The sequence below is a fragment of the Caenispirillum bisanense genome, assembly GCF_039523075.1.
In the GTDB taxonomy this organism is placed as follows: domain Bacteria; phylum Pseudomonadota; class Alphaproteobacteria; order Rhodospirillales; family Rhodospirillaceae; genus Caenispirillum; species Caenispirillum bisanense.
The window spans coordinates 112,014-167,288 of sequence record NZ_BAAAEP010000001.1 but is presented as its reverse complement, the minus strand read 5'-3'; the positions used below and the strand labels follow the sequence as shown (position 1 = coordinate 167,288).

The following is a 55,275-nucleotide window of genomic DNA, read 5'->3' as shown; positions in this document are numbered from 1 at the left end:
CCACCAGGGCGCTGTTGGAGCCGATGAAGGCGCCGGCGCCGATGTCGGTGTGGTACTTCATGAAGCCGTCGTAGTTGCAGGTGATGGTGCCGGCGCCGATGTTGGCTCCGGCGCCGACGCGGGCATCGCCGATATAGGTCAGGTGGTTGACCTTGGCGCCCGGCTCGACCACTGCCTTCTTGATTTCGACGAAGTTGCCGATGTGGGCGCCCTCGCCCACCGCCGCGCCGGGGCGCAGGCGAGCGTAGGGGCCGAGGATGGCGCCGGTGTCCACCGTGCAGTCCTCGAAATGGCAGAAGCCCTTGATCTCCACGTCGTCGCCGATGGTGACGCCGGGGCCGAAGGTGACGAAGGGGCCGATGCGGACGTCGCGGCCGATGCGGGTGTCGTGGCTGAGGAACACTGTCTCCGGCGCCGTCAGGGTGGCGCCGTTGTCCATGGCGGCGCGGCGCAGGCGGGCCTGCAGCACGCCCTCGGCCACCGCCAGTTCGGCCCGGCTGTTGACGCCCAGAAGCTCGTCCTCCGCCCCCTCCACCACGGCGCAGGTCAGCCCGTCGGCGCGGGCCAGGGCGACGATGTCGGTCAGGTAGAACTCGCCCTTGGCATTGTCATTGCCGACGCGGTCCAGCAGCCCGAACAGCCGCGCCCCGTCGATGCACATGACGCCGGAGTTGCACAGCGGGATCGCCAGCTGCTCGGCCGTCGCCTCCTTGGCCTCGACGATGGCTTCCAGGCTGTCGCCCTGCATCACCAGGCGGCCGTAGGCGCCCGGCTGGGCGGGGCGGAAGCCGAGCACCACCACCGCCGGCTGCGGTGCGGTGCGGCGGGCGGCCAGCATGCGCTCCAGGGTTTCCGGGGCGATCAGCGGCGTGTCGCCGTAGAGCACCAGAACGTCGCCGTCGAAACCCTCCAGCTCGCGGCGGGCCTGCAGCACGGCATGGGCGGTGCCCAGGCGGTCGGCCTGCACCACCGTCGGGCGCGGCGCCACGGTGCGGCTGACGATGTCCATGTCGGGGCCGATGACCACCACCGTGCGTTCGGCGGCGATGCGGTCGACCGTCGCCAGCAGGTGGCTGACCATGGGGCGGCCGCCGATGGGGTGCATGACCTTGGGCAGGGCCGACTTAATGCGCGTGCCCATGCCGGCGGCGAGGACGATGGCGGCGGTTTTGCTTTTGCTCATGGATTCCGAGGTAGGCTAGATAAGGTTTGGATACGCTGCGGCGGACAGTGCCACAGGTGACGGCCTCCGCCAAAACAAACATTGTTTCACCGTGTTGCAGGACGGCATGACCACTTCCCCACCGCTCGCGCTCCTTTTCGATCTCGACGGCACGCTGGTTCACAGCCTGCCCGACCTGACGCTCGCCCTGAACCGCCTGCTGGCGGAGGAAGGGCGGCGCCCCGTTTCCGAACCGGAAGTGGCCCGCATGGTCGGCGACGGCGCCCGCGTGCTGGTCGAGCGCGCCTTCATCGCCACCGGTGCGGCAGCCGGCGAGCCCGATCTGGACATGCTCACCGGCCGCTTCGTCAGCATCTATGAGACGGCAGCCACGGGCGGAACACAACCCTACCCTGGCGTCGTAAGCACGCTTGTGAAGCTGGCCGAGCGCGGACACCCGATGGCGGTATGCACGAACAAGCCCTATCGGCCGACCATGGTCCTCCTGGAGGCGCTAGACCTTCTGCGTTTCTTCCCGGTGGTGATCGGCGGTGGGTCGACCGCCGAACGCAAGCCGCACCCGCAGCCGGTGCTGGCGGCGCTCGCGGGGCTGGGCGCATCGGCCTCGCGGGCGCTGATGGTCGGCGACGGCCTCAACGACGTGCTGGCGGCGCGTGGCGCGGGGGTGCCGTGCGTCTGCGTCTCTTACGGCTATCCCCATGGTGCGGTGGAAGAATTCGGCGCGCTGGCGGTCATCGACCGGTTTACCGACCTGCCGGCGATCATCGCGAAGAATTTTTGAAAAAAGGGTTTGACAGGGGGGCCTCGGGCTTCGTATATACCGGCTCCCACGACGGAGGCACCGCCGAACGGCACCGCCCCCGACGGGGACCGAGAGAGATGGGCGATTAGCTCAGCGGGAGAGCACACCCTTCACACGGGTGGGGTCGTAGGTTCAATCCCTACATCGCCCACCATCTCCTCTCAGGAATGACATCCGGGCGCCGCTGCCAGTCAGCCGGCGCCCGTGTCGTTTTCAGCCCCTTCCACGTCACCCCTTCGGGACATGGAGCGCCACATGGCGGCGGTGCCGGTTCTCTTCCTCGACATCAAGGCCTCCGCCGTCGACGGCTGGCCGGTGGAAATCGCCTGGGCGGCGGCCGACCTGCAGGCCGGCGAAAGCTGGCTGGTGCGGCCGGTGGCGGAGTGGGACGACCTGCCATGGTCGGCGGAGGCGGAGGCCCTGCACGGCCTGACGCCGGAGCGGCTGGAAGCCGACGGCACCGACCCGCGCCGCATCGCCGCCCGCCTGAGCGAAGACCTCGCCGGCTGCCGGGTGGTGTGCGAGGCGCCGGAGGCGGTGCGCGGCTGGCTGCAGGCGCTGTTCGATCAGTCGCCGCTGCCGCAGCCGCCGCACGTCGCCGGCTCCGCCAGCCTGCGGCCGCCGCCCCTGCCCGCCGACGAACCCGCGCTCATGCGCCTGCGCGCCCGCGCCGGGCTGACGCCAGGGCGGGCGCTGGACGATGCCGTCGCCCTGGCGCTGGCCTGGGCGCTGGCCAAGGGGACGGAGGACGCCGAGGACCTAGCCGCCGACGCCCGCGACCTCGTCGCCTTCGCCGGGCGGCCGGACGGGGATTGACCGGCGGCGTCGGGGACCGATGTTAGGGAGACCCGACCGCCCTGCCCCGCGCCGCCGCCGGAGGAGCCCGTGCCGTCCGCCCGTCCCGCCGACCCCAGCCGTCGCCGCCTGCTCGCCGGTGCCGCGGCCGCCGCCCTGCTGCCGGCCCTCGGCCCGCTGACCGCCACCCCGGCCGGCGCGGCCGACCCCGCCGACATCCTGCGCCGCCCCATCCCCTCCACCGGCGAGGAGATCCCGGTGGTCGGCATGGGCACCTGGATCACCTTCAACGTCGGCGACAGCGAGCCCCTGCGCCAGGACCGGCTGGAGGTACTGCGCACCTTCCTGGCGCTCGGCGGCGGCATGGTGGACAGTTCCCCCATGTACGGCACGGCGGAAGAGGTGGTCGGCTGGTGCCTGGAACGGCTGCCGGCGGCGGAGACCGCCGGCCTGTTCTCCGCCACCAAGGTGTGGACCACCTGGCTGATGCGCGACGGGCCGCAGCAGATGGCCGAGTCCCGCCGTCTGTGGGGGCTCGACCGCTTCGACCTCATGCAGGTCCATAACCTGGAGGACTGGGAGGATCACCTGCCGACGCTCGCCGACGACAAGGCGGCCGGGCGGGTGCGGTACGTGGGCGTCACCACCTCCCACGGCCGCCGCCACGACGAGATGGCGCGCATCATGGAGCGCCACCCGCTCGACTTCATCCAGATCACCTACAACATCCTCGACCGCGAGGTGGAGGACCGCCTGCTGCCGCTGGCGGCCGAGCGCGGCATCGGCGTCATCGTCAACCGGCCGTTCCGCCAGGGCAGCCTGTTCCGCACCGTCGCCGGCCGGCCGCTGCCCGGCTGGGCGGCGGAGATCGGGGCCGCCACCTGGGCGCAGGTGATGCTGTCGTTCGTCGTCTCCCATCCCGCCGTCACCTGCGTCATCCCCGCCACCACCCGCGTCGACCACATGCGGGAGAACATGGCGGTGCTGCGCCACCCGCTGCCCGATGCCGCCCTGCGCCGGCGCATGGCCGACGACCTGCGGGCGCTGTAGCCATGCTGCCCTTCTCCGCCGATGTGCTGGCGTCGCTGCTGGCCCGCTACAACAGTGCCCTGTGGCCGGCGCCGCTGGCGGCGCTGGTACTGCTGACGGGGGTGCTCGGCCTCGCCCTGCAACGGGCGGAGGCGGCGGGGCGCATCGCCGCCCTGACGCTGGCGGCCGGCTGGGCGTGGACCGGCATCGCCTTCCACGCCGCCACCTTCGCCAGCCTGAACTTCGCGGCGCCCATCTATGCGGTGCTGTTCGTGGTGCAGGCGGTGCTGCTGGTGTGGACAGGGGCGGTGCGGGACGCCATGCCGCTCGCCCGCCCGCAGGGACCGGCCGAGGCCGCCGGCCTCGGCCTTGCGGTGATCGCCCTGGCCGGCTGGCCGCTGCTGGCGCTCGGCTCGCGGCAAGGGCTGGCGGCGGCGGCGGTGGGCGGCGTGGCGCCCGACCCGACCGCCCTGTTTACCCTCGGCGTGCTGCTGCTGATGCGCGGCCGCACGCCCTGGCATCTGGCGGCGCTGCCCATCGCCTGGAGCTTCGCCGGCGGCGCCACCGCCTGGGCCCTGGGCGGCGGCCCCGCGACCTTGCAGGCGCTCGCAGGACTGGCCGCCATCCCCCTGATCTACCTCAAGAACCGCCGCGTGCGACAGGGCCTGCCGGGCTGACCGTCGGCAGCGCCAGGGCAACCGCGAAGGCCACCGCCAGCATGGCGGCGCTGGCCCACAGGGTGGCGGTCAGCCCGGCCACCTGGTAGAGCACGCCCGACAAAAGCGTCCCGCCCAGCCGCCCGACGGCGTTGGCCATGTAGTAGAAGCCGACGTTGAGCGCCACCTTGTCGGCATCGGAATAGGCGACGATCAGGTAGCTGTGGACGGCGCTGTTGACCGCGAAGGCCACCCCGAACAGCAGCAGCCCGCCGATCAGCACCACCGCCGTATCGCCGCCGCTCAGCCCCAGCAGGCCGGGCGACAGGGCCAGGGCAAGGGCCGCCGGGATCACCGCCAGCAGCCCGGCCCAGACGCGGGCGGCCCGTGCCCCGGTGGCGGCGTCGGTGGTGCGGCGGAGCAGGCCGGGCACGCTCGCCTGCACCATGCCGTAGCCGATCACCCACACCGCCATGAAGGTGCCGACGGCGTAGAAATCCCACCCAAGCGTCGAGGACAGGAAGATCGGCACGCCGACCACGAACCACACGTCGCGGCTGGCGAACAGGAACACGCGGGCGAGCGACAGCAGGTTGATCTCGCGGCTTTTGGAGAACAGCTCGCGGCCGCGGATCTTCTCCTTGGCGCGGCCGAGGTCGGTCTTCAGGGTGGCGAGGCGGAGCACCAGCACCACCGCCAGCATGGCCGCCATGAGGTACAGCGCCGGCGCGAACCCCACCGCCGACAGCAGGAAGCCGCCGAGGAAGAAACCCACTCCCTTAAGCGCGTTCTTCGACCCGGTCAGCAGCGCCACCCAGCGGAACAGCAGGCCCTGGGTGCCGTCGGCGGTGCTTTCCGTCACCACCAGCTTGACCGCCGACTTGCTGCTCATCTTGGTGAGGTCCTTGGCGACGCCGGACAGCGCCTGCGCCGTCATCACCCAGGCGACCGACAGCGCCATGGCCCAGTCCGGGCTCACCCGCGACAGCAGCAGCAGCGCCGCGATCTGGATGCCGAGACCGCCGAACAGGGTCAGCCGCAGGCCGAAGCGGGCGCCGATCCAGCCGCCGACCAGATTGGTGACGATGCCCATGGCCTCGTACAGCAGGAACAGGAAGGCCAGTTCCACCGGCGTGAAGCCGAGCCGGTGGAAGTGCAGCAGCACCAGCATGCGCAGGGCGCCGTCGGTGAGCGTGAAGGCCCAGTAGGCGGCGGTGACGGCGGCGTAGTTGCGGCGGTCGGACATGGCGCGGCGGCTCAGCGGCTGCGGCCGACCAGTCGGCACAGCTCCATCATGCGGTTCACGTAGCCCCACTCGTTGTCATACCAGGCGTAGACCTTCACCTGCCGGCGGTTGACCACCATGGTGGAGGGGCCGTCGACGATGGCCGAGCGCGGGTCGTCGGTGAAGTCGGTGGAGACCAGCGGACGCGGCTCGAAGCCCAGGATGTCCTTCAGCGGCCCGGCCTCGGCAGCGGCGCGGAACAGGGCGTTGACCTCCTCGACGCTGGTGTCGCGCGCCACCTCGAACACGCAGTCGGTCAGCGAGGCATTGAGCAGCGGCACCCGCACCGCATGGCCGTTCAGCTTGCCCGTCAACTCCGGGTAGATGAGGGCGATGGCGGTGGCGGAGCCGGTGGAGGTCGGGATCAGCGCGTTCAGCGCCGAGCGGGCGCGCCGCAGGTCCTTGTGGGGAGCGTCGACGATCACCTGGGTGTTGGTGACGTCGTGGATGGTGGTGATGGAGCCGTGGACGATGCCGATGGACTCGTGGATCACCTTCACCACCGGCGCCAGGCAGTTGGTGGTGCAGGATGCCGCCGTCAGCAGCCGGTGCTTCGCCGGGTCGTAGAGGTGCTGGTTGACGCCCATGACGATGTTCAGCGCCCGCTCGTCCTTCACCGGCGCCGCCACCACCACCGTGCGGATGCCCTTGTCGAAATAGGGCTGCAGGCTTTCCGGCGTGCGGAACTTGCCGGAACATTCCAGCACCACGTCGACGTCATCGCCGGTCCAGGGGATATCGGCGGGGCTTTTCGCCTCGGTGAAGGGCAGCCGGCGGCCGTCGAGGATCAGCGCCTGCTCGTCAAAGCCGATGTCCCGCCGCCAGCGGCCGTGGACGGTATCGAACTCCAGCAGGTGGGCGGCGACTTCGGGGCCGCCCTTGATCTCGTTGACGGCGACGAACTCCACCTCCGGCCAGCCGTGGGCGGCGCGGACGGACAGGCGCCCCATGCGGCCGAAGCCGTTGATGGCGATGCGCAGGGTCATGACGGCGTTCTCCCCAGACGGGCGGCGACGGCGCGGCCGCGGTCGTACCAGCCGCGGCTGGCGTTGGTGATCCTCACCGCGGTCAGCATCACCGGCACCTCCACCAGCACGCCGACGACGGTGGCGAGCGCCGCGCCGCTCTCGAAGCCGAACAGGCCGATGGCGGTGGCGACGGCCAGCTCGAAGAAGTTGGAGGCGGCAATCAGCGCCGACGGCGCGGCGATGCAGTGCTGCTCGCCGGTCATGCGGTTGGCGAGGTAGGCAAAGCCCCAGATGAAGAACACCTGGATGATGATGGGCACCGCCAGCAGGGCGATGACCAGTGGTTGATCGAGGATCTGCTCGCCCTGGAAGCCGAACAGCAGCACCAGGGTCAGCAGCAGCGCCGCCAGCGACGCCGGCTGGATGGTCTTCAGCACCCCGGCCAGCGCCGCCTCGCCGCCCCGCCGCAGCAGGGCGCCGCGCCACAGGTGGGCGACGATCACCGGCACCACCACGAACAGCAGCACGGAGATCAGCAGCGTCTCCCACGGCACGATGATGCTCGACAGGCCGAGCAGTAGGGCGACGATGGGGGCGAAGGCGAACACCATGATGGTGTCATTGAGGGCGATCTGGCTGAGGGTGAAGTTGGGCTCGCCGTCGGTCAGGTGGCTCCAGACGAACACCATGGCGGTGCACGGCGCCGCACCCAGGATGATGAGTCCGGCGATGTAGCTGTCGATCTGCGCTTCCGGCAGCCAGGGGCGGAACAGCCAGCCGATGAACAGCCAGCCGAGCACCGCCATGCTGAACGGCTTCACCGCCCAGTTGGCGATCACGGTGACGCCGACGCCGCGCCAGTGCTCCTTCACCTGCGCCAGGGCGCCGAAGTCCACCTTCAACAGCATGGGCACGATCATCAGCCAGATGAGCACCGCCACCGGCAGGTTGACCTGCGCCACTTCCATGCGGCCGAGGGCCTGGAACGGCCCCGGCATCAGATGGCCGAGGCCGATGCCCACCACGATGCACAGCGCCACCCACAGCGTGAGATAGCGTTCGAACAGACCCATGGCGGCCCCGCCGCCGCCCTTACGCGCTGCCGACATTTGCAGCCTTGTCCTCCGTCTGGTCCATGCGCCCGATATCGTCCAGCCGCCGCTGCAGCGACAGCTTGTCCAGCGACCGCAGCGGCAAGGCGCAGAAGATGCTGATGCGGTTTGCGAGCATGCGGTAGACGTCGGCGAAGACCAGCGCCCGCTGCTTGGCATCGGCCACGAACGCCACCGGGTCGGGCACGCCCCAGTGGGCGGTCATCGGCTGGCCCGGCCACACCGGGCAGACCTCGCCGGCGGCGTCGTCGCAGACGGTGAAGACGAAATCCATTTCCGGCGCGCCGTCCCTCGCGAACTCGTCCCAGCTCTTGGAGCGCAGATGGCCGGTCGGGTAATTGTTGCGCGCCAGCAGCGCCAGCACCTCCGGCGCCACCGTGCCGCGCGGCGTGGAGCCGGCGGAAAAGGTGCGGAAGCGCCCCTGCCCTTCGCGCTGAAGGATGCACTCGGCCATGATGCTGCGGGCCGAATTGCCGGTGCAGAGGAACAGCACGTTGTAAACCTTGTCGGGGGCGAGGGTCATGACCGTCTCCGGGGTGCGCGGACCGAGGCAGAGGTCGGGACGGTTGCCGCAGCATGTCTCGACCAGAAAGGCCGCCAGGGCCTCGGCGGCCATGGCGTTGGCGGTGTAGACGACGGTGCGCCCCTCCTTGCGGCTTTCCACCAGCCCGGCCACCCGCAGGTCGCGCAGGTGAAAGGACAGCGTCGGCTTCGGCATGCCGAGCGCCGCCGCCAGGTCACCGTGGATCATGCCCGCCGGGCCGCTTTGCAGCAGCAGTCGCCAGGCATCGAGCCTCGCCTCGCTGGCAAGGGCGGACAGCAGGGTTACGGCGTCGCGCGTCTTCATGGGATCACTGTTCCAGAATTCCAAACCGGTTTCAAGTGACGGTTCGGCGACAGGGCCCTGCCACAACGACGACGCCGGAGCCCTGGGGAGGCTCCGGCGTCGGCAGGCGTGGGGATGGAGACTGCACCGCCTCAGCGCAGCAGGCGCGGCAGCCAGGTGGCGATCTGCGGCATGAAGTAGACGACCGCCATGCCGGCAATCTGCAGCATCACGAAGGGAATGACGCCGCGGTAGATGTCCACCGTGCGCACCGACGGCGGCGCCGCCCCGCGCAGGTAGAACAGCGAGAAACCGAAGGGCGGCGTCAGGAACGAGGTCTGCAGGTTGATGGCGATCATCACCGCCAGCCAGATGGGGTCCATGCCCATGGCGAGCAGGATCGGCACCACGATGGGCAGCACGATCACCGAGATCTCGACGAAATCGAGGAAGAAGCCGAGCACGAAGACCACCGCCATGACGAACAGCAGCGCCCCGGTCTCGCCGCCCGGCATGTCGTGCAGGAAGGCTTCCACCCGCGCATCACCGCCGAGGCCCCGGAACACCAGCGAGAACACCGAGGCGCCGATCATCATGGCGAAGATCATGGAGGTGACGAGCGTGGTGGAGGCCATCACCGGCCGCAGCACCCCCACCCGCGCCGCCCGCCACAGGGCGACGAAGATGCCCCAGAAGGTGACCGCCGTCAGCCCCGCCGCCACCCAGACGCCGATGCGCTCCGCCGCGCTCGCCTGGGTGCGGCCGATGCGCAGGTCGAGGAAGCTGGTCAGCACCAGCATGGCGACGATGGCCACCCCGGCCGCCACGAAAGGCCAGCGCGACCGTTCCGGCATCAGGCGCGGCCCGGCCAGCATGAGGGCGCCCACCGCTCCCACCGCCGCCGCCTCGGTCGGCGTCGCGATGCCGCCGAGGATGGAGCCGAGCACGGCGACGATCAGCACGATGGGCGGCACCAGCACCTTGCCCAGGTGGCGCAGCACCACCGCCAGCGGCAGGCCGTCGTCGCCGGGAATGGCCGGCGCCGCCTGCGGCCGCAGGAAGGCGAGGCCGAGCACGAACAGGATGTAGAGCGCGACAAGGCACAGGCCGGGGATGAGGGCGGCGGCAAAGACGTCCCCGACCGAGATGGTCTCGACCGAAAACCGCCCCATGGCGAACTGCGCCTGCTGATAGCCCGACGACATCACCTCCGACAGGATGATGAGCATGGTCGACGGCGGGATGATCTGCCCGAGGGTGCCGGCGGAAACGATGACACCGCTCGCCAGCGGCTTGCCGTAGCCGTAGCGCAGCATGGTCGGCATGGCGATCAGCGCCATGGTGACGACGGTCGCGCCGACGATGCCGGTGGAGGCCGCCAGCAGCATGCCGACGATGATGACGGAAACGGCAAGGCCGCCGCGCACGCCGCGGAACAGCTTGCCCATTTCCTCCAGCAGTTCCTCGGCGATGCGGGAGCGTTCAAGGATCACCCCCATCAGCACGAACAGCGGAATGGCGAGCAGGATGTCATTGGTCATCAGGCTGAACACCCGCTGCCCCAACGCCGCCATCAGGTTCATGTTGAAGTGGCCGAGCGCCATGCCGAGGGCGGCGAACAGCACGCCGATGCCGGCCAGGGTGAACACCACCGGATAGCCGAGCAGGATGCCGCCGCACAGGGCGGCGAACATGATGAGGTCCAGGTTGTCGGCGAGCAGGCTCATGACCGCGCCTCCCGCTCACCGGCGCCCTGCCCCGCGTCAGCCTCGCCGCCCGCCAGCACCGCCAGATTGCGCAGCGCCATGGCGGTGCCCTGGACCAGCAGCAGCACCGCGAAGGCCGGGATCAGGCTTTTCAGCAGGAACGACGCCGGAATGCCGCCGACCGAGATCGGCCCTTCCAGGATCTGCCACGACCGCCGCACGAAGGGCCAGGTGTAGTAGAGGATGACGCCGCAGGTCGGCAGCAGGAACACCAGGGTGCCGAGCAGGTCGATCAGCGCCCGGCGCCGCGGCGAGGCGCTGCCGTAGAAGATGTCCACCCGCACATGGCCGTCGTGCAGCAGGGTGTAGCCGGCGCCGAGCATGAACAGGGCGGCGTGCAGGTAAAGCTCCGCCTCGGCCAGCATGATGAAGCTCATGCCGAACACATAGCGCAGCACGACGATGGCGAACTGGATCAGCATCATGCCGATGGCGAACCACATCACCACCGCCCCGACGGCGGCATTGATGCGGTCAAGCCCGGCACTGACGCGCGAAAGCAGGCTGGCGGCGGTGGTGGCGGCCATGGTCCCCCCTCGGCGGTGGCAGGCGTCCGGCGGCGGTGCCTGCGACACCGCCGCCGGAGCGGAACGGGCGTCAGGACGGGAAGTCGTAGTCCATGGCGCGCGCCTGATAGAACCCGCCGTCGGAATAGGTCATGTACTCGGCGGTCAGGGCCCGGTAGGCGAGGAAGCTTTCGACGATGCGCTTGACCAGTTCATCCTGGTTGTCGCGCAGTTCGGACACCACCTTGCCCGTCTCGCTGCCGATGGCGCGGACGACGTCGTCGGGCAGCTTCTTCACCTGCACGCCGTGCTCCTTCACCAGCATGGGCAGGGCCTTGGCGTTGTTGGTGTTGTATTCGGTCAGCACCTGGTCGTAGAGCGACTGGCAGGCCAGCTGAACCGCCTGCTTCAGGTCGTCCGGCAGGCCGTTGAAGGCATCCATGTTGATGCCGCATTCCTCGGCCGAGCTGGGTTCGCCGATGCAGGGGTAGTAGTAGTTCTTGGCCACCTGATAGAAGCCGAGCGCACTGTCGCTCCACGGGCCGATGAACTCGCCGGCATCCAGCGTGCCCGACTGCAGGGCCTGGAACATCTCCGCCCCGCCCATGGCCTGCACCGCCATGCCGAGCCGCGACAGCACCTCGCTGTTGAGGCCGGTGGTGCGGAAGCGCAGGCCGCGCAGGTCGTCCAGCGAGTTGATCTCGTTGCGGAACCAGCCGAAGAACTGGGCGCCCGAGTTGCCGCACAGGAACGGCTTGATGTTGAAGCGGGCGTACAGCTCGTCATACAGCGCCTGGCCGCCGCCATGGTTCATCCAGCCCGACTGTTCGATGGCGGTCAGGCCGAAGGGCTGCGAGCCGAACAGCAGGAAGCCGATGGACTTGGAGCCCCAATAGGCCGGCACCGAGTGATAGAGCTGCGCCGTCCCCTCCGACACCGCATCGAACACGCCGCGGCCGGGGACCAGTTCGCCGGCGGCGGAGACCTTCACCTCCAGCCGGCCGCCGGACAGCGCCGTGATGCGCTCCGCCAGCAGGTTGGCGGCGACGCCCGGCCCCGGCAGGTTGCGCGGCCAGCTGGTGACCATGGTCCACTGCTGGCGACCCTGGGCGAGCGCCGGCGCCGCAAGGCCGGAGCCGACGGCGGCAGCGGCGGCGACACCGGCGGCGCCGGTGGAAGCACTCTTCAGAAACGTCCTGCGATCCATTGCCTGTACTCCCTGTTCGGTGGCTTTTATGTCTTTGTTTCGCTTCAGGACTTTCGATGATACCCCACTGCCCTATTCAAGAAAGGGCAGCTTCAGCCCGTGGGTACGGGCACACTCCCGAGCGATCTCGTAACCCGCGTCGGCGTGGCGCATGACGCCGGTGGCGGGGTCGTTCCACAGCACCCGCTCGATGCGGCGGGCGGCGGCCTCGCTGCCGTCGCAGACGATGACCATGCCCGAGTGCTGCGAATAGCCCATGCCGACGCCGCCGCCGTGGTGCAGGCTGACCCAGGTGGCGCCGCTGGCGGTGTTCAGCAGGGCATTGAGCAGCGGCCAGTCGGAAACGGCGTCGGAGCCGTCCATCATGGCCTCCGTCTCGCGGTTGGGGCTGGCAACGGAGCCGGAGTCCAGATGGTCGCGGCCGATCACCACCGGCGCCTTCAGCTCGCCGGTCCGCACCATCTCGTTGAAGGCGAGGCCGAGGCGGTGGCGCTGCCCCAGGCCGACCCAGCAGATGCGCGCCGGCAGGCCCTGGAAGTGGATGCGCTCCCGCGCCATGTCGAGCCAGGTGTGCAGGTGCGGATCATCGGGGATCAGTTCCTTCACCTTGGCGTCGGTCTTGTAGATGTCCTCCGGGTCGCCGGACAGCGCCGCCCAGCGGAACGGCCCGATGCCCTTGCAGAACAGCGGCCGGATGTAGGCGGGCACGAAGCCGGGGAAGGCGAAGGCGTTCTCCAGCCCCTCGTCCTGCGCCATCTGGCGGATGTTGTTGCCATAGTCGAAGGTGGGCACGCCCATGGCGTGGAAGTCCAGCATGGCCTGGACGTGGACCTTCATGGACTGCTTGGCCGCCTTCTCGACCGCCTTCGGGTCGCTCTCGCGGGTGCGTTCCCACTGCTCCAGGCTCCAGCCGGCCGGCAGGTAGCCGTTGATGGGGTCGTGGGCGGAGGTCTGGTCGGTCACCCCGTCGGGGCGGACGCCGCGCCGCACCAGTTCGGGGAAGACCTCGGCGGCGTTGCCCAGCAGGCCGATGGAGACGGCCTTGCCGGTGGCCTTGGCCTCGTCGAGCCAGGCCAGCGCTTCGTCCAGGCTGGCGGTGGTGCGGTCGAGGTAGCCGGTGCGCAGGCGCATGTCGATGCGGCTCGGCTGGCATTCGACGGCCAGCATGCTGGCGCCGGCCATGGTGGCGGCCAGTGGCTGGGCGCCGCCCATGCCGCCGAGGCCGCCGGTGAGGATCCACCGCCCGGTCAGGTCGCCGCCGTAGTGCTGGCGGCCCATCTCGACGAAGGTTTCATAGGTGCCCTGGACGATGCCCTGGCTGCCGATGTAGATCCACGAGCCGGCCGTCATCTGGCCGTACATCATCAGCCCCTGGCGGTCCAGGTCGTGGAACTTGTCCCAGGTGGCCCAGTGCGGCACCAGGTTGGAATTGGCGATCAGCACCCGCGGCGCATCGGCGTGGGTGCGGAAGATGCCGACCGGCTTGCCCGACTGCACCAGCAGCGTCTCGTCGTCGGCCAGGGTCTTGAGCGCCGCGACGATGCGGTCATAGCTTTCCCAGTTGCGCGCCGCCCGCCCGATGCCGCCATAGACCACCAGATCCTGCGGCCGTTCGGCCACGTCGGGGTCGAGGTTGTTCATCAGCATGCGCAGCGGCGCCTCGGTCAGCCAGCTCCGGCAGGTCAGGTCCGTGCCCCGGGGGCTGCGGATGACGCGGGCGTTGTCGAGGCGGGACGTGTCGGTCATGGACGGGGGTCTCCCTGATCGGGTTCTTCGTGGTGTTTCAAAGGGCCTGCATCAGCGGCACCGCACCCGGCTGGGCGCGGAACCAGGTGCCGAGGCGGAAGCGGGTGCCGGGGTGGACCATCACCGCCAGCGTCACCACCTTGGCCTGCACCCAGGTGCGGCGGGTGAGGCGCAGGCAGGGTTCCGTCGGCGCGATGGCGAGCAGCCGCGCCGCCCCCGCCCCCGGCAGCGCCGCCTCGATGACGTGCTCCACATCCGGGGCGCCGTAGAGGCCGGTGAGGTAGGCGGTGGTGGTCAGGCGGCTGAAATCCTGGTCGATGTAGCGCGGCGCCATCTCCGGGTTGACCCAGCGCTCCTCGTACTGGATCGGCACGTCGTTCTCGCAGTGGAGGACGACGGAATGGAACAGCCGCGCCCCTTCCGGCAGGTTGAACTGCCGCGCCAGCGGCCCATCGGCCGGCACCGCGGTCAGCCGTTCCACCCGCGCCGAGTGGCGGTTGCCGCGCTCGGCAATGTCGTCGGCGATGGACTTCAGCTCGACGATGGACACACTCGGCCGCCGCTCGGCGACGAAAGTGCCCACCCCCTGCACGCGGCTGAGCAGCCCTTCGTCCTGCAACTCGCGCAGGGCGCGGTGGACGGTCATGCGGCTGACCTTGAATTCCTCCAGCAGCCGGTGTTCCGACGGCACCTGATAGCCCTCGGGCCACTCGCCGGAGAGGATGCGGCTGCGGATGGTGTCCTTGATGCGGCGGTAGAGGGCTTGCGTCATGACGGCCGCGGCTCCCGCACGGCGCCGCCGTTGACCACCGCGGCGCAGGGGTTGAAGCCGACCATGTAGGCGAGATCCGCCGGCGAGCCGATGCGCCACAGCGCCATGTCGGCCCGCAGGCCCGGCCGCAGCACGCCGCGATCAGACAGGCCCAGGGCGCGGGCGGCGTGGCGGGTGACGCCGGCCAGGGCTTCCTCCGGCGTCAGGCGGAACAGGGTGCAGGCCATGTTGACCATGAGCAGGAGGGAGGTGACCGGCGCCGTGCCGGGGTTGCAGTCGGTGGCGACGGCCATGGGCACGCCGTGGGCGCGCAGCAGGTCCATGGGCGGCAGTCTGGTCTCGCGCAGCACGTAGAAGGCGCCCGGCAGCAGCACCGCCGTCACCCCCGCCGCCGCCATGGCGCGCACGCCGGCTTCGTCCAGGTGTTCGATATGGTCCGCCGACAGGCCGCCGAACTCCGCCACCAGCGCCGCGCCGCCCAGGTTGGACAGCTGCTCGGCATGCAGCTTCACCGGCAGGCCGAGGCCGCGCGCCGTCTCGAACACCCGCCGCGTCTGGGCCGGCGAGAAGCCGATGCCTTCGCAGAAGGCGTCCACCGCATCGGCGAGCCCGGCGGCGGCGGCGGCCGGCAGGGTCTCGCGGCACAGCAGGTCGACATAGGCGTCGGGGTCGGCCTTGAACTCCGGCGGCACCGCATGGGCGCCGAGGAAGGTGGTGCGCACCGCCACCGGCCGCACCTCCGCCAGCCGGCGGGCGACACGCAGCATGCGCAGTTCGGTATCGGTATCAAGGCCGTAGCCCGACTTCACTTCCACCGTCGTCACCCCTTCCGCCAGCAGGGCGTCGAGGCGCGGCAAGGTGGCGGCCAGCAGGGCATTCTCGTCGGCGGCGCGGGTGGCGCGGACGGTGGACAGGATGCCGCCGCCGGCGCGGGCGATCTCTTCATAGGGCACGCCCTGCAGCCGCATCTCGAATTCCCGGGCGCGGTTGCCGGCGTAGACCAGATGGGTGTGGCAGTCGATCAGCCCCGGCGTCAGCCAGCCGCCCTGCCCGTCCTGGACCTCAGCGGCGAGCGACTCGGGTGCGGCCGGCAGGTCGGCACGGCGGCCCACATGCACGATGCGGCCACCCTGCACCGCCACGGCGGCATCCTCGACAGCGCCATAAGGGGCGCCGCCCGGTTCCAGGGTGGCGGCGTGGACGTTGATCCACAGGCTGTCCCAGCGGGCGCCGGCCGTCATGTGCAAGCCTCCTGTCCCGGCCGCCCCGCGCCCCGTATCCGAGTTGCGGGATCGGCCTTGCCTTTGTTGTCTGAACTTGTATAGGCTTGCCTATAATATCGGGGAGGCGTCCATGCGCAAACTGTTTTTCCGCCGGGCTCTGCTGCCGCAGGGATGGGCCGAGGCGGTGGCGGTAACGGTCGACGACACCGGCCGCATCACGGAAGTCGAGAGCAATGCTCAGCCTTCGCCGGAGGCCGAGACGGTGGCCGGCATTGCCCTGCCCGGCCTCGCCAACCTGCACAGCCACGCCCACCAGCGCGCCATCGCCGGCCTGGGCGAACGCTCCGGGTCCGGCGGCGACAGCTTCTGGAGCTGGCGCGAGGCCATGTACCGGGCGGTGGCGCGACTCGACCCCGAGGACTTCGAGGCGGTGGCGACGCAGCTCTATGTCGAGATGCTGAAGGCCGGGTACACGGCAGTGGCGGAGTTCCACTACCTGCACCACGCCCCCGACGGCCGCCCCTACGCCGACCCGGCGGAGATGGCGCACCGGGTGGCGGCGGCGGCGCAGGCGGCGGGGATGCCGCTGACCCTGCTGCCGGTCCATTACGCCGCCTCCGGCTTCGGCGGCCTGCCGCCGACCGAGGGGCAGCGCCGGTTCATCCACGACCTCGACGGCTTCCTGCGCCTGACCGAGTCCCTGCGCGCCGCCTACGCCGGCCGCGACGACGTGGTGGTCGGCATCGCCCCCCACTCCCTGCGGGCCGTGCCGGGGCAGGAGTTGCAGGCGCTGGCGGCGGCGACGCCCGACGGCCCCATCCACATCCACATCGCCGAACAGACGCGCGAGGTGGACGACTGCCTCAGCCACACCGGCCGCCGCCCGGTCGGCTGGCTGCTGGAGAACCTGCCGGTGGACGGCCGCTGGTGCCTGATCCACGCCACCCACGTCACGGCGGAGGAAGTGGCCGGCATGGCGCGGGCCGGCTGCGTCGTCGGCCTGTGCCCGACCACCGAGGCCAACCTGGGCGACGGCCTGTTCCCGGCGGAAGACTATTTCGCCGCCGGCGGCGCCTTCGGCATCGGCTCCGACAGCCATATCTCGGTCAGCCCGGTGGAGGAACTGCGCTGGCTGGAATACGGCGCCCGCCTCACCCACCGCCGCCGCACCGTGCTGGCCGGCGGCCCCGACCGCAGCACCGGCCGCACCCTGTTCGAGACGGCGGCGGCGGGCGGCGCCCGGGCCTGCGGCTTCGCCACCGGCGCCCTGGCGGTCGGCCGGCGGGCCGATGTGGTGGTGCTCGACGATGCCCACCCGCTGCTGGCCGGCCGCAGCGGCGATGCGGTGCTCGACAGCTGGATCTTCGCCGGCAACGCGGCCCTGGTGCGCCATGTCTACATCGCCGGCCGCGCCGTCGTGCGCGACGGCCGCCACCCGCTGGAAGATCAGGCGGCGCGGCGCTTCACTCCCGTTCTTGAAAGGCTCTTCGCGTGACCGACAGCATCGTCCTCACCCCCGGCGGCCTCAGCCTCGACGCCCTGCGCCGCATCTACTTCGACGCCGCCCCGCTGACGCTGCCGGAGGACGCCCGCGCCCGCATGGCCGCCTCCCGCGCGCTGGTGGAGCGGATCGCCGCCGGCGATGACGCCGTCTACGGCATCAACACCGGCTTCGGCAAGCTGGCGCAGAAGCGCATCGCGGCGGAAGACCTGGACCAGCTGCAGCGCAACCTCATCCTTTCCCACGCCACCGGCATCGGCCCGGCGCTGGACGACGGCGTGGTGCGGCTGGTGCTGGCGAGCAAGATCGCCAGCCTCGCCGTCGGCGCCTCCGGCGTGCGGCCGGAGCTGGTGGAGGCGCTGCTGACCCTCTACCACCGCGGCGCCCTGCCGGTGATCCCGTCCAAGGGCTCGGTCGGCGCCTCCGGCGACCTCGCCCCGCTCGCCCACATGACCGGCGTGCTGCTCGGCATCGGCGAGATCCGCCTTGGCGGCGAGGTGATGCCAGCGCCGGACGGGCTGCGCGCCATCGGCCTCGCCCCGGTCGACCTGAAGGCCAAGGAAGGCCTCGCCCTCATCAACGGCACCCAGGTGTCGACGGCGCTGGCGCTCGCCGGGCTGTTCGAGATCGAGCGCTGCTTCAAGGCCGCCATCATCTCCGGCGCCCTGTCGGTGGAGGCGGTGAAGGGCAGCCACAAGCCGTTCGACCCGCGCATCAGCGCCCTGCGCGGCCAGCCGGGGCAGATTGCCGTCGCCGGGCTGTTCCGCGACCTGCTGGGCGGCAGCCCGCTCAACGCCAGCCACCAGGGCGAGGCCTGCGACCGGGTGCAGGACCCCTATTCCCTGCGCTGCCAGCCGCAGGTGATGGGCGCCATCCTCGACCAGATGCGCATGGCCGGCCGCACCCTGCGGATCGAGGCCAACGGCGTCACCGACAACCCGCTGGTGCTGACCGACACCGGCGAGGTCATCTCCGGCGGCAACTTCCACGCCGAGCCCGTCGCCATGGCCGCCGACCAGCTGGCCATCGCGGCGTCGGAGATCGGCGCCCTGGCGGAACGGCGCATCGCCATGCTGATCGACGCCTCCATCAGCGGCCTGCCGCCCTTCCTGGTGGCGGAGCCGGGGCTCAACTCCGGCTTCATGATCGCCCACGTCACCGCCGCCGCGCTGGCGAGCGAGAACAAGACCCTGGCCCACCCGGCCAGCGTCGACAGCCTGCCGACATCCGCCAACCAGGAGGATCACGTCAGCATGGCCACCTTCGCCGCCCGCCGCCTGCGCGACATCGCCGGCAACGTGGCGGAGATCGTCGGCATCGAACTGCTGGCCGCCGCCCAGGGCCTGGAGTTCCACCGCCCGCTGCGCAGCTCCGCCCCGGTGGAGCAGGCCATGGAGCGCATCCGCGCCCGCGTGCCGCGGTATGAGGTCGACCGCTACTTCGCGCCCGATCTGGTCGCCATCGGCACCCTGGTGCGCGGCGGCGGTTTCGACGACATGGTGGTGGTGGCGCTGGAGGATGCGCCATGACGGCCGCCCCCGCCGCCGCCCCGGCCGCCATTTTCGACCTGACGCCGGGGGACTCGCCGCTGGTGGTGAGCATCCCCCACTGCGGCACCGAACTGGCGCCCGACCTCGCCCGCCGGCTGACCGACGAGGCGCTGACCCTGCGCGACACCGACTGGCATGTGCCGCGCCTCTACGACTTCGCCGCCGGCCTGGGGGCGACGGTGATCGCCGCCCGCTTCAGCCGCTATGTGGTCGACCTCAACCGGCCGCCGGACGGGGAAAGCCTCTACCCCGGCCAGGCCACCACCGGCCTGTGCCCGACCACCCTGTTCGACGGCAGCCCGCTCTACCAGCCGCGCGGCGAGCCGGACGCGGCCGAGGTGGCGGCGCGGGTGGAAACCTACTGGCGGCCGTACCACGAGGCCCTGGCGGCGGCCATTGCGGCGGCGAAGGACCGGCACGGCTTCGCCCTGCTCTACGACGCCCATTCCATCCGCAGCCGGGTGCCGCGCCTGTTCGAGGGCCGGCTGCCCGACTTCAACCTCGGCACCGCCCGCGGCACCAGCTGCGACGCCGCCCTGCGCGACCGTCTGGCGGCGGTGCTGACGGCGGCGGTGGAGGCGGACGGCTATACGGCGGTGGTCGACGGCCGCTTCGTCGGCGGCCACATCACCCGCGCCTACGGCCAGCCGGCGCAGGGCGTCCATGCCGTGCAGATGGAGCTGGCGCAGGACGCCTACATGGACGAGACGGCGCCGCCCTTCGCCTACCGCCCCGCCAAGGCCAACCGGCTGCGGCCGTGGCTGCAACGGCTGCTGGAGGCCATGACCGACTGGCGCCCCGCCGCCGCCTGACGCTACCATGCCCGCGGACGGTCTGCGGGAGGGGCGGCGGTGGCGGAAAGCGGCACAGGAACGACGGATCACGGCCGCCATCTGGTGCTGGTGGGCGGCGGCCACAGCCATGTCTACGTGCTGAAGGCGTTCGGCGAGCGGCCCATGGCCGGCGTGCGCCTGACACTGGTGTCGCGGCGGCGGGAAACCCCCTATTCCGGCATGCTGCCCGGCCACATGGCGGGCTTCTACAGCCATGCTCAATGCCACCTCGACCTCGCCCGCCTGGCCGCCTTCGCCGGCGCCCGGCTGGTGGTGGCGGAGGCGGTGGGCATCGACCGGAACGCCCGCCTGCTGCACCTGGAGGACGGCACCGCCCTGCCCTACGACCTGCTGTCGCTGGACATCGGCTCCACCCCGCGCACCGACGACGTGCCCGGCGCCCTCAGCCATGCCACCCCGCTCAAGCCGGTGGACCACCTGTCGGCGCGCTGGCAGGCGGTGGTGGAGCGGGCGGAGGCGGCGCCCCGGCCGCTGGCCCTGGCGGTGGTCGGCGGCGGCGCGGCGGGGATCGAGGTCGCCCTGTGCGCCGAACACCGCCTGCGCGGCCGGGCGACGGCGACGCTGGTCACCGCCGGCCGGGTGCTGGCGGGCGGTCCGCCGCGGGCTCGCCGCCTGCTGCTGGCGACGGCGGCGGCGCGCGGCATTGCAGTGGAGGAACAGGCGCCGGTGGCGCGGGTGGAGGCCGGGCGGCTGCGGCTCGCCGACGGCCGCACCCTGCCCTTTGACGACTGCCTGTGGGCGACCCAGGCGGCCGGGGCGCCCTGGCTGCGGGCGACCGGCCTCGCCCTCGACGAAGCCGGCTTCATCCGCGTCGGCCCCACCCTGCAAAGCGAGACCGACCCGCGCATCCTGGCCGCCGGCGACGTCGCCACCATGGTCGCCCACCGCCGCCCCAAGGCCGGCGTCATGGCGGTGCGGCAAGGTCCGCCGCTGGCCGCCAACCTGCGCCGGCTGCTCATTGGAACGGCGCCGCAGCCGTTCAGGCCTCAGCGCCGTTTCCTCGCCCTCATCGGCACCGGCGACGGCCGGGCGGTGGCCGCCTGGGGACCGTTCGCCGTCGCCGGCCACTGGGTGTGGCGGTGGAAGGACCGCATCGACCGCCGCTGGATGGCAGCCTATCAGTCCCTCCCTGCCGCCGCCGCGACCGGGCCGGATCAGCCGGCCGAGGGCACCTCCGTCTCCGGCGCCTGAGCGGCGGCGGCGCGGCGGCGTTCCCGCCGTTCGCGCAGGCTCTCCACCAGCATGAAGAACATCGGCACGAACAGGGTGGCGAGGAAGGTGGCCGCCAGCATGCCGCCGATGACGCCGGTGCCGATGGAATGGCGGCTGGCCGAGCCGGCGCCGCTCGACAGCGCCAGCGGCACGCAGCCGAGGATGAAGGCCAGCGACGTCATGATGATCGGCCGGAAGCGCAGGCGCGCCGCCTCGATCGCCGCCTCCTTCACCGACAGCCCCTCGCGCCGCTTCAGCGAGGCGAACTCGACGATCAGGATGGCGTTCTTCGAGGCGAGGCCGATGAGCGTCACCAGGCCGATCTGGAAGTAGACGTCGTTGGCGGTGCCGCGCAGCCAGATGGCCAGCAGCGCCCCGAACACGGCGAACGGCACCGCCGTCACCACCGCCAGCGGCAGGCTCCAGCGTTCGTACTGGGCGGCGAGGATGAGGAACACCATGACCAGGCCGAGCACGAAGGCGATGGCCGAGGTGCCTTCCGTCGTCACCTCCTGGTACGCGGTGCCGACCCAGCCGAGGGTGTAGTTCTCCGGCAGCACCTCCGCCGCCACCGCCTGGAAGGCCGCCAGCGCCTGACCGGAGCTGACGCCCGGCGCCGGGTCGCCGGTGATCTTGGCGGCGGGGAAGACGTTGTAGCGCTCCATCAGGTCCGGCCCGGTCACCCGCTTGACGGTCACCAGGGCGTCGAGCGGGATCATGTCGCCGCCGGCGGAGCGCACGAAGACATGGCGCAGATCCTCCGGCTTGGCGCGGAAGTCGGACTCCGATTGCAGGCTGACGCGGAAGGTGCGGCCGTAGAGCGTGAAGTCGTTCACATAGAGCGAGCCGAAGGTGCTCTGCATGGTGGCGAACACGCTGTCGATGGGAACGCCGAGGGCCTTCGCCTTGGCGCGGTCGAGGTCGATGTAGTACTGCGGCACGGCGGTGTTGAAGGTGGTGCGCACGCCCGCCAGATCGGGCCGCTGGTTGGCGGCGGCGACCAGCCGGTTGGTGACCTCCGCCAGCCCGGCGGCATCGTCGCCGGCGCGGTTTTGCAGGTAGACCTCAAAGCCGCCGGTGGTGCTCATGCCCATGATGGGCGGCGGGTTGATCATGAAGGCCAGCGCCTCCTGCGAGGTCATGGCCGCCATGCCGGAGAGGGTACCGGCCAGCACGCGGGCATCATCCTGCCGCGCGGTGCGCTCCGACCAGTCCTTCAGCGACACGAAGCTGACGCCGGCGCTGGTCTTCTGCGAGCTGGACAGCAGGTCGAAGCCGGCGAAGGTGACCACCGAGTCCACCGTCTCCTGCGCCAGCAGCATGTCGGTCAGCTTGGTCATCTCTGCCTCGGTGCGGCTGAGGGACGAGGCCGGCGGCAGCATGGCGATGGAGAACAGCACGCCCTGGTCTTCCTCCGGAACCAGGGTGCCGGGGATGCGGTCGAACAGGTGCCAGGTGGCGCCCAGCATGGCCAGACACAGCATCAGGCCGAGCCCGGCGCGCTTCAGGAACAGCCGCACCCCGGCCAGATAGCCGCTGGTGGCGCGGTCGAAGGCGGCGTTGAACCAGCGGAACGGCGCCGCCGGCTCGTGATGGCCGGGCTTCAGCATCAGGGCGCAGAGGGCCGGCGTCAGGGTCAGGGCGACGATGCCCGAAATGGCCACCGACACGGCGATGGTGATGGCGAACTGCTTGTACATGACGCCGGTGAGGCCGCCGAGGAAGGCAACCGGAATGAACACCGCGCACAGCACCAGCACGATGGCGATGACCGGCCCGGTCACCTCCTGCATGGCCTGGATGGCGGCGTCGCGGGGGCTTTTCTTCTCCGTCGTCATGACGCGCTCGACGTTCTCCAGCACCACGATGGCGTCGTCGACCACGATGCCGATGGCCAGCACCATGGCGAACAGCGTCAGCAGGTTGATGGAGAAGCCCATCAGGTAAAGGCCGGCGAAGGTGCCGATGATCGACACCGGCACCGCCAGCAGCGGGATGATGGTGGCACGCAGGTTCTGCAGGAACAGGAAGACCACCAGCACCACCAGCACCAGCGCCTCGATGAAGGTCATGACGACCTCGTCGATGGACACCTGCACGAAGCGGGTGGTGTCGAACGGCACGGCGTAGTCCAGACCGTCGGGGAAGCGCTGCGCCACCCGTTCCATGGTCGCCTTCACCGCCTCCGCCGTCTGCAGGGCGTTGGCGCCGGGCTGCAGGTAGATACCCATGGCGATGGCCGGGCCGCCGTTGTAGGTGGCGGTGAAGGAATAGTCCTGCGCCCCCAGTTCGATGCGCGCCACGTCGCCCAGCCGCAGCGCGGCGCCGGAGGCGTCGGAGCGCAGGATGATGTCGGCAAACTCCTCCGCCTCCGCCAGCCGGCCCTGGGTGCGGACGCTGTAGGTGAAGGCGTGGGCGTCGGCAATGGGTTCCTGGCCGAACTTGCCGGCGGCGAACTGGGCGTTCTGCTCGCGCACCGCCGCCGCCACGTCGGCGGGCGTCAGGTCGTACTGGGCCAGCTTGTCCGGCCGCAGCCAGATGCGCATGGAATAGTCCTTGGCCCCGAACAGCGAGGCATCGCCGACGCCCGGCGTGCGCTTCAGCTCGTCCAGCACGTTGAGAAGGGCGTAGTTGGAGACGAACACCGGGTCGTGGGTGCCGTCCGGCGACTGCATGGTCACCACCTGCAGGATGGAACTGGACCGCTTGGTCACCTGCACGCCCTGGCGGCGCACTTCCTCCGGCAGGGTGGCGAGCGCCGCCTGCACGCGGTTGTTGACGTCGATGGTGGCCTGATCGGGGTCGGTGCCGACCTCGAAGGTCACCGTCAGCGACATGGTGCCGGCGTCGGAGTTGGACGACCGCATGTAGATCATGCTGTCGACGCCGTTGATCTGCTGTTCCAGCGGCGCCGCCACGGTCTCGGCGATCACCTCGGCGCTGGCACCGGGGTAGCTGGCGCTGACGTTGACTTCCGGCGGCACCAGCTGCGGGTACTGCTCCACCGGCAGGCCGCGCATGGCGGCCAGACCGGCGATGACGATGATGATGGACAGCACCGTCGCGAAGACGGGCCGGTCGATGAAGAAGCGGGCGATCATCGCCGGGCCTCCTGCTGCTGCTCGCCGGTGCCGGTGCCGGTGCCGCCATCGGGCGCCGCGGCGGTGGCCGAGACAGCCTGCACCGGCGCACCCGGCCGCACCTTGATGACGCCGCCGGTGATGACGCGGTCGCCGGTGGCGAGCCCGGCCTCGATCACCCGTGCGCCATCCACCAGCGCGCCGGCGGTCACCGGGCGCGGCTGCGCCTTGTCCTCGCCGTCGACGACGTAGACGAACGGACCCTGCGGCCCCTGCATCAGCGCCTTGTCGGGGATGAGCGCGACGCCGTTCTGCACCAGCCCCTTGGCCCGCACGCGCACGAACTGGCCGGGCAGCAGGCGGTGATCGGGGTTGGGCACGATGGCGCGGGCGCGGATGGTGCCGGTGTTGGGGTCGACGCCGCTGGCGGTGAAGTCCACCCACCCTTCCTGCGGATGCACGCTGCCGTCGCCGAGCACGATTTCCACCGCCACCCGGCCGTCCTCGCCCTCGCGGCTGGCGCGGCCGCTTTCCAGCAGGCCGCGTTCCCGCATGCGCTCCGCCTCCGGCATGGCGAAGACGACGTGCAGCGGGTCCAGCTGGGTGATGGTGGTCAGCAGGCCGTTGTCGGCGCCGGTGCCGACCAGACTGCCCTCGGGCAGGTCTTCCAGGCTGGTGACGCCGGAAATCGGCGCCTCGACGGTGGTGTAGCCGAGGTCGATGCGGGCCGAAGCCACTTCCGCCTCGGCGGCGGCGACGGCGGCGCGGGCCAGGTCCAGTTCCGCCTGGGCATCGTCGCGGGTGCGAGCGCTGATGGTGCGCGACTGCCACAGCTCCGCCACCCGGGCCCAGTTGCGTTCCGCCTGCCGCAGGCCAGCGCGCGACTGCTGCAACCCGGCCTCGGCGGCGTTCAGGCGCACCTGGAACGGCTGCGGGTCGATGCGGAACAGCAGGTCGCCCTGGGCCACCGCCTGCCCTTCCACATAAGTGCGCTCCAGCAGGATGCCGGCCACCCGCGCCCGCACCTGCACCTCCCGCGCGCCCTGGGTGCGGCCGGCGTATTCGCGGGTGAGCGGCACGTCGGTCAGCGTCACCTGCTGCACGGTCACCGCCGGCGGCGGCGGCGCGCCGGGCGTGGCCGCCGCCTGGGCACCGCCGGCACCCTCGTCACAGGCGGCCAGCGCCGCCACCATCGCCACCACCCCGGCAAGGCGCGTCAGGCGCCCCTTCGTTGCACGCTCGTGCCCCATGATCCTGGTCCTTCGTCGCATGACTCTCGTGGCGGCGAATTTAGATACATACATGGATGTTTGTAAAGAGCCTCGACAGCCTCCGCCCGGGGCGCTATATCCCGTTCTGCGGAGTGGAATGGCCAAGGCGGGAACGGCAATGGCGCGCAAGACCAAGGCGGAAGCCGAGCTGACGCGGGATGCGATCCTGGATGCGGCGGAGGCGATCTTCTTTGAAAAGGGGGTGGCGCGGACAACGCTGGACGAAATTTCCCGCGCCGCCGGGGTAACCCGCGGGGCGCTGTACTGGCACTTCCGCAACAAGGCCGACGTGCTGACGGCGCTCATCCACCGCGTCGAGTCGCCCATCGACCACCTGCTGGCGGACATCGCCGAGGCCGATGCCGGCGAACGCGACCTGCTCGACCGCACCCGCCAGGTGTTCCGCCGGGTGTTCGAGGAACTGGCCGAGGACACCCAGCGCCAGCGGGTGTTCACCATCCTCATCCAGGGTACCGAACTGGTGGGCGAGATGCAGCCGGTGCAGGACCATTTCGACGCCAAGGGCCAGCGGCTGGTGGCCGAGATCCGCCGGGTGCTGGAACGCTGCCGCGCCAGCGGCGAACTGCCTCCGGAGGTGGACCCCGCCCTCGCCTCCTCCGCCGTGCATGCCTTCGTCATCGGCATCCACATGCTGGCCCTGCGCTGCGGCGGGCCGCTGGACCTGCGCTGCGACGCCCCGGCGATGATCGACATGTTCTTCGCCGGCCTCGCCCGCGGACGCCTCCCCCGCCCCGAAAATCACACCGAGATTGCGTAGTTCATTTATTTAACCACAGATTTTTGTTGTTTATGTCTGTTGACTTCCCCCTCGGCTCATCGTAGTTAAGGGGGACGGCGCCGATTTGAGCATCAGCTTGCGGGCGCGTTACAAATGCAGCTAAAGCGACGGGTCCAGACCGCCCGGCTGCAAGCTGCGGCGGTTTTTTCTTTGCTTTCGGTCTGACCGACGACTGTCCGCCACCCGCCGCGCCCCCTGTCGGGCGCCAACGCCCGACCCTTGCCTGCGCGAAGGAGGTCCCATGGCCCAGGAACGCACCAAACTGTCCGCCGTCGAGGCCATGAAGGCCGACAGCCGGGGCCTGCGCGGCAGTCTGGCCGCCGAACTGGCCGACCTGGCGACGCCCTTCACCGAGGAAGCCTATCAGCTGCTGAAGTTCCACGGCTCCTACCAGGGCTTCGACCGCGACACCGCGACGGCCCGCAAGCAGCAGGGCCTGAGCAAGGAATACCAGCTGATGGTCCGCGCCAAGATCCCCGGCGGCCGGCTGACGGCGGCGCAGTACCTGGCGCTCGACGCGCTGGCGGACCCTTACGCCGACGGTTCGCTGCGCATCACCACGCGGCAGGGCATCCAGTTCCACGGCATCGTCAAGGGCGACCTGAAGGCGACCGTGCGCGGCATCAACGACGCCCTGCTGACCACGCTCGGCGCCTGCGGCGATGTGGTGCGCAACGTCGTCACCCACCCCGCCCCCATCGCCGATGCGGTCCACCGCCGGCTGGAGGCCGACGCCAAGGCCATCTCCGCCCGCTTCGGCTGGAAGTCGCGCGCCTATCACGAGATCTGGCTCGACGGCGAGCCGCTGCCGCCGGATCAGGACGGGGCGGACGAAGAGGACGCCGTCTACGGCCGCACCTACCTGCCGCGCAAGTTCAAGATCGGCCTCGCCACCCCGGCCGACAACAGCATCGACGTGCTGACCAACGACCTCGCCATCATCGCCCTGTTCGATGGCGATACGCTGCAGGGCTACAACCTCGCCCTCGGCGGCGGGCTCGGCCAGACCCACAACCGGGCCGACACGTTCCCGCGCCTCGCCACGCCCATCGCCTTCGTCGGCCCCGACGACCTGATCCGCGGCATCGAGGCGGTCATCGCCGTCCACCGCGAGCACGGCAACCGCACCGACCGCAAGCGCGCCCGCCTCAAGTACGTGGTGGAAGACAAGGGTGCCGCCTGGGTGAAGGCCGAACTCGACCGCTTCTACGGCGCCCCGCTGGAAGACGCTCGCCCGACGCCCGCCTTCCAGGTGCCCGACCACATGGGCTGGCACCCGCAGGGCGACGGCCGCTGGTACCTCGGCCTGCCGGTCTCCAGCGGCCGCATCAAGGACACCGAGACGGTCCGCCTGCGCACCGCCCTGCGCGAGGTGGTGGCCCAGTTCGCCGTCGACCCGGTGCTGACGCCGGAACAGGACATCCTGCTGTCCAACATAGCCGACGACGACCGCCCGCGCGTCGAGGCGCTGCTGCGCAACCACGGCGTGGCGCTGGCCGAAGACCTGCCGCCGCTCGCCCTCACCACGCTGGCCTGCCCCGCCCTACCCACCTGCGGCCTGGCGCTGGCGGAGGCGGAGCGGGTGCGCGATCCCTTCGTCGCCGCCATCCACGGCGAACTGGAAAGCCGCGGCCTCGGGGGCGAGCGCCTGAGCCTTCGCATCACCGGCTGCCCCAACGGCTGCGCCCGTCCGTCGACCGCCGAGATCGGCCTCGTCGGCCGCACCCCCGGCCATTACGCCATCTACGTCGGCGGCGCCGTCGAGGGCACCCGCCTCAACGACAAGCTGCTGGAGCGCGTGCCGCAGGACGCCGTGCCGCCCACCCTCGGCCGCCTGTTCGGCCTGTGGGCCGCCGAGCGCCAGGGCCGCGAGGGCTTCGGCGACTTCGCCCAGCGCGTCGGGCTCGACCGCCTGAAGGCCGCCGCCGAGGCCGCCCCCGCCGCCGCCGAGTAACACCAGGTCCCGATGAGCTTGACTCATCGAGACTTGGACGGCGCGACCGCGCCGCGCGGCCACTGCCGCGGAAAAGCACAAGGAGACAGACCCGTGACCCACGCCCTTCCCCCCGCCCCGCACGATGCCGTCGAGACCGACGTGGTCATCATCGGCGCCGGCCCGGTCGGCCTGTTCGCGGTGTTCGAACTGGGCCTGCTCGACCTGCGCTGCCACGTCATCGACGTGCTCGACAAGCCGGGCGGCCAGTGCGCCGAGCTGTACCCGGAAAAGCCCATCTACGACATCCCGGCGTGGCCCGTCATCACCGGCCAGGACCTGGTGAACCGCCTGCTGGAGCAGATCACCCCCTTCGCCCCGACCTTCCATCACCAGCAGCTGGTCGAGGGCCTGACGCGGCTGGATGACGGCCGCTGGCTGGTGGAGACGGACGGCGGCGTCAAGCTGGCCGCACCCGTGGTCTTCATCGCCGCCGGCGGCGGCAGCTTCACGCCCAAGCGCCCGCCGCTGCCGGGCATCGAGGGCTTCGAGGGCACGTCGGTGTTCTATGCGGTGCGCAAGCGCGAGACCTTCCGCGGCAAGGATCTGGTCATCGCCGGCGGCGGCGACAGCGCGCTCGACTGGGCGCTGGCGCTGCGCGAGGAGGCCCGCTCGGTCACCCTGGTGCATCACCGCGACGGCTTCCGCGCCGCGCCGCACAGTGTGGCCGAGATGCGCGCCGCCGTGCAGGCCGGGCAGATCACCCTGCACATCGCCAAGCTGGCGGGTCTGGAAGGCGCCGACGGCCGGCTGACCGGCGTGCGGCTGGAGAACGCGGCCCAGGGCTCCTTCACCGTGCCCGCCGATGCCCTGCTGCCGTTCTACGGCCTGACCATGAAGCTCGGCCCCATCGCCGACTTCGGCCTGAACCTGAACGAGAACCTGATCCCGGTCGACACCGAGGCCTACGAGACCAGCCGCCCCGGCATCTTCGCCATCGGCGACATCAACACCTACCCCGGCAAGCTGAAGCTCATCCTCTCGGGCTTCCACGAGGCGGCGCTGGCGGCGCAGAAGGCCTTCCGCTACGCGCGGCCCGAGGAACGCCTGCGGTTCCAGTACACCACCTCCTCCACCACCCTGCAGAAGCGGCTGAACGTGGCATGAAGATCCAGGTGACCGATCGCGCCGGCGAGACCCACGTCCTCGACGCGCTGGAAGGCTGGCGGGTGATGGAAATCATCCGCGACCACGGCCTGCCCATCAAGGCGGAGTGCGGCGGGGCCTGCGCCTGCGCCACCTGCCACGTCTACGTCGATGCCGACTGGCAGGACCTGCTGCACCCGCCGACCGACGAGGAGATCGAGATGCTCGACACCACGCCGTCGGTGGAGCCGGCCTCGCGCCTGTCCTGCCAGATCCTGTTCCGCCCGGAGCTGAGCGGCCTGGCGGTGACGCTGGCGCCCGAAGACCTCTGATCCGCCCCGACCTGCGCGCCCGAGGAGGGCCACGCCCATGGACCAGTTCCCCCTGTTCGTGACGACGGCCGGCCGCTCCATCCTGGTGGTCGGCGGCGGCGAGGAAGCCGCCCGCAAGCTGCGCCTGGTGGCCCGCACCACCGCCACAGTGGACGTGATCGCCAAGGCGCCGGGCGCCGATCTGTGCGCGCTGTGCGTCGGCACCGTCACCCTGCACCGCCGCCCCTTTGCGGCCAGCGACGTGCAGGGCCGCCTGTTCGTCGTCTCCGCCGCCGGCTCGCCGGTGGACGAGGCGGTGTCGGCGGCGGCGCAGACGGCGGGCGTGCCGGTGAACGTGGTCGACCGGCCGGACCTGTCCACCTTCCTCATGCCCGCCATCGTCGACCGCGACCCGGTGGTGGTCGCCATCGGCTCGGGCGGGGCGGCACCGGTGCTGGCGAAGTCCATCCGCGCCCGCATCGAAAGCCTGCTGCCGGCCCGCCTGGGAGCGCTGGCCCGCTTTGCCGACAGCTTCCGCCCGGCGGTGAAGGGCACCCTGCCACAGGCCGCCCGCCGCCGCTTCTGGGAATGGGTGTTCGCCGGCCCGGTGGCCGCCGCCTTCCTGGGCGGCGACGAGGCGCGCGCCCGCTCCACCCTCATCGACCGCCTCAACCGCGCCGAGGCCGCCGCCGACGGGCCGGGGCTGGTGCAGCTGGTAGGCGTCGGGCCGGGCGACCCGGACCTGCTGACCTTCAAGGCCCTGCGCGCCATGCAGGAGGCCGACGTGGTGCTGATCGACGCGCTGGTGTCCGCCGAGATCCTGGAATGCGTCCGCCGCGACGCCCTGCGCATCGACGTCGGCAAGCGCAAGGACCGCCACACCCTGCCGCAGGCCGAGATCGAGCGCCTGATGATCGACCATGCCCGCGCCGGCCGCCGCGTCGTGCGCCTGAAGGGCGGCGACCCGTTCCTGTTCGGCCGTGGCGGCGAGGAACGCGAGCACCTGCTGGCCGCCGGCGTGCCGGTGGAGGTGGTGCCCGGCATCTCGGCCGCCTTCGGCTGCGCCGCCGCCACCGGCATCCCGCTCACCCACCGCGACCATGCGCAGGGCGTGACCTTCGTCACCGGCCACGCCAAGGCCGACGGCGGCGGGCCGGACTGGGGCAGCCTCGCCGCCGCCAATCACACCGTCGTCGTCTACATGGGCGTCGGCACCGCCGCCGACACCGCCGCGCGGCTGATGGCCGCCGGCCGCGCGCCCTCCACCCCCTGCGCCGTGATCGAGAACGGCACCCGGCCGGACCAGCGGCTGATCCCCGCCACCCTCGCCAGCCTCGGCGCGGTGGTGGAGGCCGCCGCCCTCGCCGGCCCCGCCCTGCTCGTCATCGGCGAGGTGACGGCCGCCGCCGCCGCTGCCGCCGATGCCGCCGATGCCCCCGCCCTTCGCGCCGCTGTCCTCTGACGCTCCGGGAGACCTGCCCGCCATGCCTTCGCAGAGTGCCGCCCTCCGCCAGCCCGCCGCCCACCCGGCCGACGCCTTCGCCGCCGCCTGGGGCGAGGCGACCACGCTCGACCTGATCGCCGCCGCCGCCGACACCTTCGCCGGCCGCATCGCCCTGGTGTCCTCCTTCGGCACCGAGTCCGCCGTGCTGCTTGATCTGGTGGCGCAGGTGAACCCGGCCCTGCCGGTGGTCTTCCTCGATACCGGCAAGCTGTTCGGCGAGACACTGCGCTACCGCGACCGGCTGGTCTCCCGCCTCGGCCTGACCGACGTGCGGGTGATCCGCCCCGATCCGGCCGCCGTCGCCGCCGCCGACCCCGACGGCATCCTGTGGACCCAGGCGCCCGACCGCTGCTGCGCCGTGCGCAAGGTGGAGCCGCTGGCCCGGGCGCTGGCGCCCTTCGATGCCTGGATCAGCGGCCGCAAGCGCTTCCAGGCCGCCACCCGCGCCGCCCTGCCGCGCGTCGAGGCCGACGGGGCGCGGGTGAAGATCAACCCGCTGGCGGACTGGAGCCGCGACGCCCTCGACCGCGCCTTCACCGACCGCGACCTGCCCCGTCATCCGCTGGAGGAAGACGGTTTCCTCTCCATCGGCTGCATGCCCTGCACCGACCGCGTGGCGCCGGGCGAGGACGTCCGTGCCGGCCGCTGGCGCCACGCCGCCGACAAGACCGAATGCGGCATCCACCTGCCGTTCTCCGCCGCCGCCCCAAGGAGCGTGTGACCATGAGCCATCTCGACGCCCTGGAAAGCCAGAGCATCTTCATCCTGCGCGAAGCCTACAACCGCTTCGAGAAGCTGGGCATGCTGTGGTCGCTGGGCAAGGACAGCAACGTCATGATCTGGCTGGCGCGCAAGGCCTTCCTCGGCCGCGTGCCGTTCCCGGTGATGCACCTGGATACCGGCCTGGAGTTCCCCGAGACCTATGCCTTCCGCGAACGCTTCACCCGCGAGTGGAAGCTTGACCTCATCGCCGACGCCTGCCCGCCCATCGAGCTGACCGATCCCACCCTGCCGCCCGGCAGCCGCCTTGCCGCCCGCAAAAGCCTCGGCCTCAAGCAGGCGCTGGAGCGCTACGCCTTCGACGGCATCATCGCCGGCATCCGCCGCGACGAGCAGTCCACCCGCGCCAAGGAGCGGGTCTTCAGCCCGCGCGCCGGCGACGGCGCCTGGGACTTCCGCGACCAGCCGCCGGAGTTCTGGGACCACTACAACACCGACTTCCCGCCCGGCACCCACGTGCGCATCCACCCGCTGCTGCAATGGACGGAGGTGGACATCTGGCGCTACATCCAGCGCGAGGGCATTCCGGTGGTGCCGCTCTACTTCGCCCGCAACGGCAAGCGGTTCCGCTCGCTGGGCGAGGAAGGCATCACGCTGCCCATCGACAGCGATGCCGCCACCATCGCCGACATCATCGCCGAACTGGAGGCGACCACCGCCCCCGAACGCGCCGGCCGCACCATGGACCACGAGGCCGAGGACAGCTTCGAGCGCCTGCGGGCCTCCGGGTACATGTAGTACCAAGCTGCAATGAGTGTCGCTCATTGCAGCTTGGCAAGCGCGACCGCGCGCCGCCGCTTATGCGGCGTGAGCCAAGGCCGCGAAGCGCGGCAGCCCGGCGCCTGAGGGCACCCGAACCAAAAAGACGAGGCGCAGACGCCTCCTGCCAGCCAGCCAGGGACCAGAACACCATGTCGCCACGCATCAAGGACGCGGTGCCGCCGCTGCCCATCGTCATCGTCGGCCATGTCGACCACGGCAAGTCCACCCTCATCGGCCGCCTGCTGCACGAGACCGGCTCGCTGCCCGACGGCAAGCTGGACGAGTTGCGCGCCCAGTCGGACCGGCGCGGCGTCGATTTCGAGTGGTCGTTCGTCATGGACGCCCTGCAGGTGGAGCGCGACCAGGGCATCACGCTCGACACCACCCGCATCTGGCTGAAGACCCGCAAGCGCCCCTACGTGATCATCGATGCGCCGGGGCACAAGGAATTCCTGCGCAACATGGTCACCGGCGCCGCCTCCGCCGATGCCGCCGTGCTGGTGGTGGATGCGGTGCAGGGGCTGTCGGAACAGACCCGCCGCCATGCCTACCTGCTGTCGCTGCTGGGGGTGGCGCAGGTGATCGTCGCCGTCAACAAGATGGACCGTCTGGACTGGGCCGAGGCCGGCTTCCAGGCGGCGGCGGAGGCGGTGACGGGCTACCTCGCCGGCATCGGCATCACGCCGCTGGCCTGCGTGCCGCTGTCGGCGCGGGAGGGCGACAACATCGTGCGGCCGAGCACCAACCTGCCGTGGTGGCAGGGGCCGACGCTGACCCAGGCGCTCGATCAGGTGAATGCCCGGCCGCAGCCGGTGGAGTTGCCGCTGCGCTTCCCGGTGCAGGACGTCTACCGCGACGGCGACCGCCGCATCCTGGTCGGCCGCATCGAGACCGGGCGCCTGCGCGTCGGCGACCGCATCCGCTTCCAGCCCACGGGGCGCGAGGCGTCCGTCGCCGGGTTCGAGACCTGGCGCGGCTCCACCCCCATCGCCGCCAGCGCCGGCCAGTCGGTGGCCATCACCCTGGATGACGACCTGTTCGTCGAGCGCGGCCATGTGGCGAGCCACCCCGGCACCGCCCAGCACATCGGCAGCCGCATCCAGGTGCGCCTGTTCTGGCTCGACCGCGAGCCGCTGGCGGCCGGCGACCGGGTGACCGTCCGCCTCGGCACCGCCGCCCATGCGGCGGTGGTCGACAAGGTGGTGCAGGTGGTCGACGTCGCCAGCCTGGGCGCCAGCCCGGCGGAGCAGGTGCACGGCGGCGACGTGGCCGAGGTGATCCTGCGCAGCCACGGCGCCATGGCCTTCGACACCTTCGCCGACAACCCGCTGACCGGGCGCGGCGTGCTGGTGCGCGGCCATCGCGTCGCCGGCGGCTTCGTCATCGAACAGGCCGCCGCCGCCAGCCCCAACGTCACCGCCGTCGCCCAGTCGGTGGAGCCGGCGGAGGTCCACCGCCGCAACGGCCACACCGGCGGCGTGCTGTGGCTCACCGGCCTGTCGGGGGCGGGCAAGTCGACGCTCGCAATGGCCCTGCGCCGCCGCCTGTTCGAAGCCGGCTGGCAGGTCTATACCCTCGACGGCGACAACCTGCGCCATGGCCTGTGCGGCGACCTTGGGTTCAGCGACGGCGACCGGTCGGAGAACATCCGCCGGGTGGCGGAGGTGGCACGGCTGTTCGCCGATGCCGGCACGCTGGCCATCGTCAGCCTGATCTCGCCCCGCCGGGCCGACCGCGCCGCCGCCCGCGCCATCATCGGCGACGGCTTCCGCGAGGTCCATGTCGATGCCCCGGTCAGCGTCTGCGCCGACCGCGACCCCAAGGGCCTCTACCGCAAGGCCTATGCCGGCGAACTGCCGGGGTTCACCGGCGTTTCCGCCCCCTACGAGGTGCCGGAACAGCCCGATCTGGTGGTGCCGACCGGCAGCCTCGGCCTGACCGAGAGCCTGGACCTGCTGGAGCGTCAGGTGATCGACGCCTTCGGCAGCCAGCGGCGGCGCAACGGCCGCACCGGCTGACCACCCGCAACGGCAACGCGGCGGCCCCGGGGGGAGCCGCCGCGCGTGCCTGCATGCCGTGCCGGACGGCTCAGCGCATGGCCTGCACCGCCGCCAGATGGCGCCGCAGCGCCGGCACCGTGGCCTGCGCGAACAAGCGCAGGCGCGGGTCGGCGCCGCTGTCGGCGTAGTTGGTGAACAGGGTCAGGGTTTCCTTGTGCGCCATTTCCTGCTGTTCCAGGTACCGGCTGTCGAAATCCTCGTCCGTCGCGGTCCGCAGGTGCTCGACCATCTGGTTGCGGCGGGTGTCGAGCCCGTCGGGCGGATGCGGCGCATCGGGAATGCTGCGCAGGGTCGACTGCAGCTGGTGGGTCGAGGTGTAGTGGTCGTCCAGCATCATCATCGCCATGTGCCGCACCATGTCGGTGCCGCTGCGTTCCAGGGCGATGCGCGCCGCCTCCCGCTCGTACAGGTCGCCGATGGTGGCGTTCTCGATGAAGACGCCGGTGTTGTCGCCGGCCATGGCGGCGGAAGCGCGGCCCATCATGCCGCCCATCATGTCCTGGGCGCGGTCGGCGGCACCCTGCAGGCCGGTGTGCTTGTCGTCGTCAGCCATGCTCACATCCTCCCGCCCGCGCGGGGCTCTTCGGTGTTCATCTGTACCCGGTCGTGATAGGCCATGGTGGAGCCGTTGCCCTTGCGACGCAGCGCCGGCACCGGGTTCGGCCCTTCGGTTTCCAGGCGGTAATCCTCGCCGCGTTCCTCGCGATGGCGGGCGATGATCTGTTCCGTCGGCGGCACCGAGGCATTCACCGCCGCCTGATAGTCGAAGTAGCGGTGATCCTTCGGCAGCTGGTCGATGGGCAGGAATTCGGAATCCCACGCCGTCAGGTCCGACTGGGCGGCCAGCACGCCGCGCACATAGTCCTTGTTCTCGTGGAACTGGACGCCGCGGGGCATGCCGTTGGCCGGCAGGAAGTCGGCCGGGTCGCGCCCCTCGATGGCCTTCATGGCCTCGCAGGCCAGGCGCAGGTGCTCCAGCTCCATGCTGAGGTGCAGTTCCCAGATGGCGCGGATGCGCGCGTCCGTCTCGTCCTCCATGAACGACCAGTACATCCAGCACTCGTTGTATTCGTGCAGGACGTGGTGCATGTGCCAGCCCATGGTCGGGTCCATGATGGACTCGTAATGGGTGACGTGCTGTTCCTCGATCTGGGCGATTTCCAGGTAGAGGCCGCGGGCGATGGGGTCGGTGGGCCGGTTGCCGATGTTCATGTAGTAGTTCATGGTCTGCTGCTCGGCCGCCAGGATGGTCATGGCGTTCATGACCGACTGGAAGTCGGCGGCATGGATGGTCATGGGCCGGCGCAGCTCGTCGGACGGATGGCGATGCTCGAAGATGGTCGGGCGGCCGGGGGTGATCTCGGTGTAGCCGCCGACGATGGCCGCCGGGTCGCCGCCCATGAGGTCGAGCAGGTTGGAATAGCGGTAGAGGTGGTCGAAGTCCTCCAGCAGGCCGAACTCGTAGACCTGCTTCAGGTAGGGGTCGGGCTCGTTGCGGGCCACCCACGAGGTCAGATCAACCGCCACCTGCTCATAGCCGACCGTGTTCTCGATGCTGTTCTCCTCGCCGGGGATCAGCCAGTTGCAGACCTTCTGCTGCTGCTGCTCGATACGGCGGACCTGCGCCAGCACCTTCTTAAGCCCGGTGTCGACGGTGTGGCGGGCCATGTTGTGGGAGAACATGGCCGCCTCCACCTCGACGCCGTTCATGGCGATGACGCGGGTGCGGGTGTAGGGGTGAACATCCTCCTTGCGGTAGGGCTCGACGTTCAGCTCCGCCCAGTGGCGCAGCTGGCGGTCGAGGGGAATCCCTTTTTCGGTCAGCGGATTGAATGCCATTCGGCGGGTCTCCTCCGGCTTTTTAGCGTATGGGCGTGTGGTCGAGCAACGCCGGCTGAACCGCCGGGGATGGGCGCTATCTCCGCCCGATGCCCTAAGACTTCCGCCTACCACCTGCCGCCGCGGCACGGCCTTCGGCCTTGACAGCACCGTCGCCCGCCTCAATACTTAGCTACATGGCTAACCTTGATGCGATCTTCCACAGCCTCGCCGACACCACCCGCCGCGCCGTCCTGGCGCGGCTGGCCCTGGGGCCGGCGAGCGTGTCCGAACTGGCGGCGGCGCATACCATGGCCCTGCCCAGTTTCCTCAAGCACCTGCGCGTGCTGGAAGACAGCGCCCTGATCGAGACCACCAAGTCCGGGCGCGTGCGCACCTGCCGGCTGCGGCCGGAGGCTGCCCGACTGGCCGAGGACTGGCTGGGGCAGCAGCGGCGCCTCTGGGAAGCCCGGCTGGATCAGCTTGACGCTTTTCTGGCCCAACAACCGACAGACGAAGGGAGATGTGATGAAGAATGACAAGCTCGACCTGCTCCTTGAACGGACGGTCAAGGCCACCCCGGCGCAGCTGTGGCGGGCGTGGACGGAGCCGGAGCTTCTGCGGCAATGGTTCGCCCCGCGGCCGTGGACGGTGCAGCGGGCGGTGGTGGACCCGCGCCCCGGCGGCGAGTTCACGGTGGTGATGCAGTCGCCGGAGGGGCAGGCCATGGACGGAACGCCCGGCTGCGTGCTGGTGGCGGAGCCGCAGCGGCGGCTGGTGTGGACCGACGCCCTCGGCCCCGCCTTCCGGCCCAATGCCGAGACCTTCATGACGGTGGAGATCACCATGGAGGCGGTGGAGGGCGGTACCCGCTATGCCGCGCTGGTGCTGCACAAGGACGAAGCCGACCGCCAGAAGCATGCCGACATGGGCTTCTTCGACGGCTGGGGCACCTGCCTGACCCAACTGTCCGAGCTGGCGGAGACGCTGTAACGGCAGACCGCCGGCCGCCCCTCACCCTGACAGGGCGGGGGGACGGCCGGCGGTTCCGAACGCACGGGCCGCCGCTAGAGGATCATCGCCTTCTCGCGGCGTACCTTGCCGGCGAGCGCGGCCATGCCGGCCTCGTCCAGGTGGCGGCGCAGGCGGGGGAACTGCTCCTGCTCCTCCTCCCGCACATGGCGGGCGATGAGTTCGCGCAGGGCCCGCACCTGGAAGGCCCACTCCCCGTCAGCCGGTACCAGGTCTTCCAGGGCGTGCAGGTGCATCTTCATCTCGGCGTGTTCGGCGTAGAGGTGCTGGGCCGCCTCGGCGGCGCCGGCGCGGGCACGCAGCAGCGGGTAGACGATGTCTTCCTCGGCCAGCGCATGGGCGGCCAGCCGCCGCTTCAGGCGGAACAGCAGGGTGGCGCGGCCGGCGGTGCCGGTGGCTTCCTCCATCTTGTGCAGCAGGTCGAGGATGGCGCGGTGATCGCAGGCCAGGCGGTCGAACGGATCGGCGCCGGTGGTGCGCCCGGCCGCCTCCGCCAGCAGCGGCGGCAGCAGACGGCTTGCCAGCACGCCCGCCAGTGCTCCCGCCAGGGCGACCGGCCAGACGCTGGAGGCGGCGGCCGGATGGCGATGATGTCGGTCCCTCATGAGGTGACTCCTTGGCAGGCGGCAGAAGCCCCGCGCCCGCCCATGGCGGACGGCCGGGGCCCCTGCCTGGGCGCCCTCGGGCGCCGCGACGTCAGCGGTTGATGTACTGGCGCGAGATTTCCGGGATCTGCTGGTCGATCCAGTCGGCGAAGGCGCGTTCCTTCTCCATGAACCGCTGGCAGACCTCGGCGATGCCGGTCTCGCCGATCTGCTGCGACGCCGCCGCCAGCGAATGGTAGGAGGCGACCTCGAAGTGGGTATAGGCATGGGCCGCCAGCAGGTGCTTGACGTGCTCGTCCGCCGACATGGCGGTCAGGAACGGCTGCATCAGCCCGGCCAGCTTCATGGCGCTGTCCTTCAGCATCGACGGGTCGGCATCGAGGCGCTGCAGGCACGCCTCCAGCTCCTGCGCCTGCAGTTCCGAGAACGAGCGGTGCTCGTCGAAACCGGCGCTGATCTGCGGCGACTTCTCGAAGCGGTCGACGTTGTTCTTCAGGTTCTTGGCGGCCGCGACCTCCATGGCGTGGGCGTCGCGCAGCCAGCTGACCAGGGTGTCCTTCGCGTCGGGCATATCAATCTCTCCCAGGAATGGTGTGCAAGAGTCTCCCTGGCAAACGTGGGCATTGGGGTACCGGTTCCTGTCGACCGTCGACTAATAAGCGACCGCCGGCGCCGATTGTCTCGCCCGCGCGTTATATGGCTCGACAGCCGCAAGGAGCACCCATGAGGGATCTGCTGATCGGGGCGTTGGCCGGCATTGTCGGCACCTACACCATGACGGTGGCGAAGGAGGAACTGTATCCGGCACTGCCGCACCGGCAGCGCTATCCCCTGCCGCCGCGCGAGATCACCCAGGACGTGGCCGAGCGCGCCCTTGGCCGGTCGCTGCCGCCGGGGCCCATGACCACCGCCACCCTCGCCAGCCATTTCGGCTTCGGCGCGCTGTGCGGCGCCGCCTTCGCCGCCCTCGGCCTGCATCGGCGGCAGGCGGTGCGGCGGGGCGTGGCTTACGGCCTCGGCGTGTGGGCGGTGAGCTACCTCGGCTGGCTGCCGCTGGCCCGCATCCTGACGCCGGCCACCCGCCACCCGGCGGAGCGCAACGCCCTGATGATCGCCGTCCATGTGGTGTGGGGCGGCGTCACCGGCCTTGCCGCCTCCCGCCTCGCCCGCAGCCCCATGCTCTACGGCGGCGACGACCCGCTGCCCGACCGCGCCCGCTCACGGAGGACCGCCCCATGAAGGCCTTTCTCGCCGCCCTCGCCTTCGTCGCCGTCACCATGACGGTGACCGGCCTCGGCTACAACGTCATCAGCGTTTCCGCCACCGACGCCTTCTCGCGCGAGTCCGCCCGCGTGGAGCGGCAGGCGCCGGTCGACGGCCGCCTGGACTGGGCCAACGAGCACCACGACTGACCGCGACGCCCTCCCCCTCACACAAGCAACAAGCAAGGGCCGGTCCTCGCGGGCCGGCCCTTGGTTCAGGCGACAGGTGTTTCGCGGGCCTAACGCCGGCTGCGGTTGGCGTTGGGGTCGGAGACGGCGCCGGCATCCCGCTGCGCCTCGTACCAGCCGCGGTGATGGGCGCGGGCCCAGTTCTCGTCCACCTCCCCCTTGCCCATGGCGTCGAAGGCGCCTTCCATGCCGAGGGTGCCGATGTAGATGTGGGCCAGGATGCCGGCGATCAGCAGCATGCCCAGCGCCGCGTGGACCACGTGCACCAGCTGCATGGTGTTGACGCCGCCCAGGGCGAAGGGCACCAGCAGGCTCAGGCCGGTGCCGGCCATCACCAGACCGCCGAGCACCATACCCCAGAACACCGCCTTCTGGCCGGCGTTGAAGCGTCCGGCGTCGGGGTGGTGGGAGCCGCCCTTGCCGAGCAACCCGCCCATGTCCTTGATCCACAGCAGGTCTTCGCGGTTGGGGATGTTGTCCTTCACCCACAGGGCGAGCATCAGCAGGATGCCGAAGACGAAGGGAATGGCGGCGTAGTTGTGGATGTATTTCGACACGTCCACCACCGGCATGAAGGCCTGATGGCCGATCAGCGGGATCAGCACGTGGCGGCCGAAGGTGATGATGAGGCCGGTGATCGCCAGCAGCAGGAACGACACCGCCGACGTCCAGTGGGCGAAGCGGTCGAGCCCGTCGAAGCGCTGCACGAGACGGCCGGAGAAGCCCTCGTCCAGCCGGATGCGGCCGCGGATGAGGAAGAATAGCCCGAGCGCCGCCAGCATCCCCAGGATGACGATGGCACCGCCCCACACCAGCAGGGTCATGCGGTAGGTCCGCCAGTCGCGCCCCTGCGGCTGCACCAGCGTCGCCAGCTTCTCGTCGGGGATGGAGATGCGGCCGACCTGTTTCTGGTCGGGGATGACCAGCTGGAAGTTCTCCTCCGTCACCGCGCCGGGGGTCTGGCGCTCCAGCCCCGGCCCGGTGGGCTCGATGACATCGGTGCCGGAGCCGACGCCGGCGTCGATGGTCTGCTGCGCCAGCGCCGGGGCCGGCGTCGCCACGGCCAGCAGGGCGAGGACGAGAAGAACGCTGAACAGCGCCATCAGGGGCGGGAAGGCTCGGTGCGCCATGGGGTCGGTCCTCCGCTGCTCGGTCGGGCGTCGGGGTGGCGGGTGCATCAGGACTGACCCTGACGCGGGCCGCCGGGGCCGCGGGGGCCGTAGGCGTCGCCGTCCTGGCGGTCGCCGTAGGCGGTGGCCCAGCCCCAGGCGGGCGAGCCGTAGCCGCGGCGCAGCACCCGCTCGGTATAGATGTCGGCCAGCACCTCGATGTCGCCGCCGATCAGGGCGCGGGTGGAACACATCTCGGCGCACAGCGGCAGCTTGCCTTCGGCCAGACGGTTGGTGCCGTACTTGCCGTAGCCTTCGGCGGTGGTCTCGTCCTCCGGCCCGCCGGCGCAGAAGGTGCACTTGTCCATCTTGCCGCGGGTGCCGAAGGCGGTGGTCTGGGGGTACTGCGGCGCGCCGAAGGGACAGGCGTAGAAGCAATAGCCGCAGCCGATGCACAGATCCTTGTTGTGCAGCACCACGCCGTCTTCCGTGCGGTAGAAGCAGTCGGTGGGGCAGACGGCGGCGCAGGGCGCGTCGTTGCAGTGCATGCAGGCCATGGAAATGGAGCGCTCGCCCGCCTGCCCGTCCTGCAGGGTGATCACCCGCCGGCGGTTCATGCCCCACGGCACCTCGTGCTCGTTCTTGCAGGAGGTGACGCAGGCATTGCACTCGATGCAGCGCTCGGAGTCACAGATGAATGCCATCTTGGCCATGGGGCCTTCCTTTCCTCCTTACGCTTTTTCAATGCGGCAGAGCGTCACCTTGGTTTCCTGCATGAAAGTCACCGGGTCGTAGCCGTAGGTGGTGACGCCGTTGCAGGGCTCGCCGAGAACGATGGGGTCGGTGCCGGGCGGGTACTGGCTGCGCAGATCCTCGCCCTGCCAGTGGCCGCTGAAGTGGAAGGGCATGAACACCACTCCCGGCCCGACCCGCAGGGTGACCAGCGCCCGCATGCGGGCACGGCCGTTCTCCGGTCCGTGGACCCAGACGGTGTCGCCGTCGCGCACGCCCAGCCGCTCGGCATCCTGGGGGTTGATCTCGACGAACATGCTCTGCTGCAGTTCGGCCAGCCAGGTGTTGGAGCGGGTTTCCTCGCCGCCGCCCTCGTACTCCACCAGCCGGCCGGAGGTGAGGACGAAGGGGTATTTCGAGGGAATGTCGTTCTCCAGCGCCGCCTGCTGGACGGCGTGGTTGAGGTGCGGCAGGCGGTATTCGCGCCGGTCCTCGATGGCCGGATAGCTGCTCACCAGGTCGCTGCGCGGGGTGTAGATGGGCTCGCGGTGGATGGGCACCGGGTCGGGCAGGTTCCACGCCACCGCCCGCGCCTTGGCGTTGCCGTAGGGGAGGCAGCCGTGGGCCAGCGCCACCCGCACGATGCCGAGCGACAGGTCGTTGGCCCACGACACGGAATCGATGTCGTCGCCGCCGATCTCCTCGATCACCGCCATTTCCTCTGCGGTCAGTTCCTGGTCCCAGCCGAGCTTGCGCAGCACCGCCATGGTGAACTCGGGGTAACCGTCCTGGATGTCGGAGCCTTCGGAGAAGCTGCCCTCGGCCAGCAGGGTCTCGCCGTTGCGCTCGATGCCGAAGCGGGCGCGGAAGGTGCCGCCGCCCTCCATCACGTGCTTCGACGTGTCATAGAGCACCGGCGAACCGGGGTGACCCCATTCCGGGTAGCCCCAGCACGGCCACGGCAGGCCGTAGTACTCACCTTCCAGCGGGCCGCGCGTCGCCTGCATGGTGATGCGGTCGAAGTCGCCCTGGTACTTCATGTGCAGCTTCAGCCGTTCCGGCGAGATGCCGGTGTAGCCGGTGGAGATGCAGCTGCGGTTGATCTCGCGCAGGATGTCCTCGGGCAGCGGGCGGCCGCCGTGGACGGCGATGTGCTTGAACAGTTCGTCGGCGAAGCCGAGCTTGCGGGCGAGGCGGTAGAGGATCTCGTAGTCGTCCTTGGACTCGAAGATCGGATCGACCACCTTCTGCCCCCACTGCACCGAGCGGTTGGAGGCGACGCGGCTGCCGTCGGTCTCGAACTGGGTACAGGCGGGCAGGATGTAGCTGTTCTCCAGCCGGTCGCCCATGGCCCCGAAGGTGGTCGGGTGGGGGTCGATGATGACCAGCAGGTCGAGCGCGTTCAGCCCCTTCACCATGTCCGGCATGCGGGTGACGGTATTGCCGCCGTGGCCCATGACCACCATGCCGCGGATGGGGTTGGGCTGGTCGATCTCGTCCGGCTCCGCCAGGGCGGCGTCGAACCAGCGGGTGGTGGGGATGCCCTTGGCCTCCATCAGCTCCTTGGAGCCGAAGCGCGACAGCAGGTATTCGTAAGGCACGTCCCAGGCGCGAGCGAAGTGCTTCCACGCCCCTTCCGTCAGCCCGTAGTAGGACGGCAGGGTGGAAACGTCGAGCCCCATGTCCGTCGCCCCCTGCACGTTGCAGTGGCCGCGGTAGATGTTGGCGCCGCCGCCCGCCACCCCGATGTTGCCGAGCGCCAGCTGCAGGATGGAGAAGGCGCGCACGTTGGCGGTGCCGACGGTCTTCTGCGTCGCGCCCATGCACCAGATGAGCGTCGCCGGCCGGTTCTCCGCCATGGTGCGGGCGACGCGCAGCAGCTGCTCGCCGGGCACGCCGGTGACCTCTTCCACCCGGTCGGGGGTCCACTTGGCGACTTCGGCGCGCACCTCGTCCATGCCGTAGACGCGCTCGGCGATGTACTGGCGGTCTTCCCAGCCGTTTTCGAAGATGTGCCACAGGATGCCCCACACCAGCGGAATGTCGGTGCCGGGGCGCAGGCGCACGAATTCCGTCGCATGGGCGGCGGTGCGGGTGAAGCGGGGGTCGATGACGATGAAGGGGGCGCGGTTGCGTTCCTTGCCGCGCAGCATGTGCTGCATGGCCACCGGATGCGCCTCCGCCGGGTTGCCGCCGATGATGACCAGACAGCGGGAGTTCTGGATGTCGTTGTAGCTGTTGGTCATGGCGCCGTAGCCCCAGGTATTGGCGACGCCGGCGACGGTGGTGGAATGGCAGATGCGGGCCTGGTGATCGACGTTGTTGGTGCCCCAGAAGGCGGCAAACTTGCGCAGCAGATAGGCCGCCTCGTTGGAGAACTTGGCGGAGCCGAGCCAGAACACGCTGTCCGGCCCGTACTGGTCGCGGATGGCGGTCAGGCGGTCGCCGATCTCGTCGATGGCCTGATCCCAGCTGATGCGCGTCCACTCGCCATTGACCAGCTTGAGCGGATACTTCACCCGCCGCTCGCCCTTCACCAGTTCCCGCACCGAGGCGCCCTTGGCGCAGTGGGTGCCCTGGCTGATCGGGCTTTCCCAGCCCGGTTCCTGCTGCACCCAGACGCCGTTCTGCACCTCTGCCACCACCGTGCAGCCGACCGAGCAGTGGGTGCAGACGTTCTTGCGCAGGATCTTCGGCTGGTCGGCCAGCAGCGGCGCCGCCTCCGCCTTCTTCACCACCCCGCCCGACAGGGTGCCGAGCGCGGCCAGACCGCCCGCCGCTAGCCCGGAATTGCGCAGGAAGGTGCGGCGGTCGAGGCCGCCTCTTTCGTCGACTGTCGACAATACCTGCGACAGAGCCCCGCGTGCCGGCGTGGCGGTACGTCGCTTGATCAACATGCTGGCACCCTCCCTGCCCCTACAGCCTGTTCAGGGCGTAAAAGCGTTTCACGTGGTCGGTTTCGGAGTACTGCGCCTTGCTCTGCTCGGCCGGCGGCTGGTAGGCCTCGGCCTCGTCACCGCCTAGCACCGCCGGCAGCGCCACCGCCGCCCCGGCACCGGCGCCGGCCAGGCCGGCCGCCTTCAGGAAGCGGCGGCGCCGCGGGTCCATGTTGTCGTCGTCGCGTTTCATCCGTCCGTCTCCTCAACCATCAGGCCGCCGGCGCGGCCGGCCGGGGGTGCATCGTCGGGCAGGTCGAAGGCGCGGGCCTCCACCGCCAGGAAAGCCTTGCCGAGGGCGCCCACCGGCGCATAGAAGCTGGCGCCGGCGGCATGCTGCAGATCGTGGAAGAAGCGCGGCACCCAGGTGCCGATGTGGCGCTCGAAGAAGCCGCGCTGGCCGACCAGGTCGGCGGTGCGGCCGCTGACCCGGCCGTCGATGAGGTCGGCCATGGTCTCCAGCGTCACCGCCACGTGATCCTCCGGCTCGCACACCCCGTCGGCGCGGGCAAGGCCCAGGCCGGCGAGGTCGCCGCGCAGGCGGATCAGCGGCGGACCGAACAGGAAGCCGCTTTCGTAATAGGAACCGTAGGGGACAAGCTCGCCGCGCTCGACGCCGATGAACAGGCGGTTGTATTCGCGTTCCGCCGCGGCGGCGCCGGTGCGGGCGGCGGCGGCGCCAAGGCTGGCCAGCGCGCTGCCGAGGGTGGAGCCGTCGTCGCCCTGCAGCCCGGCCAGCCGGCGCAGCATGGCCTCGTCGGGCGGGCGGGCCAGCAGGGCGGCCAGCAGGCGATAGGCCTGTCCGCGGAGTTCCTCGGTGTCGTCGTTGGTTCCGGCCGCCGGTCCGCGCAACGCTGCCCCCGCTTCTGGATGCTGTTTCCCCCACAACGCACCAGAGGCACAAGACGTTGGCCGCATTCGCCGCACCCGCCGCCGGGGCTGCGCGTTGAACCCGACGGACCCCGCCCCGCCCGTCCCGCGCCGCACGGAAGGCTGCCACCATGACCTCACCCCGCCTGCCCACCCTCGCCGCCGCCGGTCTGGCCCTGCTGCTGGCCGCCGGTTCCATGCCTCCGCCGGCCTGGGCCCAGGGCGAGCCGGCCCAGGGCGGCTCCACCGAAAGCCGCGGCCTCACCGATCAGGACGTGGAGGACAGCCAGGCGCCGGAGCCCACCGCCCAGGGCACCCGACCGCCCGCCGATCCCAACCCGCAGGAGGAAGGCGGCAGCGACACGCTCTACGACAAGCTGACCCGCGTGTGGGACGCCCCGCCGGCGCTGGACGGCTCCCCGCTGCCGCGTCCGACCGAGGTGGGCAGCCAGCCGACCACCGAGATGGACCCCATCGGCGGACCGGACAACCTGTTCCGCGACGGCTACATCGAGTAACGGCCATGACCATGAGCATGGACAGGGGCGCAAGGCGGAGCCGGCAGCGCTTCCCGGTGGGCGTGGTGGTGGAACGGCGGCCGGCCCGCAGCCGCTGGCTCGACCACGTGCTGACGGTCACCGCCGTGCTGCCGGGGGCCGTGGGGCGGCCGTCGTGGTCGGAACTGGCCCGCCTGGGCGACACCGTGCAGATGTTCGCCGGCACCGTCGACATCCACGTCCACCCCGGCGACACGCGGAACTACAAGGACAACCTGGAAGCGCCGCAGCCCAAGGTCTACGTGGTGCTGCGGCGGGGCGGCGGCGGGCCGTCGGGCTGGCGGCTGCTGCTGGCGACCGTCGACCCCGCCGAGGCCCAGTCCCACGCCGAATGCGGCGACGACCTGCTGGAGGCCCTGCCCATGCCGGCGCCGGTGCGCGACTGGCTGGCCGAGTTCGTCGCCCGCAACCACGTGGAGCGTCCGCGCTGGAAACGCCGCCGCGACGATGCCGACCCCGAGGCGCTGGCCCCGCGCCGCCGCCCCCACGCAGACGGAGACCGCCATGGTGGATGATCCGGCCGAAGGCTTCCTGTCGCGGTGGTCGCGCCTCAAGCAGGCCGACCGCGACCCGCCGGTGGAACCGCCGCCAGGGCCGGTGCCCGAGCCGGCACCGCTGCCGCCCTCCCCCTCGCCCGTTCCGCCGCCGGCCGATCCGGTGGCCGCGGGAGCGGAGGCGGAGGCCGCCGACCCCTTCGACCCCGCCGACCTGCCCTCCATCGACAGTCTGGGCGCCGACAGCGACTACACGGTCTTCCTGCGCAAGGAGGTGCCGGAAAGCCTGCGCCGCCTCGCCCTGCGCAAGGCGTGGAGCAGCGACCCCGCCATCACCGGCTACAAGACCTTCGCCGACTACGACTGGGACTTCAACGCCCCCGGCTACGCCGCCCTGCGCCCGACCGACCGGCCGGAAAAGCTGGTCGAGCGCCTGTTCGCCCACCTGAAGGACAAGTCCGCCGACGCCCCCGACGCCGAGGCAACGGAACCGGAGGCCGCCGCCCCGCCCGAAGGCGATGGCGAGCCCGACGCCGATACCGCCGTCCCGGCGGCCGAGGAAGACCCGCCCGCCACCGCCTGACCGCCGCCGGGCCGCAGGGCCGAAAGGCGCAGCCGCACCACCCCTGCGTGACGGGCCACCGCCGCGTCCGGGCGTTGTCCTTGCAGACACTCATCCGAAAGGAGGACCGCCCCATGAAGGCGCTGGTCTGGCACGGCAAGAACGACATCCGCTACGACACGGTCCCCGACCCGACCATCGAGGATGGCCGCGACGCCATCATCAAGGTGACGAGCTGTGCCATCTGCGGTTCCGACCTGCACCTTTACGACCACTTCATGGTCGGCATGGAAAAGGGCGACATCGTCGGCCACGAGTTCATGGGCGAGGTGATGGAAGTCGGCCGCGACAACCGCAAGCTCAAGGTGGGCGACCGCGTGGTGGTGCCCTTCACCATCGTCTGCGGCGAGTGCGACCAGTGCCGGCGCGGCAACTTCTCCGTCTGCGAGCGCACCAATCGCCGGGCGGACCTGGCCTCCAAGATGTTCGGCCACACCACCGCCGGCCTGTTCGGCTACACCCACCTCACCGGCGGCTATGCCGGCGGTCAGGCGGAATACGTGCGGGTGCCCTATGCCGACGTGGCGCCGGTGAAGGTGCCCGACAGCCTGACCGACGAGCAGGTGCTGTTCCTGGGCGACATCCTGCCCACCGGCTGGCAGGCGGTGGCGCAATGCGACATCGAGCCGACGGATACGGTCGCCATCTGGGGCGCCGGCCCGGTCGGGCAGTTCTGCGTGCGGGCCGCCGTGCTGCTGGGGGCGAAGCAGGTGGTGGTCATCGACCGGGTGCCGGAACGCCTGTCCATGGCCGTCGCCGGCGGCGCCATCGCCATCAACTTCGAGGAAGAGAGCGTCCTTGAGCGGCTGGGCGACCTGACCGACGGCAAGGGGCCGGAAAAGTGCATCGACGCGGTCGGGCTGGAGGCCCACGCCACCCGCTCCATCGACAGCGTCGTCGACCGCGCCAAGCAGGCCATGATGCTGGAGACCGACCGGCCGCATGTGCTGCGGGAAATCTTCTACGCCTGCCGCCCGGCCGGCACGGTGTCCATCCCCGGCGTCTACGGCGGGTTGATCGACAAGGTGCCGTTCGGCGCGGTGATGAACAAGAGCCTGACCATCCGCACCGGCCAGACCCACGTCAACCGCTGGACCGACGACCTGCTGCGGCGGATCGAGGAAGGCCAGATCGACCCGTCGTTCGTCATCACCCACACCGGCAGCCTGGCCGACGGGGCGCACTACTACGACCTGTTCAAGCACAAGAAGGACGGCTGCGTGAAAGTCGTCCTCAAGCCGTGACGGGAGAGCACCCCATGACCCACCCCTACCAGCACACCACCGCCCGCTACGAGCGGCTGTCCGACACCGCCGGTCAGCTGGCCCGCGGGCTCGGCTGGGTGAGCATCGGCATCGGCCTGGCGGAACTGTTCTACGGCCGGCGGCTGACCCGCAGCCTGGGAATGGACGGCGACGGCACCCTGCTGCGCGCCTACGGCCTGCGGGAGATCGGCGTCGGCCTCGCCATCCTGGCGGCGGATGATCCGCGCTACGGCATCTGGGCCCGCATCGCCGGCGACGCCGTCGACCTCGCCACCCTGGCCGGCGGCACCGACAACGGCCGCCATCGCCCGCAGGCGGCGCGGCTGGCGGCCGGGGCGGTGGCGGCGATCACCGTGCTCGACATCGTCTGCGCCCAGGCCCTGCAGGCCCGCCAGCGACTGGCCCCGGAGCCGCCGGACTACAGCGACCGCAGCGGCTTCCCGCAGGACCCCCAGGCCATGCGCGGGCAAGCGACGGCGGCGGCAGCGGCAACGGGCCGCGGCGGCGAGCAGCAGGCCCCGGCGGCCGCCATCTGACGGCGGTGCCTCGGCCTCAGCAGGCAGGCGGCTGGGCGCCGGCCGCCACCACCGCCTGCCACGCCTTGCGCAGGCGCAGGTCTTCGGCCGCGGTGGGCTCGGCCAGATAGGCGGCGGCAGCGTCGGCCAGGGCCTGGATGGCGGCGCGGGCGGCGGCATCGCGGGCGCCGAGGCCGTGACGCTCCAGGCAGAAGCGCACGTTCAGCTGCATCACGCGGGCGTTGGAGAAGCGCTGCACCGTCATCAGCACGTCGCGCAGCAGCAGGAACTGCGCCGCCGCGTCCCAGGTGGAGCCGGCCGGGGCGTCGTCGTTGCAGGCGGCGCGCAGCAGGTCGGGCAGCAGATGGCCGTCCTGGAAGGCCACGCCGACGCCGGCCGTCACATGGATGCCGGCCCCGCTATCGATGCCGCCGGCGTTCATCGTCTGCATCAGCATGATTGCTGTCTCCGCTTTCTCTGGTCCGTGTCCGTGCTGGACGCGGCAGCCCGCCGCCGTCCGGTTGCCGCACCTGTCGCAAACCACGGGCCAAGCTGTGAAAGGCGGAGAAAATCAGGGTTAATGCGACGTCCGCCGGGGCAGACGGGGCGGCGACGCGGCGCCGGCAGAGTTACTTCGCGACGGACGCGGCAGGCTGCATTGCATCCTGCAGGCGGCCCCGCCGCCGCCGCAGGTGACCCCCGGCAGCGGCGGCGGGAGGTGCCTGGATCAGTGCAGACGGCGGCCGGGCGCCTTGTCGATCCCGCCATGGGCGTTGGTGTCGTTGCCGATGTCGCCTTCGATGGTGGAGTCGTCGAGGGCGTCATCCAGCTCGTCCGGCGACACGCCCGCGCGGGTGGTGCCCTTGTTGCCGCCGATCAGGGGGTTGTCCTTCAGGTCGGCGTCGGTGGGCTGTTCGGTCTTCGGGTGCTTGGACATGCGGGCTTCCTCTCAGATGGACGGGACGGAGGGCGGCGCGCCGCCCTCCTTCATCCAACGACCCGCGACGGCGGGAGGCTCGCGCCGACCGTCACGCCCCGCCGCTGCCGGCAGCTGGACGGTCGGTAGCCAGCATGACGGCGTAGTCGGCCAGGAACAGCAGCAGCGCCACCACCCACAGCCCCGCCGCCGTCAGCAGCGCCGGCGAGTAGAAGGCGGGCGACAGGGCCGGCCCCGCCACCCGCACCACCGCCGCCAGGGCGAGCAGCCCGTAGGCGACCGTGGTCAGGCGCGGCGCCGTCAGGGCGCGGCCGGTGTGGCCGAGGGCGACGCGCGACATCACCCCCACCACCATCACGCCGACGGCGCCGATGGTCCACAGGTGCAGCGCCGTCGACTCCACCAGCAGCCCCACCACCGCCGCCGCCATCAGCAGGAAGCCCGCCGCCACCAGGGCATAGCCGGCGTGCAGCACCCACAGCAGCGGCTCGGCGCCGGTGCGGCGGCCGTGCCAGCGCGACAGCCGCACCAGCAGGGCGAGGCCGGCGGCGGCGAACAGCACCGCCCGCAGGCCATCGGGCGCCCCGGCGGCATCGGCCAGCACGGCGGCGGCGGTGACGGCGACGGCGCCGCGGTCCAGCCACGTCCCCATGGCCACCGTCACCTCCTGCCCCTGGCGCACTAGCCAATTGCGGGTGAAGGCGGGAGTGATGCGGCCGCCGATGATGGCGATCAGCAGCACCAGCAGCTCCACCCCCAGGCGGGCCGGCGTCTGCGCCAGCGGGTTATCGAACAGCGCCAGGGCATCCCCCAGCGACAGCACCTGCAGCAGGCCGAGCAGCGTCACCACCGCCACCACGCCCAGATTGCGCGGCTGGCGGGCGGGCACGATCTGGCGGGCCAGCGTCACCGCCAGGGCGAGCGGAAACAGCGCGTCCACCGCCAGCACCAGCGGCGCCGGCAGCCAGGCGGAGAAGCCGACCGCCAGCCGCCCGGCCAGCCACACCGCCGCCAGCCCCGCCAGCGGCAGGCCGCGCACCGGGGCGCAGCCGACCCAGTTGGGCACGGCGGTGAGCAGGAAGCCGGCGACGGCGGCCAGGCCGAAGCCGAACACCATCTCGTGGGCGTGCCACTGGAACGGCGGCAGGGCGATGGACAGGACGGCGAAGTCGGCCCCGTTCAGATGCACCGCCAGCCAGACCAGCCACAGCGCCATGGCGGTGATGCCCCAGGCGGCGGCGGCCAGGAAGAAGATGCGGAAACCATAGGTCAGGACGGCGGGCATGGTGCGGATCCTCCTTCCCTGTCAGCCGCGCAGGGCGGCGTGGCGGGCCGCCAGGATGGCGTCGTCGTCGCTGTCGAGGATCTGCGCCAGGGCGGCCAGCAGGCCCATTTCCTCCTTCTGGATGTGGAACGTCTCGCGCTCGATCAGATCCTGCGCCGTGCCGCGGAACAGGCGCCAGTCGGCCGCCGTCATGGTGCCGGCCAGCAGGCTGCGGCAGCCGTCGCGCACCTCGGCGGCAAGGGGGCGGATCTCGTCGTGCTCGCCGCTCAGCATGTCGACCATGAAGGTGGCGCCGGCCTGGGCGATGAGGGGGAACAGGTTCTCCTCCTCGAAGGCGAAGTGGCGGGCGACATCGTCCTCCAGCGCCGTCGCCACCGCCTCCAGCGCCGCCTGCACGGCGGGGTCGGAGACGTCGGGCAGGCCGCTGCGGTCGGTCAGCCGCTCCAGCCCGTCGAGCGCCGCCAGGGTGGACTGGTGCTCGCCGTGCAGGGCTTCGCCGGTGCGGGTGGAGCCGAAGAAGGTGTTCATGAGTGACTCTCCGAAGGACGCGGCATGACCGGCAGCGGACGCGGCGGCGGCGCCGCCTTGGGACCGGAGCCCTTGGGCCCCACGGTCAGGCGATGGCGACGGGCCCGGCGGGCCACGGTGATGCCGTAGACAAGGAAGGATGCCGCCCCCGCCGCCCCCGCCACGCCGGCCGCCACCGCCAGCGGCGGCAGGGCCAGGACCACGGCGGCCAGCAGCAGCCCGAGGGCGAGCGGATGGCAGACTGTCGACAGCCTCAGCGGCACGTCCCACACCAGCGCATTGGCGGACATCGGCCGGGCGCAGGTGCGGACGGTGTGCATGGAGGCCAGGAACGGCAGGATGCGCTGCAGGATGCCGAGCAGCAGGGTCAGCAGCCAGCCGGGCAGCAGCAGCACGCCGAAGGGCTCGGGCTCCAGCACGCCGGCGTAGACCAGGGCGCCGGCGACGATGGACAGCGGCAGCAGCGCCCACGAGGCGCGTATCATCACGAACGACAGGCCGAGCTTGCGGCGCATGCGCTTCGCTACCGTGCGCAGCATCAGGCGCACATGCAGCAGGGCGGCGACGAAGCCGGCGACCATGCCGGCCCAGACGGCCGCCGGCACCGCCAGCAGCAGACCGCCCGCCGCCAGCGACAGGCCGAGGGCGGCCAGCGCCAGCACCGGGCGGCCGCTGCCCGGCGGCGGCGGCTCGGCCACCGCCAGCATGGGCACCAGCACATGGCTGAAGCCGACCACCAGGAAGCCCATGAAGCCGTAGGCGGCCAGCACCGCATGGGTGGCCGCGGCGGCGGCATGGTCGGGCAGCAGGGAGAGGCGGTAGTCATGCGCCAGCAGCCCGCCCAGCACCACCACCGCCAGCAGGCAGACGAGCGCCAGCCACACCGCCGGCAGGGTATCGGCCAGAGCGGAGGCCCGCGCCCGCAGCAGCAGGCGGGCCAGCAACACGGCGAACAGCACCAGCCCGACCACCGCCGCCCCCGCCCCCGCCACCATCAGCGGCACCAGGAAGCCGAGGAAGCCGGCCACCAGCAGCACCCCGCCGCCGCCGACGGCGGCGAGTACCAGCCAGCCGAGCAGCGGCGGCGGCGCCGTCTGCTGCGTCGTCACCGGCAGGATCTGCAGCACCGCGCCAAGGGCCGTCGTCACCAGCACGCCAAGGGTGAGGGTATGCACCGCCGCGAGGCCCGGCCCCGGCCCGCCGACGGCGGTGACCTCGGCCGGGAACAGCACAGCGATGCCCCACAGGGCCAGATGCGCGACCAGCGCCAGACCGAAGAACGCAACCGGCACCAGGGGATGCAGCAGGCGCTGCTCCGCCCCCGCCAGGGGCACGACGGACATCAAAGCCCCTCCGGCGCCAGGCGCAGGACCGTGTGGCCCGGCGCCTCGGCGACGATCTCGTAGGTCCAGCCGCGATCCTCCAGCTCGGGGATCAGGTGGACGGGGAACTGCGGCACATGCACCATCAGCGTCTGGGCATGGGCGCCGCCGTCGAGGAACCGCAGCACCTCCAGCATCGGGCCGGGGGGCGGCAGGCCGCGCACGTCCAGGTGCAGGCCGTCCTCCTCGATCCAGAACTTGCGCGGGGCATCGGGCTCCGCCTGCGGGTCCGGCTCCGGCTCCGCGGCCGGCTCCGGCTCTGCCACCGCCGCCGCGCAGCCGCCGGCGCGCAGGAAGCGCACGCGGAAGCGGCCGTCGGCCAGGGTCTCCACATGGTTCTGGAAGCCTTCGCCGGTCAGCAGGTCGCGCAGCGGCACCGGGTCGAAGGGCGCCACCACCACCATCCCCCGGCCGGCTTCCACCGTCGCGGCGGTGCGGGTGAGCACGCCGAAGGGATCGCCGCCCCCGGCCAGCAGGCGGCTGACGTCGATTTCCGCCACCGGGTCGGCATCGACCGCGGCGACCCAGTCGGGGCGGGAGAGGATGGAGGCAGTCATTTGCGGCCTTCCTTGGCGGGCGCGCGGCCCGGACACGACATGATGAACAGGGCGCCGGCGGCCATCAGGCCGGCTGCGGCGGCAACGCCGGCCAGCGGCGCGGCGGAAAAGGCGATCAGGTGGACCAGGGTGGCGGCCATCATGGCCAGGGCGATGACCTTGGCGTGGACGGGGATCACCCGGTGCGCCCGCCAGTCGGCGAGGATGGGGCCGAAGCGCGGATGCGCCTCCAGCCGCGCCGCCAGGGCGGGACTGCCCTTGGCCAAGGCCCAGGCGGCCAGCAGCACGAAGGGCGTGGTCGGCAGCACCGGCAGCACCACGCCGGCCGCCGCCACCGCCAGGAAGATGCCGCCAAGGCCGGTCCACAGGGTACGGCGGAGGGTCATGGCGGCAGTCCTTTCCCGGCAGGAGGTCAGGGTTCAGGCGGGCAGGCGGACGGTCAGGCGGCGATCCGCAGGTCGAGCCGGCGCCAGACGGCGGCCAGCGCCTCCACCAGCCGGCGCATCTGCAGGTCGTCGTGCTGCGGGCTGGGGGTCAGGCGCAGGCGTTCGGTGCCGCGCGGCACGGTGGGGTAGTTGATGGGCTGGATGTAGATGCCGAAATCGTCCAGCAGCATGTCGGTCGCCAGCTTGCAGCGCGCCGCATCGCCCACCAGCACCGGCACGATATGGCTCGGGCTGCGCATCACCGGCAGGCGCCATTCCCGCAGCAGATGCTTGAGGGTCGCCGCCCGCTCCTGGTGGGTTTCCCGCAGGGAGGGGGTGCGCCGCACCACCGACACGCTGGCCCGCGCCGCCGCCGCCACCGCCGGCGGCAGGGCGGAGGAGAAGATGAAGCCCTGGCCGTAGGAGCGGATGGCATCACAGATCTCCGGCCTGGCGGCGACATAGCCGCCGACCACGCCGAAAGCCTTGGCGAGGGTGCCCTGGATGATGTCCACGCGGTCCATCACGCCGTCGCGCTCCGCCACGCCGGCGCCATGGCTGCCGTAGAGGCCGACGCCGTGAACCTCGTCAAGGTAGGTGAGCGCGTTGTAGCGCTCCGCCAGGTCGCAGATCTCGCGGATGGGGCCGAAATCGCCGTCCATGCTGTAGACGCTTTCGAAGGCGATCAGCTTGGCGCGCTCGCGCGGCTGGGCGGCCAGCAGCCGTTCCAGGTGGTCGAGGTCGTTGTGGCGGAAGATCACCTTTTCCGCCCGCGAATGGCGGATGCCCTCGATCATGCTGTTGTGGTTCAGCTCGTCGGAGAGGATCAGGCAGTCGGGCATCAGGGCGCCGAGGGTGGACAGCGCCGTCAGGTTGGCGGTGTAGCCGGAGGTGAACACCAGCGCCGCGTCCTTGCCGTGCAGGCTCGCCAGCTCGCGCTCCAGGGCGACGTGATGGCGGCTGGTGCCGGAGATGTTGCGGGTGCCGCCGGCGCCGGCGCCGCATTCGTCCACTGCGGCGTGCATGGCGGCGAGCACCTCCGGGTGCTGGCCCATGCCCAGGTAGTCGTTGCTGCACCACACCGTCACCGGGCGCGGCTCGCCGTCGACGAAGCGGGTGGCGGCCGGGAAGCTGCCGGCCTGGCGGGCCAGTTCGGCGAACACGCGGTAGCGGCCCTCGGCCTTCAGCGCGGCGATGCGGTCCTGGAAGAAGGCGGTGTAGTCCATGGCGGCGGTTCCTCACGGCAGTGCGATCAGGCCGCCACCATGCGCGATGGCGCCGCCGCCGCCCTTGAGGTTGGTCAAGACCGGTCTTGATCGCAGTCAAAGCGGCGGCATCGCGGCGGCCACACCCTGACGGCACCCACCCATCCCATCCGGGAGGTTCCCGCCGCATGACCCGCTTTGCGTTTCGCTCCCCGCACGATCCGGTGGTGATCGTGGTCGGGCACGGTTCCGACACCGATGCCGCCGCCGCCGCCGCCACCCTCGCCGGCGCCGCCGAGATCCCCCCCCCC

Annotated in this window: 55 protein-coding genes and 1 tRNA gene (1 of these 56 cut by a window edge); 26 read left to right on the top strand and 30 right to left on the bottom strand. The window is 71.1% G+C overall.

Annotation, left to right across the window (positions count from 1 at the left end; genetic code table 11):
- Nucleotides 1-1,183, bottom strand: the 5' portion of a protein-coding gene (glmU, locus tag ABD056_RS00795; RefSeq protein WP_343863458.1) for a bifunctional UDP-N-acetylglucosamine diphosphorylase/glucosamine-1-phosphate N-acetyltransferase GlmU. It extends 176 nt beyond the left edge of the window; the window shows 1,183 of its 1,359 coding nt (coding positions 1-1,183); the start codon lies at nt 1,181-1,183; the stop codon falls past the left edge of the window.
- Between the two features lie 106 nt (nt 1,184-1,289).
- On the opposite strand from glmU, the gene gph reads away from it, so the two are divergent.
- The 5 genes from gph to ABD056_RS00770 all read left to right on the top strand — a co-directional run bounded on the left by gph (nt 1,290) and on the right by ABD056_RS00770 (nt 4,486).
- Nucleotides 1,290-1,964: a phosphoglycolate phosphatase gene (gene gph / locus ABD056_RS00790; RefSeq protein WP_343863457.1), complete on the top strand. Its 675-nt coding sequence runs from the start codon at nt 1,290-1,292 to the stop codon at nt 1,962-1,964.
- A 100-nt stretch (nt 1,965-2,064) separates the two neighbouring features.
- A tRNA-Val gene (locus ABD056_RS00785) sits at nt 2,065-2,139 on the top strand.
- 89 nt (nt 2,140-2,228) lie between these two features.
- The gene (locus ABD056_RS00780; RefSeq protein ID WP_343863455.1) at nt 2,229-2,801 is read left to right on the top strand and encodes a hypothetical protein; all 573 of its coding nucleotides are present in this window, start codon (nt 2,229-2,231) and stop codon (nt 2,799-2,801) included.
- 69 nt (nt 2,802-2,870) lie between these two features.
- Nucleotides 2,871-3,830 (top strand): aldo/keto reductase, encoded by a 960-nt coding sequence (locus ABD056_RS00775; protein ID WP_343863453.1) that lies wholly within the window; start codon nt 2,871-2,873, stop codon nt 3,828-3,830.
- A 2-nt stretch (nt 3,831-3,832) separates the two neighbouring features.
- Nucleotides 3,833-4,486, top strand: coding sequence for a DUF6064 family protein (locus tag ABD056_RS00770; RefSeq protein ID WP_343863451.1), 654 nt, complete (start codon nt 3,833-3,835; stop codon nt 4,484-4,486).
- On the opposite strand, the gene arsJ is transcribed toward ABD056_RS00770, so the two are convergent.
- The 10 genes from arsJ to hutI form a co-directional block, all read right to left on the bottom strand.
- Nucleotides 4,449-5,711, bottom strand: a complete 1,263-nt coding sequence (gene arsJ / locus ABD056_RS00765) for an organoarsenical effux MFS transporter ArsJ (protein WP_343863449.1) — start codon at nt 5,709-5,711, stop codon at nt 4,449-4,451. The genes ABD056_RS00770 and arsJ overlap by 38 nt on opposite strands.
- 11 nt (nt 5,712-5,722) lie before the next feature.
- Nucleotides 5,723-6,736, bottom strand: a complete 1,014-nt coding sequence (locus tag ABD056_RS00760; protein ID WP_343863448.1) for an ArsJ-associated glyceraldehyde-3-phosphate dehydrogenase — start codon at nt 6,734-6,736, stop codon at nt 5,723-5,725.
- Nucleotides 6,733-7,791 carry an ACR3 family arsenite efflux transporter gene (gene arsB / locus ABD056_RS00755; protein ID WP_343863742.1) on the bottom strand — a complete coding sequence of 353 codons (1,059 nt, stop codon included), beginning with the start codon at nt 7,789-7,791 and terminating at the stop codon, nt 6,733-6,735. The genes ABD056_RS00760 and arsB overlap by 4 nt, the downstream gene beginning before the upstream one ends.
- Nucleotides 7,792-7,810: 19 nt before the next feature.
- The gene (locus ABD056_RS00750) at nt 7,811-8,677 is read right to left on the bottom strand and encodes a metalloregulator ArsR/SmtB family transcription factor (protein ID WP_343863446.1); all 867 of its coding nucleotides are present in this window, start codon (nt 8,675-8,677) and stop codon (nt 7,811-7,813) included.
- A 131-nt stretch (nt 8,678-8,808) separates the two neighbouring features.
- Nucleotides 8,809-10,383, bottom strand: a complete 1,575-nt coding sequence (locus ABD056_RS00745) for a TRAP transporter large permease (protein ID WP_343863444.1) — start codon at nt 10,381-10,383, stop codon at nt 8,809-8,811.
- Nucleotides 10,380-10,949 (bottom strand): TRAP transporter small permease subunit, encoded by a 570-nt coding sequence (locus ABD056_RS00740; protein WP_343863442.1) that lies wholly within the window; start codon nt 10,947-10,949, stop codon nt 10,380-10,382. Before ABD056_RS00740 ends, ABD056_RS00745 begins: the two co-directional genes overlap by 4 nt.
- A 70-nt stretch (nt 10,950-11,019) precedes the next feature.
- The gene (locus ABD056_RS00735; protein ID WP_343863440.1) at nt 11,020-12,135 is read right to left on the bottom strand and encodes a TRAP transporter substrate-binding protein; all 1,116 of its coding nucleotides are present in this window, start codon (nt 12,133-12,135) and stop codon (nt 11,020-11,022) included.
- A gap of 72 nt (nt 12,136-12,207) precedes the next feature.
- Nucleotides 12,208-13,881, bottom strand: a complete 1,674-nt coding sequence (hutU, locus tag ABD056_RS00730; RefSeq protein ID WP_343863438.1) for a urocanate hydratase — start codon at nt 13,879-13,881, stop codon at nt 12,208-12,210.
- Nucleotides 13,882-13,918: 37 nt separating this feature from the next.
- Nucleotides 13,919-14,653, bottom strand: coding sequence for a histidine utilization transcriptional repressor HutC (hutC, locus tag ABD056_RS00725; protein WP_343863436.1), 735 nt, complete (start codon nt 14,651-14,653; stop codon nt 13,919-13,921).
- A complete protein-coding gene (gene hutI, locus ABD056_RS00720; RefSeq protein ID WP_343863434.1) occupies nt 14,650-15,894 on the bottom strand; it encodes an imidazolonepropionase in 1,245 nt (414 codons plus the stop codon). Before hutI ends, hutC begins: the two co-directional genes overlap by 4 nt.
- A gap of 112 nt (nt 15,895-16,006) precedes the next feature.
- Here hutI and ABD056_RS00715 point away from each other — a divergent pair, with 112 nt between their 5' ends.
- From ABD056_RS00715 to ABD056_RS00700, 4 genes are read left to right on the top strand one after another with little or no spacing between them, the layout of a single operon-like run.
- Nucleotides 16,007-17,371 (top strand): formimidoylglutamate deiminase, encoded by a 1,365-nt coding sequence (locus ABD056_RS00715; RefSeq protein WP_343863432.1) that lies wholly within the window; start codon nt 16,007-16,009, stop codon nt 17,369-17,371.
- Nucleotides 17,368-18,906, top strand: coding sequence for a histidine ammonia-lyase (gene hutH / locus ABD056_RS00710; protein ID WP_343863430.1), 1,539 nt, complete (start codon nt 17,368-17,370; stop codon nt 18,904-18,906). Before ABD056_RS00715 ends, hutH begins: the two co-directional genes overlap by 4 nt.
- A complete protein-coding gene (hutG, locus tag ABD056_RS00705; protein ID WP_343863428.1) occupies nt 18,903-19,739 on the top strand; it encodes an N-formylglutamate deformylase in 837 nt (278 codons plus the stop codon). The genes hutH and hutG overlap by 4 nt, the downstream gene beginning before the upstream one ends.
- 39 nt (nt 19,740-19,778) lie before the next feature.
- Complete coding sequence (locus ABD056_RS00700; RefSeq protein ID WP_343863426.1) at nt 19,779-20,972, top strand: FAD-dependent oxidoreductase; 1,194 nt, start codon at nt 19,779-19,781, stop codon at nt 20,970-20,972.
- On the opposite strand, the gene ABD056_RS00695 is transcribed toward ABD056_RS00700, so the two are convergent.
- Both ABD056_RS00695 and ABD056_RS00690 read right to left on the bottom strand, forming a co-directional pair.
- Nucleotides 20,936-24,094 (bottom strand): efflux RND transporter permease subunit, encoded by a 3,159-nt coding sequence (locus tag ABD056_RS00695; RefSeq protein WP_343863424.1) that lies wholly within the window; start codon nt 24,092-24,094, stop codon nt 20,936-20,938. The genes ABD056_RS00700 and ABD056_RS00695 overlap by 37 nt on opposite strands.
- On the bottom strand, nt 24,091-25,323 hold the full coding sequence (locus tag ABD056_RS00690) for an efflux RND transporter periplasmic adaptor subunit (protein ID WP_343863421.1): 1,233 nt from the start codon (nt 25,321-25,323) through the stop codon (nt 24,091-24,093). The genes ABD056_RS00695 and ABD056_RS00690 overlap by 4 nt, the downstream gene beginning before the upstream one ends.
- A 139-nt stretch (nt 25,324-25,462) precedes the next feature.
- Between ABD056_RS00690 and ABD056_RS00685 the strand changes: the two genes are divergently transcribed.
- The 8 genes from ABD056_RS00685 (at nt 25,463) to cysC (ending at nt 34,597) form a co-directional block, all read left to right on the top strand.
- A complete protein-coding gene (locus ABD056_RS00685) occupies nt 25,463-26,122 on the top strand; it encodes a TetR family transcriptional regulator (protein ID WP_343863419.1) in 660 nt (219 codons plus the stop codon).
- A gap of 262 nt (nt 26,123-26,384) precedes the next feature.
- Nucleotides 26,385-28,097, top strand: coding sequence for an NADPH-dependent assimilatory sulfite reductase hemoprotein subunit (locus ABD056_RS00680; RefSeq protein WP_343863417.1), 1,713 nt, complete (start codon nt 26,385-26,387; stop codon nt 28,095-28,097).
- A 93-nt stretch (nt 28,098-28,190) separates the two neighbouring features.
- A complete protein-coding gene (locus tag ABD056_RS00675) occupies nt 28,191-29,243 on the top strand; it encodes an NAD(P)/FAD-dependent oxidoreductase (RefSeq protein ID WP_343863415.1) in 1,053 nt (350 codons plus the stop codon).
- A complete protein-coding gene (locus ABD056_RS00670) occupies nt 29,240-29,554 on the top strand; it encodes a 2Fe-2S iron-sulfur cluster-binding protein (RefSeq protein WP_343863414.1) in 315 nt (104 codons plus the stop codon). Before ABD056_RS00675 ends, ABD056_RS00670 begins: the two co-directional genes overlap by 4 nt.
- A 37-nt stretch (nt 29,555-29,591) precedes the next feature.
- On the top strand, nt 29,592-30,995 hold the full coding sequence (gene cysG, locus ABD056_RS00665) for a siroheme synthase CysG (protein ID WP_343863412.1): 1,404 nt from the start codon (nt 29,592-29,594) through the stop codon (nt 30,993-30,995).
- 22 nt (nt 30,996-31,017) lie between these two features.
- A complete protein-coding gene (locus ABD056_RS00660; RefSeq protein WP_343863410.1) occupies nt 31,018-31,758 on the top strand; it encodes a phosphoadenylyl-sulfate reductase in 741 nt (246 codons plus the stop codon).
- Nucleotides 31,759-31,760: 2 nt separating this feature from the next.
- Complete coding sequence (cysD, locus tag ABD056_RS00655) at nt 31,761-32,555, top strand: sulfate adenylyltransferase subunit CysD (protein ID WP_343863408.1); 795 nt, start codon at nt 31,761-31,763, stop codon at nt 32,553-32,555.
- Between the two features lie 173 nt (nt 32,556-32,728).
- Entirely contained in the window at nt 32,729-34,597 is a 1,869-nt protein-coding gene (gene cysC, locus ABD056_RS00650) for an adenylyl-sulfate kinase (RefSeq protein WP_343863406.1), read from the top strand.
- 70 nt (nt 34,598-34,667) lie between these two features.
- Here the strand turns inward: cysC and ABD056_RS00645 are convergent, their stop codons facing one another.
- A complete protein-coding gene (locus ABD056_RS00645) occupies nt 34,668-35,192 on the bottom strand; it encodes a DUF4142 domain-containing protein (protein ID WP_343863404.1) in 525 nt (174 codons plus the stop codon).
- Between the two features lie 2 nt (nt 35,193-35,194).
- The gene (locus ABD056_RS00640) at nt 35,195-36,478 is read right to left on the bottom strand and encodes a hypothetical protein (RefSeq protein WP_343863402.1); all 1,284 of its coding nucleotides are present in this window, start codon (nt 36,476-36,478) and stop codon (nt 35,195-35,197) included.
- 176 nt (nt 36,479-36,654) lie between these two features.
- Here ABD056_RS00640 and ABD056_RS00635 point away from each other — a divergent pair, with 176 nt between their 5' ends.
- Together ABD056_RS00635 and ABD056_RS00630 are read left to right on the top strand one after the other, a co-directional pair.
- The gene (locus tag ABD056_RS00635) at nt 36,655-36,996 is read left to right on the top strand and encodes an ArsR/SmtB family transcription factor (protein ID WP_343863400.1); all 342 of its coding nucleotides are present in this window, start codon (nt 36,655-36,657) and stop codon (nt 36,994-36,996) included.
- Nucleotides 36,986-37,450 carry an SRPBCC family protein gene (locus ABD056_RS00630; RefSeq protein ID WP_343863398.1) on the top strand — a complete coding sequence of 155 codons (465 nt, stop codon included), beginning with the start codon at nt 36,986-36,988 and terminating at the stop codon, nt 37,448-37,450. Before ABD056_RS00635 ends, ABD056_RS00630 begins: the two co-directional genes overlap by 11 nt.
- A gap of 74 nt (nt 37,451-37,524) precedes the next feature.
- Here ABD056_RS00630 and ABD056_RS00625 read toward each other — a convergent pair whose 3' ends face one another.
- Together ABD056_RS00625 and ABD056_RS00620 are read right to left on the bottom strand one after the other, a co-directional pair.
- Nucleotides 37,525-38,094 carry a hemerythrin domain-containing protein gene (locus ABD056_RS00625; protein WP_343863396.1) on the bottom strand — a complete coding sequence of 190 codons (570 nt, stop codon included), beginning with the start codon at nt 38,092-38,094 and terminating at the stop codon, nt 37,525-37,527.
- A gap of 91 nt (nt 38,095-38,185) precedes the next feature.
- Nucleotides 38,186-38,665, bottom strand: coding sequence for a DUF892 family protein (locus ABD056_RS00620; RefSeq protein WP_343863394.1), 480 nt, complete (start codon nt 38,663-38,665; stop codon nt 38,186-38,188).
- A 152-nt stretch (nt 38,666-38,817) separates the two neighbouring features.
- On the opposite strand from ABD056_RS00620, the gene ABD056_RS00615 reads away from it, so the two are divergent.
- Both ABD056_RS00615 and ABD056_RS00610 read left to right on the top strand, forming a co-directional pair.
- A complete protein-coding gene (locus ABD056_RS00615; protein WP_343863391.1) occupies nt 38,818-39,333 on the top strand; it encodes a hypothetical protein in 516 nt (171 codons plus the stop codon).
- Nucleotides 39,330-39,506, top strand: a complete 177-nt coding sequence (locus ABD056_RS00610) for a hypothetical protein (RefSeq protein ID WP_343863389.1) — start codon at nt 39,330-39,332, stop codon at nt 39,504-39,506. The genes ABD056_RS00615 and ABD056_RS00610 overlap by 4 nt, the downstream gene beginning before the upstream one ends.
- 89 nt (nt 39,507-39,595) lie before the next feature.
- Here the strand turns inward: ABD056_RS00610 and ABD056_RS00605 are convergent, their stop codons facing one another.
- From ABD056_RS00605 to ABD056_RS00585, 5 genes are read right to left on the bottom strand one after another with little or no spacing between them, the layout of a single operon-like run.
- Nucleotides 39,596-40,675 carry a formate dehydrogenase subunit gamma gene (locus tag ABD056_RS00605; protein ID WP_343863387.1) on the bottom strand — a complete coding sequence of 360 codons (1,080 nt, stop codon included), beginning with the start codon at nt 40,673-40,675 and terminating at the stop codon, nt 39,596-39,598.
- Between the two features lie 47 nt (nt 40,676-40,722).
- Nucleotides 40,723-41,367, bottom strand: coding sequence for a formate dehydrogenase FDH3 subunit beta (gene fdh3B / locus ABD056_RS00600; protein ID WP_343863385.1), 645 nt, complete (start codon nt 41,365-41,367; stop codon nt 40,723-40,725).
- An 18-nt stretch (nt 41,368-41,385) separates the two neighbouring features.
- A complete protein-coding gene (locus tag ABD056_RS00595) occupies nt 41,386-44,283 on the bottom strand; it encodes a formate dehydrogenase subunit alpha (protein WP_343863383.1) in 2,898 nt (965 codons plus the stop codon).
- Between the two features lie 19 nt (nt 44,284-44,302).
- Complete coding sequence (locus tag ABD056_RS00590) at nt 44,303-44,515, bottom strand: twin-arginine translocation signal domain-containing protein (RefSeq protein ID WP_343863381.1); 213 nt, start codon at nt 44,513-44,515, stop codon at nt 44,303-44,305.
- Entirely contained in the window at nt 44,512-45,174 is a 663-nt protein-coding gene (locus tag ABD056_RS00585; protein WP_343863380.1) for a TorD/DmsD family molecular chaperone, read from the bottom strand. Before ABD056_RS00585 ends, ABD056_RS00590 begins: the two co-directional genes overlap by 4 nt.
- A 149-nt stretch (nt 45,175-45,323) precedes the next feature.
- Here ABD056_RS00585 and ABD056_RS00580 point away from each other — a divergent pair, with 149 nt between their 5' ends.
- From ABD056_RS00580 to ABD056_RS00560, 5 genes are all read left to right on the top strand, one after another.
- A complete protein-coding gene (locus ABD056_RS00580; RefSeq protein ID WP_343863379.1) occupies nt 45,324-45,710 on the top strand; it encodes a hypothetical protein in 387 nt (128 codons plus the stop codon).
- 11 nt (nt 45,711-45,721) lie between these two features.
- Entirely contained in the window at nt 45,722-46,264 is a 543-nt protein-coding gene (locus tag ABD056_RS00575; protein ID WP_343863378.1) for a DUF3305 domain-containing protein, read from the top strand.
- Entirely contained in the window at nt 46,254-46,826 is a 573-nt protein-coding gene (locus tag ABD056_RS00570; RefSeq protein WP_343863377.1) for a DUF3306 domain-containing protein, read from the top strand. Before ABD056_RS00575 ends, ABD056_RS00570 begins: the two co-directional genes overlap by 11 nt.
- 113 nt (nt 46,827-46,939) lie before the next feature.
- A complete protein-coding gene (locus ABD056_RS00565; RefSeq protein ID WP_343863376.1) occupies nt 46,940-48,109 on the top strand; it encodes a zinc-dependent alcohol dehydrogenase in 1,170 nt (389 codons plus the stop codon).
- A gap of 14 nt (nt 48,110-48,123) precedes the next feature.
- Nucleotides 48,124-48,666, top strand: a complete 543-nt coding sequence (locus tag ABD056_RS00560) for a cyclase dehydrase (RefSeq protein ID WP_343863375.1) — start codon at nt 48,124-48,126, stop codon at nt 48,664-48,666.
- 16 nt (nt 48,667-48,682) lie between these two features.
- Here the strand turns inward: ABD056_RS00560 and ABD056_RS00555 are convergent, their stop codons facing one another.
- From ABD056_RS00555 to hemA, 8 genes are all read right to left on the bottom strand, one after another.
- Nucleotides 48,683-49,102: a hypothetical protein gene (locus tag ABD056_RS00555; protein WP_343863374.1), complete on the bottom strand. Its 420-nt coding sequence runs from the start codon at nt 49,100-49,102 to the stop codon at nt 48,683-48,685.
- Between the two features lie 270 nt (nt 49,103-49,372).
- Complete coding sequence (locus ABD056_RS00550) at nt 49,373-49,582, bottom strand: hypothetical protein (protein ID WP_343863372.1); 210 nt, start codon at nt 49,580-49,582, stop codon at nt 49,373-49,375.
- A 91-nt stretch (nt 49,583-49,673) separates the two neighbouring features.
- Entirely contained in the window at nt 49,674-50,867 is a 1,194-nt protein-coding gene (locus tag ABD056_RS00545; RefSeq protein ID WP_343863370.1) for an NnrS family protein, read from the bottom strand.
- A 21-nt stretch (nt 50,868-50,888) separates the two neighbouring features.
- Nucleotides 50,889-51,395 (bottom strand): hemerythrin domain-containing protein, encoded by a 507-nt coding sequence (locus ABD056_RS00540; protein WP_343863369.1) that lies wholly within the window; start codon nt 51,393-51,395, stop codon nt 50,889-50,891.
- Nucleotides 51,392-52,738 carry a hypothetical protein gene (locus ABD056_RS00535; RefSeq protein WP_343863367.1) on the bottom strand — a complete coding sequence of 449 codons (1,347 nt, stop codon included), beginning with the start codon at nt 52,736-52,738 and terminating at the stop codon, nt 51,392-51,394. Before ABD056_RS00535 ends, ABD056_RS00540 begins: the two co-directional genes overlap by 4 nt.
- The gene (locus ABD056_RS00530; protein WP_343863365.1) at nt 52,738-53,334 is read right to left on the bottom strand and encodes a DUF2249 domain-containing protein; all 597 of its coding nucleotides are present in this window, start codon (nt 53,332-53,334) and stop codon (nt 52,738-52,740) included. Before ABD056_RS00530 ends, ABD056_RS00535 begins: the two co-directional genes overlap by 1 nt.
- The gene (locus ABD056_RS00525; protein ID WP_343863363.1) at nt 53,331-53,720 is read right to left on the bottom strand and encodes a YbaN family protein; all 390 of its coding nucleotides are present in this window, start codon (nt 53,718-53,720) and stop codon (nt 53,331-53,333) included. The genes ABD056_RS00530 and ABD056_RS00525 overlap by 4 nt, the downstream gene beginning before the upstream one ends.
- A gap of 53 nt (nt 53,721-53,773) precedes the next feature.
- Nucleotides 53,774-54,985 (bottom strand): 5-aminolevulinate synthase, encoded by a 1,212-nt coding sequence (gene hemA / locus ABD056_RS00520; RefSeq protein ID WP_343863361.1) that lies wholly within the window; start codon nt 54,983-54,985, stop codon nt 53,774-53,776.
- Between the last annotated feature and the right edge of the window lie 290 nt (nt 54,986-55,275).

Coding starts and splice junctions, on each gene's coding strand:
- ABD056_RS00625 (WP_343863396.1), bottom strand. CDS start 38,094: ATGAGGGACCGACATCATCGCCATCCGGCCGCCGCCTCCAGCGTCTGG.
- ABD056_RS00560 (WP_343863375.1), top strand. CDS start 48,124: ATGACCCACCCCTACCAGCACACCACCGCCCGCTACGAGCGGCTGTCC.
- hutG (WP_343863428.1), top strand. CDS start 18,903: ATGACGGCCGCCCCCGCCGCCGCCCCGGCCGCCATTTTCGACCTGACG.
- ABD056_RS00630 (WP_343863398.1), top strand. CDS start 36,986: ATGAAGAATGACAAGCTCGACCTGCTCCTTGAACGGACGGTCAAGGCC.
- ABD056_RS00635 (WP_343863400.1), top strand. CDS start 36,655: ATGGCTAACCTTGATGCGATCTTCCACAGCCTCGCCGACACCACCCGC.
- ABD056_RS00555 (WP_343863374.1), bottom strand. CDS start 49,102: ATGCTGATGCAGACGATGAACGCCGGCGGCATCGATAGCGGGGCCGGC.
- ABD056_RS00645 (WP_343863404.1), bottom strand. CDS start 35,192: ATGGCTGACGACGACAAGCACACCGGCCTGCAGGGTGCCGCCGACCGC.
- ABD056_RS00670 (WP_343863414.1), top strand. CDS start 29,240: ATGAAGATCCAGGTGACCGATCGCGCCGGCGAGACCCACGTCCTCGAC.
- ABD056_RS00530 (WP_343863365.1), bottom strand. CDS start 53,334: ATGACTGCCTCCATCCTCTCCCGCCCCGACTGGGTCGCCGCGGTCGAT.
- ABD056_RS00615 (WP_343863391.1), top strand. CDS start 38,818: ATGAGGGATCTGCTGATCGGGGCGTTGGCCGGCATTGTCGGCACCTAC.
- cysG (WP_343863412.1), top strand. CDS start 29,592: ATGGACCAGTTCCCCCTGTTCGTGACGACGGCCGGCCGCTCCATCCTG.
- ABD056_RS00550 (WP_343863372.1), bottom strand. CDS start 49,582: ATGTCCAAGCACCCGAAGACCGAACAGCCCACCGACGCCGACCTGAAG.
- cysC (WP_343863406.1), top strand. CDS start 32,729: ATGTCGCCACGCATCAAGGACGCGGTGCCGCCGCTGCCCATCGTCATC.
- ABD056_RS00620 (WP_343863394.1), bottom strand. CDS start 38,665: ATGCCCGACGCGAAGGACACCCTGGTCAGCTGGCTGCGCGACGCCCAC.
- ABD056_RS00760 (WP_343863448.1), bottom strand. CDS start 6,736: ATGACCCTGCGCATCGCCATCAACGGCTTCGGCCGCATGGGGCGCCTG.
- ABD056_RS00565 (WP_343863376.1), top strand. CDS start 46,940: ATGAAGGCGCTGGTCTGGCACGGCAAGAACGACATCCGCTACGACACG.
- fdh3B (WP_343863385.1), bottom strand. CDS start 41,367: ATGGCCAAGATGGCATTCATCTGTGACTCCGAGCGCTGCATCGAGTGC.
- ABD056_RS00640 (WP_343863402.1), bottom strand. CDS start 36,478: ATGGCATTCAATCCGCTGACCGAAAAAGGGATTCCCCTCGACCGCCAG.
- ABD056_RS00610 (WP_343863389.1), top strand. CDS start 39,330: ATGAAGGCCTTTCTCGCCGCCCTCGCCTTCGTCGCCGTCACCATGACG.
- ABD056_RS00750 (WP_343863446.1), bottom strand. CDS start 8,677: ATGAAGACGCGCGACGCCGTAACCCTGCTGTCCGCCCTTGCCAGCGAG.
- ABD056_RS00570 (WP_343863377.1), top strand. CDS start 46,254: ATGGTGGATGATCCGGCCGAAGGCTTCCTGTCGCGGTGGTCGCGCCTC.
- ABD056_RS00535 (WP_343863367.1), bottom strand. CDS start 52,738: ATGTCCGTCGTGCCCCTGGCGGGGGCGGAGCAGCGCCTGCTGCATCCC.
- ABD056_RS00685 (WP_343863419.1), top strand. CDS start 25,463: ATGGCGCGCAAGACCAAGGCGGAAGCCGAGCTGACGCGGGATGCGATC.
- ABD056_RS00590 (WP_343863381.1), bottom strand. CDS start 44,515: ATGAAACGCGACGACGACAACATGGACCCGCGGCGCCGCCGCTTCCTG.
- hutU (WP_343863438.1), bottom strand. CDS start 13,881: ATGACCGACACGTCCCGCCTCGACAACGCCCGCGTCATCCGCAGCCCC.
- ABD056_RS00575 (WP_343863378.1), top strand. CDS start 45,722: ATGAGCATGGACAGGGGCGCAAGGCGGAGCCGGCAGCGCTTCCCGGTG.
- gph (WP_343863457.1), top strand. CDS start 1,290: ATGACCACTTCCCCACCGCTCGCGCTCCTTTTCGATCTCGACGGCACG.
- hutC (WP_343863436.1), bottom strand. CDS start 14,653: ATGACGCAAGCCCTCTACCGCCGCATCAAGGACACCATCCGCAGCCGC.
- ABD056_RS00690 (WP_343863421.1), bottom strand. CDS start 25,323: ATGGGGCACGAGCGTGCAACGAAGGGGCGCCTGACGCGCCTTGCCGGG.
- arsB (WP_343863742.1), bottom strand. CDS start 7,791: ATGGGTCTGTTCGAACGCTATCTCACGCTGTGGGTGGCGCTGTGCATC.
- ABD056_RS00545 (WP_343863370.1), bottom strand. CDS start 50,867: ATGCCCGCCGTCCTGACCTATGGTTTCCGCATCTTCTTCCTGGCCGCC.
- ABD056_RS00780 (WP_343863455.1), top strand. CDS start 2,229: ATGGAGCGCCACATGGCGGCGGTGCCGGTTCTCTTCCTCGACATCAAG.
- ABD056_RS00595 (WP_343863383.1), bottom strand. CDS start 44,283: ATGTTGATCAAGCGACGTACCGCCACGCCGGCACGCGGGGCTCTGTCG.
- ABD056_RS00540 (WP_343863369.1), bottom strand. CDS start 51,395: ATGAACACCTTCTTCGGCTCCACCCGCACCGGCGAAGCCCTGCACGGC.
- ABD056_RS00660 (WP_343863410.1), top strand. CDS start 31,018: ATGCCTTCGCAGAGTGCCGCCCTCCGCCAGCCCGCCGCCCACCCGGCC.
- ABD056_RS00770 (WP_343863451.1), top strand. CDS start 3,833: ATGCTGCCCTTCTCCGCCGATGTGCTGGCGTCGCTGCTGGCCCGCTAC.
- hemA (WP_343863361.1), bottom strand. CDS start 54,985: ATGGACTACACCGCCTTCTTCCAGGACCGCATCGCCGCGCTGAAGGCC.
- cysD (WP_343863408.1), top strand. CDS start 31,761: ATGAGCCATCTCGACGCCCTGGAAAGCCAGAGCATCTTCATCCTGCGC.
- ABD056_RS00580 (WP_343863379.1), top strand. CDS start 45,324: ATGACCTCACCCCGCCTGCCCACCCTCGCCGCCGCCGGTCTGGCCCTG.
- ABD056_RS00735 (WP_343863440.1), bottom strand. CDS start 12,135: ATGGATCGCAGGACGTTTCTGAAGAGTGCTTCCACCGGCGCCGCCGGT.
- ABD056_RS00680 (WP_343863417.1), top strand. CDS start 26,385: ATGGCCCAGGAACGCACCAAACTGTCCGCCGTCGAGGCCATGAAGGCC.
- ABD056_RS00525 (WP_343863363.1), bottom strand. CDS start 53,720: ATGACCCTCCGCCGTACCCTGTGGACCGGCCTTGGCGGCATCTTCCTG.
- arsJ (WP_343863449.1), bottom strand. CDS start 5,711: ATGTCCGACCGCCGCAACTACGCCGCCGTCACCGCCGCCTACTGGGCC.
- ABD056_RS00740 (WP_343863442.1), bottom strand. CDS start 10,949: ATGGCCGCCACCACCGCCGCCAGCCTGCTTTCGCGCGTCAGTGCCGGG.
- ABD056_RS00745 (WP_343863444.1), bottom strand. CDS start 10,383: ATGAGCCTGCTCGCCGACAACCTGGACCTCATCATGTTCGCCGCCCTG.
- ABD056_RS00715 (WP_343863432.1), top strand. CDS start 16,007: ATGCGCAAACTGTTTTTCCGCCGGGCTCTGCTGCCGCAGGGATGGGCC.
- hutI (WP_343863434.1), bottom strand. CDS start 15,894: ATGACGGCCGGCGCCCGCTGGGACAGCCTGTGGATCAACGTCCACGCC.
- ABD056_RS00695 (WP_343863424.1), bottom strand. CDS start 24,094: ATGATCGCCCGCTTCTTCATCGACCGGCCCGTCTTCGCGACGGTGCTG.
- ABD056_RS00605 (WP_343863387.1), bottom strand. CDS start 40,675: ATGGCGCACCGAGCCTTCCCGCCCCTGATGGCGCTGTTCAGCGTTCTT.